We start from the raw sequence: 57,259 nt of genomic DNA on the forward strand, positions 1-57,259 counted from the left end.
AGCTCCGCCGGACGTGAGGGTTTCGGCTGCGGGCCGTCCGGGGCCGGTCGCGCAGTTCCCCGCGCCCCTTGGGGGCACGCGGCACCTCGTCGGACCCCCGTGCGCCCCCTCCGCAGCAAGACGACTGGAACACGGACTGAGGACCCCATGTCGACACGCACACTCATCTCACCGGCCACCCTCGGCCGCACCCGGGGCAAGGTCGTCTACTGGACCGTCTTCGGCCTCGTCATGCTCCTGTTCACCCTCGTCTTCGTCGGGCCGCTGTACTGGATGGCCGTCAACGGGCTGAAATCCACGGAGGAGTTCACCCGCATCCCGCCGACCCTGGTCCCGCACGGCGTGCACACCGACAACTTCAGCAACGCCTGGCGCGTGACGGACTTCGCCAAGCTGCTGCTCAACACGCTCTGGTACGCGTTCGGCGCGCTCGCCTTCCAGCTCGTCCTCGACGTGGCCGCCGCCTACTCGCTGTCCAAGCTGCGGCCGGTGTTCGGCAAGGCGATCCTCGGCATGATGCTGGCCACCCTCATGATCCCGGCCGCCGTCCTGGTCGTACCGCAGTACCTGACCGTGCTCGACGTGCCGATCTTCAAGCGGAACCTGCTCAACACCCCGTGGGCGATCTGGCTGCCGTCCGTCACCAACGCCTTCAACATCTTCCTGCTCAAGCGGTTCTTCGACTCGATCCCGCGCGAGCTCCTGGACGCCGCGTCCATCGACGGGGCCTCACCGCTGCGCACCCTGCGCTCGGTGGTGCTGCCCATCTCCCGGCCGATCCTGGGCGTCGTCTCCATCTTCGCGGTGGTCGGCGTCTGGAAGGACTTCCTCTGGCCGATGCTCACCCTGCCCGACCCCGCCAAGCAGACCCTCAACGTGGGCATCTACTCGCTCGCCCAGGGCGTCCCCGAGAACTGGCTCACGGCCGCCCTCGCCATGGCGTCGATCCCCACCCTGCTCATCTTCATCGTGTTCCAGCGCAACATCATGAGCGGTCTCACCGCGGGCGGCCTCAAGGGCTGACGCCCGCAACCGCCCACCCCGCACTCCGCCGCCGGCCCCACCCACCATGCCCCCGCTGAACGACGGGGCCGGCGGCGGGACCCCACCTGCCCGAAAGGACCGTCACGTGGCAGCCCACACAAGCGACGACTGGTGGCGCTCGGCCGCCATCTACCAGGTCTACGTACGCAGCTTCGCCGACGGAGACGGCGACGGCACCGGCGATCTCGCGGGCGTCCGGGCGAAGCTGCCCTACCTCGCCGAACTGGGCGTCGACGCCCTGTGGTTCACGCCCTGGTACCTCTCCCCGCTCGCCGACGGCGGCTACGACGTGGCGGACTACCGGGCCATCGACCCCGCGTTCGGCACCATGGCCGAGGCCGAGAAGCTGATCGTCGAGGCACGCGGGCTCGGCATCCGCACCATCGTCGACATCGTGCCCAACCACCTGTCGGACCAGCACCCCTGGTTCCGGGCGGCGCTGGCCGCCGGACCCGGCAGCCCCGAACGGGAGCTCTTCCACTTCCGGCCCGGCCGCGGCGAACACGGCGAACTGCCGCCCAACGCCTGGCCGTCGCAGTTCGCGGGCGAGACCTGGACCCGGGTCGAGGACGGCGAGTGGTACCTGCATCTGTTCACCCCCCAGCAGCCCGACCTCAACTGGGCCCACCCGGCGGTCCGCCGGGAGCACGAGGACGTGCTGCGGTTCTGGTTCGAGCGGGGCGTGGCCGGCGTACGGATCGACTCGGCGGCGCTGCTCGCCAAGGACCCCGAATTGCCCGAGTTCGTCGAGGGCACCGACCGCCACCCCTACATCGACCGCGACGAACTCCACGACGTCTACCGCTCCTGGCGGGCGGTGGCCGACGAGTACGGGGCGGTGTTCGTCGGCGAGGTGTGGCTGCCCGACAGCGAGCGCTTCGCCCGCTATCTGCGCCCCGACGAGCTGCACACCGCCTTCAACTTCACCTTCCTGACGTGCCCTTGGGACGCGGCGCGGCTGCGCGCCTCCATCGACGACACGCTCGCCGAGCACGCCCCGGTCGGCGCGCCCGCCACCTGGGTGCTGTGCAACCACGACGTGACCCGCACGGTCACCCGCTACGGCCGTACCGACACCGGCTTCGACTTCGCCGCCAAGCGCTTCGGCACCCCCACCGACCTGGACCTCGGCACCCGCAGGGCGCGCGCCGCGGCCCTGCTCTCGCTCGCCCTGCCCGGCTCGGTCTACCTCTACCAGGGCGAGGAACTGGGCCTGCCCGAGGCCGACATCCCGCTCGACCGCATCCAGGACCCGATGCACTTCCGGTCCGGCGGGGTGGACCCGGGCCGGGACGGCTGCCGCGTTCCGCTGCCCTGGACGGCCGAGCCATGGGCCACGCCCTGGCTGCCGCAGCCCGGCGACTGGGCGCGCTACGCCGCCGACCGGCAGGGCGGCGACCCGTCCTCCATGCTCGCCCTCTACCGCCGCGCCCTGCTCCTGCGGCGCAGCCAACCAGGCTTCGGCGACGGCGGGTTGACGTGGCTGGAGGCTCCGGAGGGGGTGCTCGCCTTCGCCCGCGAGGACGGTCTGTGCTGTGTGGTCAACCTCGCCGCCGAGCCGGTCCCGCTGCCCGCCCACCGCGCCCTGCTCCTCGCGAGCGGCCCACTGGCCGACGGGCTGCTGCCCCAGGACACAGCGGTGTGGCTGCGCGCCTGACCGCTGTTCGCACGATGTCCGATCCCGTGCCACTCCGAGGTCCGAGGAAGGAATCTGCGCTTCCGCCCCACGAATCCCCGCTTCCACCCCACGAAGGAAGGACTGTCATGGGCATGATTAGAGCCGCGATCGGTGCCGCACCCCAGGAGCCCCCACCACCGCCGACCGCGCCCGTCCGGCGCACCTCGTCCGCCGGGCGGGCCGCCGCCGCGGTCGCGGCGCTCGCCTGTGTCCTCGCGCTCGGCGCGGTCGGACTGGGCGGCGGCGCCTCCGCGTCGGCCGCCGAGTCCGCCCCGCTGTCCCCGCTGGCCGTCGCCGGGCGCGGCGCCACCGTGCCGTTCACCGAGCTGGAGGCGGAGGCCGCCGCCACCAACGGCACGGTGATCGGCCCCGACCGCACCTACACCTCGCTGCCCTCGGAGGCCTCGGGCCGCAGCGCGGTGCGGCTGGACGCGGCCGGCCAGTACGTCGAGTTCACCCTCACCGCGCCCGCCAACGCCGTGGACATCCGCTACAGCGTCCCGGACAACGCGGCCGGCACCGGCATCAGCGCACCGGTCGAGCTCAGCTCGGGCGGGACCAAGCTGAAGGACCTCACCTTCACCTCCAAGTACGGCTGGTTCTACGGGAGTTACCCCTTCCAGAACCAGCCGGGCGACAAGCCGCACCACTTCTACGACGAGACCCGCACCCTCTTCGGCAAGACCCTGCCCGCGGGCTCGAAGGTCCGGGTCACCCTGCCCTCCACCAGCGCGACCCCCTGGGCCGTGGTCGACCTCGCCGACTTCGAGCTCGTCCCGGACCCGATCGCCCGCCCCGCGGGCTCGCTCTCGGTGACGGACTACGGGGCGGACGCGAGCGGCGCCGCCGACTCGACCTCCGCCTTCCAGCAGGCGGTCGACGCGGGCAAGGCACAGGGCAAGGCGGTCTACATCCCGTCCGGCACCTTCAAGCTCACCGACCATGTGGTGGTCGACCAGGTGACGCTGGCCGGGGCCGGCCCCTGGTACTCGGTGCTCACGGGCCGCAGCTCCACCGACCGCACCCGGGCCGCCGGGATCTACGGCAAGTACGTGAGCGGCGGCGGCTACAAGGGCGGCATCCGCCCCTACGAGTCGGGCGGGCCCAGCCGCAATGTCGTCCTGAAGGACTTCGCGCTGATCGGCGAGATCACCGAGCGCGTGGACGAGGACCAGGTCAACGGGATCGGCGGGGCGCTCAGCAACTCCACCGTCGACGATGTGTGGCTCCAGCACACCAAGGTCGGGGCCTGGATGGACGGCCCCATGGACGACTTCCACATCAAGAACAGCCGGATCCTGGACCAGACGGCCGACGGCGTCAACTTCCACTGGGGGGTGACCCATTCATCGGTGGAGAACACCTTCCTGCGCAACACCGGTGACGACGGGCTCGCCATGTGGTCCGACACCGTGACCGACGCCAACAACACGTTCAAGAACAACACCGTGGTGGCGCCCGTCCTCGCCAACAACATCGCGCTGTACGGCGGCAGGGACAACGCGGCGACCGACAACGTGGTCGCGGACACCGTCACCAACGGCGGCGGTCTGCACGTCGGCAACCGGTTCGACGGCGTCAATCCGGGCAGCGGAACCGATGTCCAGGGCACCATCACGCTGGCCCGCAACACCACCATCCGGGCCGGCAACGCGGACCTCGGCTGGCCGTTCCCGATCGGCGCGGTGTGGTTCGACTCGCGCAACAGCACCATGGACAAGGCGACGGTGAACGTGACCGACACCGACATCCTGGACAGCTCCTACGCGGCCATCCACTTCGTGTCCGGCACCACCAAGGGCGTCAACTTCACCAACGTCAACATCGACGGCACCGGCACCTTCGCCCTCCAGTTCAACGATCCGGCCCAGCTCAGCATGACCGGGGTCACCGCGAAGAACCTCGGGTTCTCCGAGCCGGTCTACAGCTGCCTCGGCGGCAACCTCGCCCTCACCCAGGGTGCGGGCAACTCCGGCTGGAACGGCAAGCTGCCCGCCACCTACTGCGGCGAGTGGCCGGCGCCCAACTACCACCACGGCGGCGGCACCACACCCCCGACCAGCCCGCCGCCCACCGGGCCGAGTTCGCCGCCGCCGAGCAGCCCGCCCGCCGACCCCGACCTCGCCAAGGGCCGCCCGGTCGCCGAGACCTCGCACACCCAGGTCTACGACGCGGCCAAGGCCGTCGACGGCGACGCCAACACCTACTGGGAGAGCGCCAACAACGCCTTCCCGCAGTCGATCACCGTCGACCTGGGCTCGGTGCGGGCCGTCGGCAAGCTGGTCCTGAAACTGCCGCCCGCGACCGCCTGGGGCGCCCGCACCCAGACGCTCTCCGTGCTCGGCAGCGCCGACAACGGCACCTACGGACAGCTCGTCGCGAGCCGTGGCTGCACCTTCGACCCGGCCACCGGCAACCAGGTCGCCATCAGCCTGCCCGCCGGCACCAGCACCCGCTATCTGCGGCTCACGGTGACGGCCAACACCGGCTGGCCGGCCGCCCAGTTCAGCGAGTTCGAGGCGTACGCGCCCTGACCCCGCCCGACCCGGTGTCCTGCGCCGGGAGGATCCGAAGCCGGGTGCCCCGGCCGACGCGCTCCACGGCGTCGGCCGGGGCACCCGGTCCGTTCAGGCGGGCAGGGCGCGCGGCGGGCGCGGGCCGGTGTAGTGCCCGCTCGGGCGCATCCTGAGCGGGCGCTCCGCGTACTCCTCCAGGGCATGGGCGATCCAGCCGGCCGTGCGGGCCACCGCGAACACGGTCTCGCCCGCCTCGGCCGGCATGCCGAACGCGACGCTCATGACGGCGAGCGCCAGGTCCACGTTGGCGTGCAGCGCGGTGTGCCGGGCCGTCGTCTCGACGACATCGCGGGCGGCGGCCAGTGCGTCGGCGGCCTGCGGGATCGCCTCCAGGAGTGCGAACAGGGCCTGGGCGCGCGGGTCTTCGCCCGGATACAGCCGGTGTCCGAGACCGGGCACGCGCCGGCCGGAGCGCAGATGGTCGGCGACGACCGGGGCCGCGCCGCCGCGTTCGAGCACCTCGGCCAGGGTGCGGTGGGCCAGCCCGCTCGCGGCGCCGTGCAGGGGCCCCTCCAGCGCGCCGAGCCCCGCCGAGACGACGGCGTAGGGATGGGCCCGGGCGGAGGCCGCGACGCGGACGGCGAGCGTGGAGGCGGCCAGGTCGTGGTCGATGAGCAGGGCAAGAGCCGTATCCAGCAACCGGATTGACGACTCATCAGCTTCTTGGGAGGTCAGTCGCCGCCACAGCTGCCGGGCCAGGCGTCCCTCGTCCCCGCCCCCCGGGCCCACCGCCGGCAGGGCGCCGACCAGGGTCGGGATCAGCGTACGGGCGCAGCCGAGCACCGCCGCGGGGTCCAGGTCGAAGCGCAGCGGGTCGGCCGCCGAGACCGCGACCGCCGCCACCCTGAGCCGGTCCATCGCGCCGCTGTGCGCGGGCAGCGCGTCGACGGCGCGGCGGGCCGCCTCCAGGAACGGCCGGGGGGCGGTGAAGCGGAGGCCATGGGTGAGCTCCCCGGTCCACACCCACCCCGCGACCTCCTCGAAGCCGTAGGCGGTGGCGAGCTGGACCGCGTCCACGCCGCGGAAGTAGTAGTGGTCCTTGTCGATGAGGGTGAGGGCGGTGCGGAAGGACAGCTCGCCACCCGGGGCCGCCCCGGCCGGCTCCCGGCGGGCGCCGCGCCGGGCGAGCGCGTCGACCTCCCGGGCGTCGAAGGTCGAGCCCCGGCCGCCCGGGGCGCGCTCACTGCTCAGCTGGCCGCGGCTGACATAGGCGTAGACCGTCTCGGGCTTCACGCCGAGCCGCTCCGCCGCCTCGCGGGTGGTGAGCCGTGCCTGATCCGTCATGGGGTCACCGTATCCATCGCATCAGCCATCCCGATCCGTATTGATTCAATCAACATTGACAGCTTCGGAGTCAATCATAGACAGTCAAGTCAACATGAGGAACTGAAGGAGGCATCCCCATGGCCGGCACCATCACCGCCCCCGCCGCGGTACCCCGCGGGCTCGCGGGCGTCGTCGTCACGGACACCGGACTCGGCGACGTCCGCGGCCGCGAGGGCTTCTACCACTACCGCCAGTACTCCGCCGTCGAGCTCGCCGAGCGCCGCAGCTTCGAGGACGTCTGGCACCTGATGTTCCACGGCGAACTGCCCGACACGGAGGCCCGAGCCGCCTTCACCGCCCGCACCGCCGCGCTGCGCCACCTGCCCGACGGCGTGCGCCGGGCGCTCCCCGGCATCGCCCGCACCGGCGCCCCGTCCGGCCCGCTCGCCGGGCTGCGCACCGCGCTCTCGCTGCTCGGCGCGGCCAAGGGCTTCCGGCCGGTGTACGACCTGGACGCCACCCGGCGCGCCGAGGACGCGCTGGCCGCCTGCGCCGCCGTGCCCACCCTGCTCACCGCGCTGCACCGGCTCGGCCGGGGGCTCGAACCCGTCGAGCCGCGCGACGACCTCTCGTACGCCGCCAACTACCTCTACACGCTGGCCGGTTACGAGGCCGAACCCGAGCGGGTCCGCGCCGTCGAGCAGTACCTGATCTCCACCGTCGACCACGGCTTCAACGCCTCCACCTTCACCGCCCGGGTCGTCGCCTCCACCGGCGCCGATGTCGCGGCGAGCCTGGTGGCCGCGGTCGGCGCGCTCTCCGGGCCGCTGCACGGCGGCGCCCCCAGCCGCGCCCTGGACACCCTGGACGCGATCGGCACCCCGGACCGCATCGACGGCTGGATCCGCGAGCGCGTCCTGGCCGGCGACCGGATCATGGGCTTCGGGCATCCGGTCTACCGCACCGAGGACCCCCGCTCCCGCATGCTGCGCGGGATCGCGGAGGGCTTCGGCGGGCCGCTCGTGACCTTCGCGGTCGAGGTGGAGCGCCAGGTCGAGGCGATCCTGGCCGAACTCAAGCCGGGCCGCGAGCTGCACACCAACGTCGAGTTCTACGCCGGGGTGGTCATGGAGCTGTGCGGGCTGCCCCGCGAGATGTTCACGCCCACCTTCTGCGCCGCCCGGGTGGTCGGCTGGAGCGCCAATATCCTGGAGCAGTCGGCGGACTCGAAGATCATTCGTCCGGCGGCCCGCTATGTGGGCCCGCCCCCGCCGCAGCCCGTACCCGCAGTCTGAGGAAGGCCCCAGGTGAACAGCCCGAGCAAGCAGATCCCCGTCATCGTCCTCGCGGGCTTCCTCGGCTCGGGCAAGACCACCCTGCTCAACCATCTGCTCCGGGCCTGCCGGGGCACCCGGATCGGCGCCATCGTCAATGACTTCGGGTCCATCGAGATCGACGCCATGACGGTGGCCGGACAGCTCGGCGACTCCACCGTCTCGCTCGGCAACGGCTGTCTGTGCTGCGCCGTGGACGCGAGCGAACTCGACGTCTACCTGGACCGGCTCACCCGGCCCGCCGCCCGCCTCGACGTGATCGTCATCGAGGCGAGCGGCCTCGCCGAGCCCCAGGAACTCGTGAAGATGCTGCTCGCCAGCGAGAACCCGCGCATCGTGTACGGGGGCCTGGTCGAGGTCGTGGACGCGGCGGAGTACGACACCACCCGGGACAAGCACCCCGAGATCGAGCGGCACCTGGGCGTCGCCGACCTGGTGGTGCTCAACAAGACGGACCGGGTGGACGCGGCGGACCTGGCCCGGCTGCGGGCCTCGCTCGCGACGGCGGCCGCGGTGGTGGAGTCCGCGTACGGCAGGGTCGACCCGGAGCTGTTCTTCGACCGGCGGCCCGTCACCGAGCGGGTCGGCCAGCTCGCCTTCGACGACCTCCTGGACGACACCCCCGCACCGGGGGAGTGCGCCGAGGGCCACCGGGGCTGCCGCGGACACGACCATCTGCACGCCGGATACGAATCCGTCGCCTTCACCTCGGACGTGCCCCTGGACCCGCGCCGCCTGATGGCCTTCCTCGACACCCGGCCCGAGGGCCTCTACCGCATCAAGGGCTTCATCGACTTCGGCGCGGCCGACCCCCGCAACCGCTACGGCCTGCACGCGGTCGGCCGGTTCCTGCGCTTCCACCCCGAGCCGTGGCCGCCCGGACCGGGGCACCGCACCGAGCTCGTCCTCATCGGCGCCGGCATCGACGCGCCCGCCCTGGAGGCCCAGCTCGCCGGCTGTGTCAGCGACCGCCCGGACGAGACCCCCGCCGAACACGCGATGTGGGGCGTCCTGCGGTATGTGCCCGAGCCCGAGGGCCCGGCAGAGGGCGGGGAACCGGCAGCGGCCTGGGGACGGGAAGGGGCCGGGGGACGGGAAGAGGCCGGGGAGTTCGCCGAACTCCCCGGTCCCGTCGACTAGTTGGCGCCCGGCGGTGCCGCTTCCCGTGTTACGAGGAGGGCCCCGCCAGGACCGCCACGGGGGAGGGCAGCGGGGTGCCCGAGCCGTCGCGGCGCGGGTCGATCTCCGGGAGCTGGGCCGGGGTGCCGTTGGTCTGGGCGGCGCGGGCCGGGGCCGGGCCCGCCCAGGCCAGGACCAGCTTGTCCTCGCCCTTCAGGAACCGCTGGCAGCGCACACCGCCGGTGGCCCGGCCCTTGCGCGGATACTGATCGAACGGCGTCAGCTTCGCCGACACCGCCGCGTCGCCGAGCAGCGTCGCCCCCGAACCGGCCACCGAGAACACCACCGCGTCGCCGGCCGGGTCGACCGCCGTGAACGAGATCACCTTGGCGCCGTCGGTCAGCTTGATGCCGGCCATGCCGCCCGCGGCCCGGCCCTGCGGGCGCACCTGGCTCGCCTGGTAGCGCAGGAGCTGGGCGTCGTCGGTGATGAAGACCAGGTCCTCCTCGCCGGTGCGCAGCTCGGCCGCGCCCACGATCCGGTCACCGTCCTTGAGGGTGATGACCTCCAACTCGTCCTTGTTCGCCGGGTAGTCGGGCACGACGCGCTTGACGACGCCCTGCTCGGTGCCGATCGCGAGGCCGGGCGAGGACTCGTCGAGCGTGGTCAGGCAGACCACCGTCTCGTCCGGCTCCAGGGAGGACAGGAACTCCGAGATCGGGGCGCCGCCCGACAGGTTGGGCGCGGAGGCCGTGTCCGGGAGCTGCGGCAGGTCGATCACCGCCAGCCTCAGCAGCCGCCCGGTGGACGTCACCACACCCACGTCGCCGCGCTGGGTGGCGGGCACGGCCGAGACGATCACATCGTGCTTGACCCGCTTGTCCTCCTCGCCGGCCACGAACGGCTCACTGCCCGCGGTGCGGGCCAGCAGGCCCGTCGAGGAGAGCAGCACCCGGCACGGGTCGTCCGCGACCTCCAGGGCCACGGCCGCGATCGGGGCGCCCGCCGACTCCAGCAGGACCGTGCGCCGGTCGGTGCTGAACTTCTTGGCCACCGCGGCCAGTTCGGCCGAGACCAGCTTGCGCAGTTCGCCGTCCGAGTCCAGGATCCCGGTCAGCTCGTCGATCTCGCCGGTCAGCCGGTCGCGCTCGCTCTCCAGCTCGATCCGGTCGAACCTGGTGAGGCGGCGCAGCGGGGTGTCCAGGATGTACTGCGTCTGGATCTCGCTCAGCGAGAAGTGCTCGATGAGCCGCTCCTTCGCCTGCGCCGAGTTGTCACTCGACCGGATGATCCTGATGACCTCGTCGATGTCGACCAGGGCGACCAGCAGGCCCTCGACCAGGTGCAGCCGGTCCCGGCGCTTGGTGCGGCGGAACTCGCTGCGCCGGCGCACCACGGTGAAGCGGTGGTCGAGGTAGACCTCCAGGAGCTCCTTGAGGCCGAGCGTGAGCGGCTGGCCGTCCACCAGGGCCACGTTGTTGATGCCGAAGGACTCCTCCATCGGCGTCAGCTTGTAGAGCTGCTCCAGGACGGCCTCCGGCACGAAGCCGTTCTTGATCTCGATGACCAGACGCAGGCCGTGCGAGCGGTCGGTCAGGTCCTTCACATCGGCGATGCCCTGGAGCTTCTTCGAGCCGACCAGGTCCTTGATCTTGGAGATGACCTTCTCCGGGCCGACCGTGAACGGCAGCTCGGTGACGACCAGGCCCTTGCGGCGGGCCGTCACGTTCTCCACCGAGGCGGTGGCGCGGATCTTGAAGGTGCCGCGGCCCGACTCGTAGGCGTCCTTGATCCCGCCCAGGCCCACGATGCGCCCGCCGGTCGGCAGGTCGGGGCCCGGCACGAAGCGCATCAGCGCCTCCAGGTCGGCCTGCGGGTGCCGGATCAGATGGCGGGCCGCCGCGATGACCTCGCCGAGGTTGTGCGGCGGCATGTTGGTCGCCATGCCGACCGCGATCCCGGAGGAGCCGTTCACCAGCAGATTGGGATAGGCGGCCGGCAGGGCCACCGGCTCCTGCTCCTGGCCGTCGTAGTTCGAGGCGAAGTCGACCGTGTCCTCGTCGATGGACTCCGTCATGAGCGAGGTGGCGTCGGCCATCTTGCACTCGGTGTACCGCATGGCGGCCGGCGGGTCGTCGTTGCCGAGCGAGCCGAAGTTGCCGTGGCCGTTGACCAGCGGAAGCCGCATGGAGAACGGCTGGGCCATGCGCACCAGGGCGTCGTAGATGGAGGCGTCGCCGTGCGGGTGCAGCTTGCCCATCACCTCGCCGACGACCCGGGCGCACTTCACATAGCCCCGGTCGGGGCGCAGGCCCATCTCGTTCATCTGGTAGACGATCCGGCGCTGGACGGGCTTCATTCCGTCCCGTGCGTCCGGCAGGGCCCGCGAGTAGATCACGGAGTACGCGTACTCAAGGAAGGAGCCCTGCATCTCGTCGACGACGTCGATGTCGAGGATCCGCTCCTCGAAGTCGTCGGGCGGCGGCGGGGTCTTCGTGCTGCGGCGGGCCATCGCGGCTGCTGCTCCTTCACGTACCGGATCGGATCTCTGATGCCGACCATTGTGGACCGTCCCACTGACAACGCCGACCGCGACCCGGGAACTTCGCCAGGTGCCCGCGCGCTTGCATACAGTGGCAGGACTTCTTTACGTAAGGGTTCTCCCGCCAGTACTTCACACAGCGGTACTGCACATCGCGAACGAAGGGACGTACATGCCCATGGGTCACACGGCCACCGCGCAGGCCGGCTCCGGCGGTCTGACAGCGACTGAGCACCGACTGGCCAACGGCCTGCGCGTGGTGCTCTCCGAGGACCACCTGACCCCGGTCGCGGCGGTGTGCCTCTGGTACGACGTCGGCTCGCGCCACGAGGTCAAGGGCCGCACCGGCCTCGCCCACCTCTTCGAGCACCTCATGTTCCAGGGCTCCCACCAGGTGCACGGCAACGGCCACTTCGAGCTGGTGCAGGGTGCGGGCGGTTCGCTGAACGGCACCACCAGCTTCGAGCGCACCAACTACTTCGAGACCATGCCCGCCCACCAGGTCGAGCTCGCGCTCTGGCTGGAGGCCGACCGCATGGGCTCGCTGCTCGCCGCGCTGGACGAGCAGTCGATGGACAACCAGCGCGACGTCGTCAAGAACGAGCGCCGCCAGCGCTACGACAACGTCCCCTACGGCACCGCCTTCGAGAAGCTGACGGCGCTCGCCTACCCGGAGGGCCACCCCTACCACCACACGCCGATCGGCTCGATGGCCGATCTGGACGCGGCGACCCTGGAGGACGCGCGGAACTTCTTCCGCACGTACTACGCGCCCAACAACGCGGTGCTCTCCGTGGTCGGCGACATCGACCCGGAGCAGACGCTGGCCTGGGTGGAGAAGTACTTCGGCTCCATCCCCGGCCACGACGGCAAGCAGCCGCCGCGCGACGGCTCGCTGCCCGACACCATCGGCGGGCAGCTGCGCGAGGTCGTCGAGGAGGACGTCCCGGCGCGCGCCCTGATGGCCGCCTACCGGCTGCCCCACGACGGCACCCGCGAGGCGGACGCGGCCGACCTGGCGCTGACCGTCCTCGGCGGCGGCGAGTCCTCCCGGCTGCACAACCGCTTGGTCCGCCGCGACCGCACCGCGGTGGCCGCGGGCTTCGGCCTGCTGCGCCTGGCCGGCGCGCCCTCGCTCGGCTGGCTCGACGTCAAGACGTCCGGCGGTGTCGAGGTCGAGGACATCGAGACCGCGGTCGACGACGAGCTCGCGCGGTTCGCGGCCGAGGGCCCGACCGCGGAGGAGATGGAGCGCGCCCAGGCCCAGTTGGAGCGCGAATGGCTCGACCGGCTCGGCACCGTGGCGGGCCGCGCCGACGAACTGTGCCGCTACGCCGTCCTGTTCGGCGACCCGCAGCTCGCCCTGACCGCGGTGGACCGCGTCCTTGACATCACCGCCGAGGAGGTCCAGGCGGTCGCCGCCGCGACGCTGCGCCCCGACAACCGGGCGGTCCTGGTGTACGAGCCCACCGCGGCACCCGAGGCAGGCAACGAAGAGGAAGAGGCGGGCCAGTGACGGACGCTGTCGTGACCATGGAGTTCCACCCGCAGCCGGCCGCGGGCCCCGCGACCCCGTGGGCCTTCCCGGCCCCCGAGCGCGGCACGCTCGGCAACGGCATGACCGTGCTGCGCTGCCACCGGCCGGGCCAGCAGGTCGTCGCCGTCGAGGTCTTCCTCGCGGCTCCGCTGGACGCCGAGCCCGAGGGCCTGGACGGCGTCGCCACGATCATGGCGCGCGCCCTGACCGAGGGCACCGACAAGCACTCGGCCGAGGAGTTCGCCGCCGAGCTGGAGCGCTGCGGCGCCACGCTCGACGCGCACGCCGACCACCCGGGCCTGCGGGTCTCCCTCGAAGTGCCGGTCTCCCGGCTGCCGAAGGCGCTCTCGCTGCTCGCCGAGGCGCTGCGGGCCCCCGCGTTCGCCGACTCCGAGATCGAGCGCCTGGTGCGCAACCGGCTCGACGAGATCCCGCACGAGCAGGCCAACCCGGCCCGCCGCGCCGCCAAGCAGCTCGCCAAGGAGCTCTTCCCGGCCTCCTCGCGCATGTCCCGGCCGCGCCAGGGCACCGAGGAGACCGTCGCCGCCATCGACGCGGCCGCGGTGCGTGCCTTCTACGAGGCGCATGTGCGCCCCTCGACGGCCGTCACCGTGGTGGTGGGCGACCTGGCGGGCACCGACCTCGACGCGATCCTCGCGGACACCCTGGGCGACTGGACCGGCAACACCGCCGAGCCGCGCCCGGTTCCGCCGATCACCGCCGACGACCGCGGCCGGGTCGTCATCGTGGACCGCCCGGGCGCGGTCCAGACGCAGCTGCTCATCGGCCGCATCGGCCCCGACCGCCACGACCGGGTCTGGGCGGCCCAGGTGCTCGGCACGTACTGCCTCGGCGGCACCCTGACCTCGCGGCTCGACCGGGTGCTGCGCGAGGAGAAGGGCTACACCTACGGGGTGCGGTCCTTCGGCCAGGTGCTGCGCTCGGGTCCGGACGGCGGCGCCTCGATGCTCGCCATCACCGGCTCGGTCGACACCCCGAACACCGGCCCCGCCCTGGACGACCTGTGGAAGGTGCTGCGCAAGCTCGCCGCGGAGGGCCTCACGGACGCCGAGCGCGAGACGGCCGTGCAGAACCTGGTGGGCGTCGCGCCGCTGAAGTACGAGACCGCGGCGGCCGTCGCCGGGACGCTGGCCGACCAGGTCGAGCAGTTCCTTCCGGACGACTACCAGGCCCAGTTGTACGCCCAGCTCGCGGACACCGGCACCGTGGAGGCGACGGCGGCCGTCGTCAACGCCTTCCCGGCCGACCGGCTCGTCACGGTCCTGGTCGGTGACGCGGCGCAGATCGCGGAGCCGGTCAAGGCGCTCGGGATCGGTGAAGTCACCGTCGTCACGGGCTGATTGAGGTCCCGGGGCCGCCGAGCGGGCCGGGACGGACGAGGACACGGAGGACCCCGGAGGCGCCTGAGCCGCCGGGGTCCTCCCGTATGTCCGGTTTATTGGGGAGGTTGCCTGTCTGTCATGTGGCGTGCGCTACAAAAACCTGTGTGTGTTTGGTGATTGAAAGACGAGACGTTTAGCGTCGGTCCCGCTGTCCGTCACCACCCGTCGCAGCCGCGGCACCGGTCAGTGATCGCCGAGTCCCCGATGGCGCGAGCCAGGGGAGCCGGGGACCCACTCAGTCCCTGGGGTGAATCGGACCCCTCCGCCCGCGGAGGAGCCCGTAGGAGACCTTCCTGCTCCGAACCCGTCAGCTAACCCGGTAGGCGAGATGGAAGGAAAGGACACCGCCGCTACATGGCGTTCACCCGTGCCACCGGGAAGCACCGCGCGCCCAGCCGAATGACGCGCCGCAGCGCGAACATCGCGGGCATCGCCACCCTGGCCACCGCCGGAGTCGTAGGCACCCTCGCCTCCCCGGCCGTCGCCGCCCCGAGCAGCACCACCGACACCGGTCTCAGCCAGGCCATCGTCATCGGCGACTCGATCGCCGACCAGCTCGGTGCCCAGGCCGACGCGCAGAAGCAGGCCGCCGCGAAGGCGCGGGCGCAGGCCGAGGCCGAGGCCGCCGCCAAGCGCAAGGCCGAGCAGCGCGCCCAGGAGGCGCGCGAGGCCAAGGAGCGCGCCGCGCGCGAGGCGGAGCGCAAGCGCCTCAACACGTTCGTGGCGCCCATATCCGGCAGCTATGTGTCCACCGGCTACAAGTCCGGCGGATCGCTGTGGTCCTCCGGCAGCCACACCGGCATCGACTTCCATGCGGGGATCGGCACTTCGGTCCACGCGGTGGGTCTCGGCACCGTCGTCGAGGCCGGTGACGGGGGTGCCTACGGCAACAACATCGTGATCCGGATGCACGACGGCACCTACACCCAGTACGGCCACCTGTCGGTCATCCAGGTCTCCGTCGGCCAGTCCGTCGAGCCCGGCCAGCAGATCGCCCTGTCGGGCAACACCGGCAACACCACCGGCCCGCACCTGCACTTCGAGGCCCGCACCGGGCCGGAGTACGGCACGGACATCGACCCGATCGCCTATCTGCGCTCGCACGGCGTCAGCGTCTGAGCCGCCCCCCGGCGCACTCCGCGCATCCCGAAGGCCCCCGGCACCGAGCCGGGGGCCTTCGGCATTGGCCAAAAGATATCCCCTGGTTCCGGCCCGTCACGTGGAATTAACAGGGCCTGCAATAGAGTCGCGAAAAAGCCTTGGTCGACCGCGTTCCGCGGGGAATGAAGCGGAGGTTCGCCATGCGCATTCCGGCGCATTCGGTATGCACGGCCATACGCGACGACATCGTCACGGGTGTCTTCGAGCGCGGCGGCCGGCTCACCGAGGAAGTCCTGGCCCGCCGTTACGGCGTCTCCCGTGTCCCGGTCCGTGAGGCGCTGCGCACCCTGGAGTCCGAGGGGTTCGTGACCACCCGCAGACACGCCGGCGCCTGTGTGGCCGAGCCGACCGACGTGGAGGCCGCCGATCTCCTCGAACTGCGCGTCCTGCTGGAGCCGTTGGCCGCCGCGCGGGCCGCACGCCGGCGCACCGAGGCCCATCTCAAGGTGCTGCGCGGCCTGGTGAGGCTGGGTCAGGACCGGGCCAGGCGCGGCCAGGGCGAGGATCTGCGCTCGCTCGGCGGCTGGTACCACGAGACGCTCGCCCAGGCCTCCGCGAGCCCGGGGCTCATCGCGATGCTCACGCAGCTGCGGCACAAGGTCGCCTGGATGTACGCGGTCGAGACGCCGGCGAGCCCCACCGAGGCGTGGGCCGAACTCGGCGCCATCACCGACGCGGTGACCCGCGGCGACGCCGAACGCGCCCGCTCGCTCACGGCGCTCGCCGCCGAGCGGTCCTTTTCCGCCCATCGGCTGCGCGCGGCGCCACCCGTGAGAACTCCGCAACATCCCGTCAACACGGCGAGTGCCCGCGCTTAACGGCGGAGCCGTATACAAGAAGGCGATCGATCAGCGCTGCATTGTGCTGCCCGGAAAGCCGAATTCCTCCGCCCGTAAAGCCGCATGGCCGTGCCGGGGCGGGCGCACGTTTCCTTCAGGGGCCCGCGTTCCCTTCATGGGCCGCCCCGAAAGAGGCAATCGATGCGGCCGCACCGGAATCCACGGGAAAACAGAACGGCCGCGGAACCCCAATGCGGGTTCCGCGGCCCTTCGGTGTGCCGCCGACGGCGTGTGCCGACCGGATCAGACGGTCTCGGGGAGCTCCTCAAGGCCCTCGGCGACCAGCTTGGCCAGCCGGTCCAGCGCGGCGTCCGCGCCCTCGGCGTCGGAGGCCAGCACGATCTCCTCGCCGCCCTGCGCACCCAGACCGAGCACCGCGAGCATGGACGCGGCGTTGACCGGGTTGCCGTCGGCCTTGGCGATCGTCATGGGGACTCCGGCAGCCGTGGCGGCACGGACGAAGATGGACGCGGGGCGGGCGTGCAGGCCCTCGGCCCAGCCGACGTTGACGCGGCGCTCAGCCATGGTGTTGCCCTTCGAAATCTCTGACGGTTGTCTAGACCAGTCTCTCACGGGGTGTGCGGTGCTCGTACCGACCTTAGGCCCCAGTGTGCCGCCGATCGGCCCTCCCCACCTTGCCCCGGCGCGTACGGGCCCGCGACCCGTACGCTTTCGGTATGACGACGGCGTCCGACCCCGCGTACCCCGCTCACTGGGAGGCCGACGTGGTGCTCCGCGACGGCGGCACCGCGCGCATCAGGCCCATCACCACCGAGGACGCCGAGCGCCTGGTCTCCTTCTACGAGCTGGTCTCGGACGAGTCGAAGTACTACCGCTTCTTCGCGCCCTACCCCCGGCTCTCCGCCAAGGACGTCCACCGCTTCACCCATCACGACTACGTCGACCGGGTCGGTCTCGCGGCCACCGTCGGCGGCGAGTTCATCGCGACCGTCCGCTACGACCGGATCAACGCCCAGGGCCGCCCGGCCTCCGCGCCCGCCGACGAGGCCGAGGTCGCCTTCCTGGTGCAGGACGCCCACCAGGGCCGGGGCGTCGCCTCCACGCTGCTCGAACACATCGCGGCGGTCGCCCGCGAGCGCGGGATCAGACGGTTCGCGGCCGAGGTGCTGCCCGCCAACAGCAAGATGATCAAGGTGTTCACGGACGCCGGCTATCAGCAGAAGCGGTCCTTCGAGGACGGCTCGGTCCATCTCACCCTCGATCTGGAGCCCACCGCCGAGTCGCTCGCCGTGCAGCGCGCCCGTGAGCACCGCGCCGAGGCGCGCTCCGTGCAGCGCCTGCTCACACCCGGCTCGCTCGCGGTCGTCGGCGCCGGCCGGGCCCCGGGCGGGGTCGGCCGCGCGGTGCTGCGCAACGTCCTGGACGCCGGTTTCACCGGACGCACCTACGCGGTGAACAAGGCGCTCGGCCCCGGGACGCACGAGATCGAGGGCGTCCCGGCCCATGCCTCCGTCGGCGCGATCGGCGAACCGGTGGACCTGGCGATCCTCGCGGTGCCCGCCGAACGGGTGCCCGAGGCCGTCGCGGACTGCGGCGAGCACGGCGTCCAGAGCCTGGTCGTCCTGTCCGCCGACTACGCGGAGAGCGGCGAGGGCGGCCGCGAGCGCCAGCGCGCCCTGGTCCGCCAGGCCCGCAGTTACGGGATGCGCCTGATCGGCCCCAACGCCTTCGGGGTGATCAACACCGCGCCCGGGGTGCGCCTCAACGCCTCGCTCGCCCCCGAGGCGCCGCCGGCCGGCCGCATCGGCCTGTTCACCCAGTCCGGCGCCATCGGCATCGCTCTCCTGTCGGGCCTCTACCGGCGCGGCGCGGGCCTGTCCACGTTCATCTCCTCCGGCAACCGCGCGGACCTGTCGGGCAACGACTTCCTCCAGTACTGGCACGAGGACCCCGACACCGATGTGGTGCTGCTGTACCTGGAGTCCATCGGCAACCCGCGCAAGTTCACCCGCCTGGCCCGCCGTACCGCCGCCGCGAAGCCCGTCGTGGTCGTCAAGGGCGGCCGGCACAGCGGCACCACTCCGCCGGGCCACGCCGTCCCGGTGACGAAGGTGCCGGACGCCACGGTCTCGGCGCTGCTGCGCCAGGCGGGCGTCATCCTGGTCGGCACCGTCACCGAGCTCGTGGACGCGGGCCTGCTGCTCGCGGGCCAGCCGCTGCCGGCCGGCCCGCGCGTGGCGATCCTCGGCAACTCCGAATCGCTGGGACTGCTGACGTACGACGCCTGCCTGACCGAGGGCCTGCGTCCGCTGCGGCCGCTCGACCTGACGACCGGCGCGACCCCGGCGGACTTCCGGGCCGCGCTCGCATCGGCCCTGGCCGACGACGCCTGCGACGCGGTCGTGGTGACCGCCATCCCCTGGGTCGGCGAGAGCGGAACGCTGGAGTCCGGCGACGGGCAGGTCCTCGCGGACGCCCTGCGCGAGGCGGCCTCCGCCGCGCCCGCGAAGCCGGTCGCGGTGGTCCACGTGGAAATCGGCGGCCTGGCCGAGGCCCTTTCGGCGGCGGCCCGCACGGTCAGGCCGACTCCATCGCTCTCTTCTGCCCCGGCTCAACCAGCGCCGCACCATCCAGCCCCTCCGGCGTCTGCCGAGCGGGGGTCCGGGGGCGGAGCCCCTGGCGGCCCCGCCGGCGGGCAGCCGGAGAACGACCCACCCCCGCCCCGTGAGGCCACCCGCATTCCCGCCTACCCCGCCGCGGAGAGAGCGGTCCGCGCGCTGGCCGAGGCGGTCCGCTACGCCCGCTGGCGGCGCGAGGCCGCCGAGCCCGGCAGGGCGGGGGAGTACGACGACATCGACGAGCCGGGCGCCGCCGCCCTGATCGACCGCATCCTCGGCCCCGCTCCCGACGCCCGCGGCACCACCCTGACCGCCGAGGACGCCGGGGAACTGCTCGGCCGGTACGGGATCCCCCTGCGCCCCACCCTGCCCGCGCCCGACCCGGAGCGCGCCGCCGAGGCGGCGGCCCGCCTCGGCTATCCGGTGGCCCTCAAGACCACCGCCCCGCACCTGCGCCACCGCCCCGACCTCGGCGGCGTACGCCTCGACCTCGCCGACGAGCACCAACTCGCCCGTGCATATGCCGAGTTGACGGCCGCCCTCGGCAAGCCCGAGGAGCTGGGGCCCGTCGTGCAGGCCATGGTGCCGCGCGGGGTGGACACCGTCGTGCGCGCCTCGATCGACTCCGCGGTCGGCGCGGTGCTGTCCTTCGGCCTGGCCGGCGCCGCCTCCGAGCTGCTCGGCGACACCGCCCACCGGCTGATCCCGGCCACCGACCGGGATGCCCGGGAGCTGCTGAGGTCCATCCGGACGGCGCCGCTCCTGTTCGGCTGGCGGGGGTCCGCGCCGGTCGACACCGCGGCCCTCGAAGAACTGCTCCTTCGGGTGTCACGGCTGGTCGACGACCATCCCGAGGTGGTCGCGGTGGGTCTGGAGCCCGTCATCGTCGCCCAGCGGGGCCTCTCGGTGCTCGGCGCGACCGTCCGTCTGGCCCCCGCCCCGCCCCGCACCGACCTCGGCCCCCGACGCCTGCCCAGCTACTGAGTGGGCCCCGTCCGCGCCCCGGCCGGGCCGTGCGCCCCCGGCGGGAGCTTAAGATGGACCCCATGGCGAAGACCGGTACGACGACCCAGGGGCTCCGCGCGGCGATCGAGCGCAGCGGCTACTACCCGGCCCTTGTGGCCGAGGCGGTGGAGGCCGCGGTCGGGGGCGAACCGATCGCGTCGTACCTGGTGCACCAGGAGACCACCTTCGACGCCAACGAGGTACGCCGTCATGTGACGGTCCTGGTGCTCACGGACAACCGTTTCATCGTCAGCCACACCGACGAACAGAACGCCGACACCAGCTCCCCGACGCCGTACGCGACCACCTCCACGGAGTCCGTGAAGCTCGGCCGGATCTCGTCCGTCGTGATGAGCCGCGTCGTCGCCAACCCCGAGTCGTACACGCCCGGCACCCTGCCCCGCGAGGTCGTCCTGACCATCGGCTGGGGCGCGGTCGCCCGGATCGACCTGGAGCCCGCCGCCTGCGGCGACCCCAACTGCGACGCCGACCACGGCTACACCGGCAACTCCACCGCCGACGATCTGAGCCTGCGCGTCAGCGAGGCCGGCGACGGCCCCGACACGGTCCGCCAGACCCTGGCCTTCGCACAGGCGCTGTCCGAGGCGACCGCGGCGGCCGGCCGCTGATGGCGCTGCCCGCCTGGCAGGATCCCGAACCCCTCGCCCTCGACACCGCACCCGTCCCCGAGTACGGCACCGGATCGCTCGCCGATCTGCTGCCCACCCTCGTGGCCGGCCAGGGCGTACCCGGATTCGAGCCGCGCATCGCCGAACTCGCGCCCGCCGACCGCAACTGCGTCTTCCTGATCGACGGCCTCGGCTGGGAGCAGATCAAGGCGCACCCCGACGAGGCGCCCTATCTGCACGCGCTGCTCGCCACCTCGCGCGGCGGCACCGGCCGGCCCATGACCGCCGGGTTCCCCGCCACCACCGCGACGTCGCTGGCCTCGGTCGGCACCGGCCTCGCCCCCGGCGAGCACGGGCTGCCCGGCTACACCGTGCGCAACCCCGACAGCGGCGCCCTGATGAACCAGCTCCGCTGGAAGCCCTGGTCCGACCCGCACACCTGGCAGCCCTACCCCACCGTCTTCCAGCTCGCCGACCGGGCGGGCGTGCACACCGCCCAGGTGTCCTCGCCGGACTTCGAGCACACCCCGCTCACCAAGGTCGCGCTCAGCGGCGGCACCTTCCGCGGCCGGCTCTCCGGCGAGGAGCGCATGGACCTGGCGGCGGAGCAACTCGCCGCCGGCGACCGCTCGTTGGTGTACACGTACTACTCCGACGTCGACGGCAAGGGCCACCGCTTCGGTGTCGACTCGGACGCCTGGCGCGGTCAGCTGATGTACGTAGACCGGCTCGCCCAGCGCCTGGCCGAGCAGCTCCCGCCGCGCGCCGCCCTGTACGTCACGGCCGACCACGGCATGATCGACATCCCCTTCGACGAGCAGTCCCGCATCGACTTCGACGAGGACTGGGAGCTGCGCGCCGGCGTCGCCCTGCTCGGCGGCGAGGGCCGGGCCCGCCATGTGTACGCCGTGCCGGGCGCCGCCTCCGACGTGCTGACCTGCTGGCGCGAGGTGCTCGGCGAGCAGTTCTGGGTGGCGGGCCGCGAGGAGGCGATCGCCGCGGGCTGGTTCGGCCCCCGGATCGACGAGCGGGTGCACGGCCGGATCGGCGACGTGGTGGCCGCCGCCCGCGACGACGTCGTCATCACCGCCTCCCAGCGCGAGCCCCACGAGTCCCTGATGGTCGGCAACCACGGCTCGATGACCCCGGTGGAACAGCTCGTACCGCTCCTCGAAGTACGCTCGTAACCACCCACCCCCACGATCTGAAAGGCCGTCACCCTCCCATGCCCGAGCTGGTGTTCTTCTCCGGAACGATGGACTGCGGAAAGAGCACCCTCGCTCTTCAGATCGAGCACAACCGCTCCGCGCGCGGGCTCCAGGGCATGATCTTCACCCGGGACGACCGGGCCGGCGAGGGCAAGCTGTCCTCGCGGCTCGGCCTGGTGACCGACGCGGTCGAGGCCGCCGACGGCTTCGACTTCTACGGCCATCTCGTCGCCCACCTCTCCAAGGGCGGCCGCTGCGACTACGTCATCGCGGACGAGGCCCAGTTCCTCGCGCCCGAGCAGATCGACCAGCTCGCCAAGGTCGTCGACGACCTCGAACTCGACGTCTTCGCCTTCGGCATCACCACCGACTTCCGCTCCAAGCTGTTCCCCGGCTCGCAGCGCCTGGTCGAACTCGCCGACCGGGTCGAGGTGCTCCAGGTCGAGGCGCTGTGCTGGTGCGGCGCCCGCGCCACCCACAACGCCCGCACCATCGGCGGCCGGATGGTCGTCGAAGGCGCCCAGGTCGTGGTCGGCGACGTCAACCAGGCCGCCGGCGAGATCGGTTACGAGGTGCTGTGCCGGCGCCACCACCGCCGCCGCATGACGGCCGCCGCGGCCCGCGCCGCTGCCCTCTCCCCGGACGTGCTCCCGGTCGACGCGGCCGACGCCGAGGCGCCGGGCCCGGCCGTCCGCGCCTGAGGCGCAGGGCCTCGACGGACCCCTGGCGGCCGGGCGCCCGGAAGGGCGGGGGCGCCTTGCGTACGCCGCGGTGGACCGGGCGCGTGCCCCGGCTCAGACGGATGCAACTGCCGCTGTGGACACCGGAGTTGGGGCGGTGGGGTCAGACGAGTGACCGTACGACGGTGAACACCGCGCCCTCCGGGTCGGTGACCGTCGCCTGTCGTCCGCTCGCCCCCTCGCGGGGCTGCTGGAGCACCTGGCCGCCGAGTTCGGCGACCCGGCCGGCCGACTCGTCGACGTCGGCCACCTCGAAGTACGTCATCCAGTGCGCGCCCTTGTCGCGTGGCAGCGCGTTGCCCACGCCGTGCAGCGAGGCGACCGGACGGCCGTCCAGGTGCAGCGTCACATAGTCGAAGTCGGCCGAGACGACCGGCTCCAGGTCATAGCCGAACACGGCCTGGTAGAACTTGCCGACCGAGGACGTCTCGCGCGTCACCAGCTCGTTCCAGGCCGGGGTGCCGGGCGCGCCCGCGACGGCGGACCCGATGTGTTCGCCGCCCTGCCAGATCCCGAACACCGCTCCCACCGGGTCCGAGGCGATCGCCATCCGCCCGGCCTCGCCCGCGTCCAGCGGGCCGACCCCGACGGTGCCGCCGCAGTGCCGGACGGTCTCGGCCGTGGCGTCGGCGTCGTCGGCCGCCAGATAGGTGGTCCAGGCGATCGGCAGATGCCGGTCGGGCGGCAGCTGGCCGATGCCGGCCACCTCCTCGCCGTCGAGCAGCGCGCGGACGTAGGGGCCGAGCTGCTGCGGGCCCGGCCGGAACTCCCAGCCGAACAGTGCCCCGTAGAACTCCTGGGTCGCGGCCAGGCCGTGCACCATCAGACTCACCCAGCAGGGCGTGCCAGGTGTGCGCCGGGTCTCCGACTGGGTCATCGTCACTCTCTCCTCGGCCGTCGCCATACTGCTGCTCGCGGATGCGGTCCAGGGAACCTGCGCACCCGGGCCGATGCTTCCACCACCTTCGTCGCGGCGCGCCCCGGCCGCGCCGCATTTGGCGCGTTCCCGCAGGAGGTTGCCCGCTTTGGGGCTTCTCATCCTTTTCCTGCGCGTTACCTTGCGGGTGGACTCTGCGACAGGATGACCTCATGAATGCCATCATCACCGCACCCGAACTCGCGGCCGAGACGGCCGGTCCCCGGCCGCCGGTCCTGCTCGACATCCGCTGGCAGCTGAGCATGGCGAAGGCGGCCGGCGCGCCCGCGTTCGACGGCCGCGCCGAGTACGAGGCCGGACATCTGCCCGGAGCCGTCTTCGTCGATCTGGACGCGGAACTGGCCGGACCGCCCGGGTCCGGCGGCCGTCACCCGCTGCCGGACGTGGCCGAATTCGGCCGGGTGATGCGCCGGGCCGGTGTGACGGCCGATGCCCCCGTCGTCGTGTACGACGGGGGGCAGGGCTGGGCGGCGGCCCGCGCGTGGTGGCTGCTGCGCTGGACGGGGCACGGCGACGTGCGTGTCCTCGACGGCGGCCTGGCCGCCTGGACGGGCGAGCTGTCCACCGAGATCCCCACACCGGCCGAGGGCGACTTCCGGCCCGAGCCGGGCGCGGTCGAACTCCTCGACGCGGACGGGGCGGCGGAGCTCGCCCGCACCGGAGTGCTGCTCGACGCCCGCGCGGCCGAGCGCTACCGGGGTGACGTGGAGCCGATCGACCGGGTCGGCGGGCACATCCCGGGCGCCCTGTCGGCGCCGACCACCGAGAATGTGGGCCCGGACGGCCGGCTGCTGCCCGCCGGGGAACTGGCCGCCCGCTTCAAGGCGCTCGGCGTCTCGGGCACCGGGGTCGGCGTGTACTGCGGCTCCGGTGTCTCCGGCGCCCACGAGGTGCTGGCGCTCGCCGTCGCGGGCATTCCGGCCGCGCTGTACGCCGGGTCGTGGTCGGAATGGTCCTCGGACGAGTCCCGCCCGGTCGCGACGGGGCCCGACCCGCGGTAGCGCACGGGCGTCGGGCCGCACGCGTTCTGCGTGCGGCCCGACGCCCGTCTGCCGTGTGCGGCCGGTCCTGCCGGTTCTGCCCGGTCCTGCCGGCGCGGCTAGTCCTGCTTCTTGCGCCGGGTCCCGAAGACGATCTCGTCCCAGCTCGGCACCGCGGCCCGTCGCCCCGGCCGCACCCCGTCGGCCTCGGCCTGGCGGTCGGTGGTGCCGGTGAGCCGGTCGCGGTGACCGGCGACGGTACGGGGCATCAGGACGTCCGCGTACGCCGAGCCCGCTCCCGCGGAAGCGGCCGGCGCGGGCGGTTCCGCGATCTCGGGCTCCCCGGCCGGTTCGATCTCGGGCGGCTCGGGCGGGGCCGAGGGGCGCTCGGGCACCACCATGTCGCCACGGAAGCTCGGCACGGCTTCGAGCAGGCTGGTCAGCGAGTCGCTCTCCTCCACCACCGGCTCGGGCGGCGGGGGCACCGGGCGCTCCAACTGCCGGTCCAGGGCGCGGTCGAGCGGCCGGTCCCGGGGCAGCCGGGCGATCCGGGGCACGAACGGGAAGCTCGGCTCGGGAACCGTGGTGATGGTGTCGTCGGACTCGCCGATCAGCGAGCGGGCCTCGCCGTCGACGGCCTGGACGAGCCGGCGCGGCGGGTCGTAGGTCCAGCTCGCGGAGTGCGGCTCGCCCGCGACCAGGTAGACGAGCAGGACTTCCCAGGTGCCGTCGTCCCGGCGCCAGGAGTCCCACTGCACGCTGTCCTTGTCGGCGCCGCGCAGCAGCAGCCGCTCCTGCACCGCTTCGCCGAGCTGGGGGCCGGTGTTCTCGCCCGGACGCCGCACCGGAGTCTTCCGCGCCCGCTCCGCCATGAAGGCGCGCTCGGCGAGGACGGGGCCTTCGAATCGGCGTACGCGGTCGACCGGGATCCCGGCGAGCTGGGCGACCTCTTCGGCGGAGGCACCGGCTCGTATGCGCGCCTGGATGTCGCGCGGGCGGAGGTGGCTCTCCACCTCGATCTCGATCTGGCCGAGCCGGGCTCGGTCGTTGCGCACGGCGGCCCGGAGCCGCTCGTCGATCGGAAGCGTGTACTCCGTGCTGTCCGCAGCCTTGAGCACCAGTCGTGTGCCGTCGTTGGAGACGGCCACGACACGCAGTTCGGGCATGGGGACCTCCCGGGTGGTGCCTGCCGACGTCACGTGCGTCGCTGCTTCCGCTAGTCGAGTGTGGCCTGCCCGGGTGCAGCCTGCCACAACATTGCCGAGTTGCCCGGCGTGTCGGGCATGGGCCCTGGAACGCCGTTATGGCACGGTTACCTATTCGCAACGCAGAGTGACCGGGCTGGTCACTCTGTGCAGCAGGCCCCCGTACGGTGCCGCGGCGCCGCCGGTTCGAGTGCCGCGTTCGGCCCCCTCCCGTAGTCCCGGATACCCGTGTGGGACCCGGGGCCCAGGGCTCGCCACAGTACTCCATTCGGGCCACCTGGGTGGACCGGCACGCCGCCGAAGTTCTCGTGGCGTACGGGAGTTGAACCTGCCCCGACACGGCCGTCCCAGGCACCCACGTGTCCTGCTTCACACAATCCCCGGAACCGGAACTATTCCTTTCGCTCAAATGTCCTTTCTCAGTGCAAGACGGAACAGAAGGGCGAACAAGGGCTGGGCATGAGTGAGAAGCCGGACTCCGGGACGGACGAGAAGAAGCGCATCGATCTGAGCGTGCCCCAGGTGGCGGGCAGTGCGCTGGCAGCGGTCGCCGCGGCGGTGCTCGCCTCCACCTTGGGTGTGTACGGGACGTTCATCGGCGCCGGCGTCGTGAGCGTGGTCGCCACCTGCGGCGGCACGGTCTTCCAGCACTTCTTCAAACGGACCGGCGAGCAGTTGCGCGAGGTGACGGTCCAGGCCAAGGTCGGCTCGCGCCAGGTGCCGGTGCTCTCCCCCTACAAGGGGAAGCGGCACGGGACGCCGGAGCCACCCCGGACGGACGCCGAGCGCACACAGCTGCTCGGCCGCCTCGACGCGGACCGTACGCAGATGCTGCCGCAGGCGGACACCGACGGCACGCGGTTGCCGGGGCAGGCCGACGCCGACCGTACGCAGGTGCTGGGACAGGCCGGCGCGGACCGTACGCAGATGCTGCCGCAGGCCGACGCCGACCGGACCCAGGTGCTGAAGTCGGTCGGCGGCAGCCCGCTGCCGCCGGGGGCCGCGCCCGCCAAGGAGTTCAACGAGGCGACCGTGCACGGCTCCCGGCTGCGCGGCTGGAAGCGTCCGCTGCTCGCGGCGGCCGTCGTCTTCGGGGTGTCGATGGGCGGCATCACCGCGTACGAGCTGATCACCGACGGCGAGGTCGGCGGCAACGGCGGCGGGACCACCATCGGGTCCGTACTCACCGGGGGCTCCAAGAAGCAGGAGCCGAAGGCGCCCTCGAACCCGGGGGACCGGGGCGACAAGTCGCCCGGCACCGGCACCGGCAGCAGCGGTACGCCGAGCCCGAACAGGAGCGGCGAGAAGGGGACGACCGGGGGAGACTCCGCCACGAGCGACCCCTCTTCCTCGCCGTCCCCCTCCACGTCGCACGGCTCGGGCTCCGATTCCGGCTCGGGCGGTACCACCCCGACCCCGAAGCCCACCCCCTCCGGTTCGCAGAGCACCGGAACCGACAAGGGCACCGGCGACCCGGCCACGCCGGACCCGAAGTCCGGCGCGAGCACCGCTCCTTAGGCCCGGGCCGGAGCGACCCGGGCCGGAGCGGGGCCCGGGTCGGACTTCGGGCCCGGGTCGGTCAGTCGCCCAGCACCCGCCGCAGATACGCATTGGCGAACCGGCGGTCCGGGTCGAGCCGGTCGCGCAGGGCGGTGAACTCGGCGAAGCGCGGATAGGCCTCCGCCAAGTAGGCCGCGTCACGTGTGTGGAGCTTGCCCCAGTGGGGGCGCCCCGCGTGCGCGGTCATGATCCGCTCGACCGCGGTGAAGTACGCCTGATGGGGCGTGCCCCGGTACATGTGCACGGCGATGTACGCGGTCTCGCGGCCGGAGGCGGTGGAGAGCGCGATGTCGTCGGCGGGTGCGGTGCGCACCTCCACCGGGAAGCTCACCCGCAGCGGCGAACGCTCCACCAGGGCCTTCACTTCACGCAGCGCCCCGACGGCCGCCTCGCGCGGCAGGGCGTACTCCATCTCCACGAAGCGGACCCGGCGCGGGCTGGTGAAGACCTTGTACGGAATGTCGGTGTAGCTGCGGGCGGAGAGTGCGCGGCTGGAGACCTTGGCGACCGCCGGGATGGTGGCCGGCACCGCCCGGCCGAGCGAACACACCACCTGGAACAGCCCGTTGGACATGAACTCGTCGTCGATCCACCCGCGGAGTTTGCCGGGCGGCGCGGCCGGTCCCGCGCTGCGGTTGTTGCGCTTGGTGTTGCAGTTGCCGGTGTGCGGGAACCAGTAGAACTCGAAGTGCTCGTTCTCCGTGAAGAGTTCGTCGAAGTCGGCGGTGACCCGGTCGAAGGCCATCGGCTCCTCGCGGGCCGTGAGCAGGAAGACCGGCTCCACGGCGAAGGTGATCGCGGTGACGACGCCGAGCGCGCCGAGCCCGATCCGGGCCGCCGCGAAGACCTCCGGATTCTCCTTCTCGGAGCAGGTGAGCAGCGAGCCGTCGGCCGTGACCAGCTCAAGTGCCGTGATCTGGGCGGCGATCGAGGCCGAGTCGCGGCCGGTGCCGTGGGTGCCGGTGCTGGTGGCGCCCGCCACCGTCTGCTCCATGATGTCGCCCATGTTCGTGAGCGACAGGCCCTCTCTGGCGAGGACCGCGTTCAGCCGCTTGAGCGGGGTGCCGGCCTCCACCGTGACGGTCATCGCGGCGCGGTCGATCTCGCGGATGCCGGTCAGCAGGTCGGGACGTATGAGCACGCCGTCGGTGGCGGCCGTCGCCGTGAACGAGTGGCCGGTGCCGACCGCCTTCACCGTCAGGCCCTGCTCGGCGGCGCGGCGCACGGCCTCGGCCAGTTCGGCCGCGGAGGCCGGGGACACTTCCCTTGTCGGTCGCGCGGTGACGTTCCCCGCCCAGTTACGCCAGGTGCTGCCGTTCGCTCCGCTCATCTGCTTCGAGCCCCTCCCGATGCGTCACCGGCCTGCGAAGCCGGCGGTACCCCGAGAACGCCACCGCCGCCGCGAGCGTTCCCGACACGCCGGCCACCAGGTACCCCGCCTGCGCGCCCGCCGCGTCCACCACCCAACCGGCGGCGGAGGAGCCGAGCGCCACACCGACCGCGAGCCCGGTACTGGTCCAGGTCATGCCCTCGGTGAGCTTGCTGCGCGGTACGTGCTGTTCGACGAGGGCCATCGTCGTCACCATCGTCGGTGCGATGAAGAGCCCCGCGACAAAGAGCGCCACGGCGAGGAACGACAGGTTCCCGGCCAGTTGGAGCGGGATCATACTCACCGCCATCGCACAGACACCCGCCAGCCACCTGGTGGACGCCGCTCCCTTGAGCCGCAGCAGCCCGAACACCGCCCCCGCGAGGCAGGAGCCGAGCGCGTAGACGGCGAGGACGAGGCTGGCCAGCGCCTTGTGGCCGCGCTCGTCGGCGAAGGCCACGGTGACCACGTCGACCGAGCCGAAGATCGCGCCGGTGGCGACGAAGGTGGCCACCAGGACCTGGAGCCCGCGCGACCCCAGGGCGGAGCGGCCGCTGGTGTGCTCGTGCGGATGGGGCGCGGGCTCGGTGCCGCGCTGGGCGGTCAGCCAGAAGACGCCGACCACCAGGAAGCAGGCGGCGATCAGCGGGCCCGCCTCGGCGAACCAGGCGGTGCAGAGCCCGATCGACAGGATCGGCCCCAGGATGAAGCACAGCTCGTCGACGATCGACTCCCACGAGTACGCCGTGTGCAGGTTCTGGGCGTCACCGCGGTAGATCGCGGCCCAGCGGGCCCGGACCATCGAGCCGACGCTGGGCACACAGCCGGCGCCCGCCGCGAAGACGAACAGCGTCCAGTCCGGCGCGCCCTGCTGGGCGCAGACGAGCAGTCCCGTGACGGCGGCGACGGAGACCAGGGTCGCCGGGCGCAGCACCCGGCGCTGGCCGTGCCGGTCGACGAGCCGGGATATCTGGGGGCCGATCACGGCGGCCGACATGGCGAGGGTCGCCGACAGCGCGCCGGCGAGACCGTAGCGGCCGGTGAGCTGGGAGATCATCGTCACGACGCCGATGCCCATCATCGACAGCGGCATCCGGCCGAGCAGGCCGGCGGCGGAGAACCCCTTGGTGCCGGGGGCGGCGAAGATCGCGCGGTAGGGACTGGGCAACGGGGGCTCCGGGATCCGGCGTGGCACGTGCGCGGCGGGCGCCGTCGTGACGCGTGTAATTAATTCCTAAAGCTTACGACGCTGAACTGGGGCCCCGCACCGCCTTTTCCGGCCCGGCTCCCCGGGACTTCCGGCTCTGCCCCACCTCCCTGTCCGGCCCGGCCCCGGCGTGCTTCCGGCTCGGCCGGCGGAGGGCCTGCGGCCCGGTTCCGCGCACGTTCCGTCGGCCGGGTTCCGCGTCTGTCGGAGGCGGATGGCAGGATCGGGTCATGTCCGAACTGCGTGATCCAGCACCCGGAGCGGCCGCGGCCGCCGCCCCGTACGACGCCCTGCTGCTGCTCTCCTTCGGTGGCCCCGAGGGCCCCGACGACGTGGTCCCGTTCCTGGAGAACGTGACGCGCGGCCGGGGCATCCCCAAGGAGCGGCTCAAGGAGGTGGGGCAGCACTACTTCCTGTTCGGCGGCGTGAGCCCCATCAACGAGCAGAACCGGGCGCTGCTCGACGCGCTGCGCAAGGACTTCGCCGAGAACGGCGTGGACCTGCCGGTCTACTGGGGCAACCGGAACTGGGCGCCCTACCTCACCGACACCCTGCGCGACATGGTGGCCGACGGCCGCCGCCGCATCGCGGTCCTCGCCACCAGCGCCTACGCCTCGTACTCGGGCTGCCGGCAGTACCGCGAGAACCTCGCGGAGTCGCTCGCCACCCTGGAGGCCGAGGGCCTGGAGCTGCCGAGGGTCGACAAGCTGCGGCACTACTTCAACCACCCGGGCTTCGTGCGCCCCGTGGTCGACGGCGTCCTCGCCTCGCTCGCCGAGCTGCCCGAGGACGTCCGCGCCGGCGCCCACCTCGCCTTCACCACGCACTCCATCCCCGAGGCGGCGGCCGACACCTCGGGCCCCGTCGAGGAGCACGGCGACGGCGGCGCGTATGTCCGCGAACACCTGGACGTGGCGCGGACCGTCGCGGACGCGGTCCGGGCCGAGACCGGCGTGGAGCGGCCCTGGCAGCTCGTCTACCAGTCCCGCTCCGGCGCCCCGCACATCCCCTGGCTCGAACCGGACATCTGCGAGCACCTGGAGACGCTGCACGGCGAGGGCGCCCCGGCCGTCGTCATGGTCCCCATCGGCTTCGTCTCGGACCACATGGAGGTCCTGTACGACCTCGACACGGAGGCCACCGCCAAGGCGGCCGAGCTCGGCCTGCCCGTCGCCCGCTCGGCGACCGTCGGCGCCGACCCGCGCTTCGCCGCGGCCGTGCGCGAGCTGGTGGTCGAGCGGGCAGCGGCCGAGCGCGGCCTGCCGGTCGAGCGGTGCGCGCTCGGCTCGCTCGGCCCCTCGCACGACCTCTGCGCGGTCGGCTGCTGCCCGGCCGCCCGCGGCGCCGCCAAGCCCGCGGCCGCCGGAGCCGACAGCCCGTACGCGTAAGGGAGCACCGATGACCGACCCTCTGCACCGCGAACTGCTCGGCCTCGCCCTGGAGGCCGCCCGGCGGGCCGGCGAGCTGCTGCGCGACGGCCGCCCGGCCGATCTCGCGGTGGCCGCCACCAAGACCAGCCCCATCGACGTGGTGACCGAGATGGACATCGCCGCCGAGAAGCTGATCACCGGCTACCTCGCCGAGCACCGCCCCGAGGACGGCTTCCTCGGCGAGGAGGGCTCCTCCAGCGAGGGCACCAGCGGCATCCGCTGGGTCATCGACCCGCTCGACGGAACCGTCAACTACCTTTATGGGCTGCCCACTTGGGCCGTCTCCATCGCCGCCGAGCAGAACGGCGAGCGGGTCGCGGGCGTGGTCGCCGCCCCGATGCGCGGCGAGACGTATCACGCGGTCCTCGGCGGCGGCGCCTTCGAGGGCGAGCGCCCGCTGCGCTGCCGCCCGCCGGCCCCGCTGTCCCAGTCCCTGGTCGGCACGGGCTTCGCCTACGTCCAGTCGGTACGCGCCCACCAGGCCGAGGTGGCCCAGCGGTTGATCCCGCGGTTCCGGGACATCCGGCGCGGCGGCTCGGCCGCGATCGACCTGTGCGACGTGGCGGCCGGCCGGCTCGACGGGTACTACGAGCGCGGCCTGAACCCGTGGGACCTGGCGGCCGGCGACCTCATCGCCCGCGAAGCCGGCGCCCTCACCGGCGGCCGCCCCGGCGAGCCCCCCTCCCGCGACCTGACCGTCGCCGCGTCCCCGACCCTCTTCGGCCCCCTCCAGACACTCCTGGAGGAACACGGGGCCTGGCACGACTGAGGGGCGCGGAGGCGATGGCGAGTCGGCCGGCCTGCTTGCGAGCGGTCCGGGGCCCGGGGAATGGTGCCCAACGCGAAACCGCTACCCCTGAGGGGTAGCGGTTTCTGGAGCCTGACATTCCTCTCGGCCGGAAGCCGTGAGAAATGATCTCCTTAGCTGTTGAGCGTGAGACGAATCTCCCAGATCACGCCGGCCTGGCCCTTGTACTCCCACTGCTGCGCACGTGCCCCGTTGCTCCGCGAAGAATTCTCGATTTCCAGGATCTTGCCGCTGCTGTTCTTGATTTCAGACCCGCCGAACCACTCCAGGTACTTGCTGATGCTCCACTTGGCGCCGGCCTGACCGTTGCAGTCCCACTGCTGGGCGCGAGCTCCGTTGTTGCGGGAAGAGCCATCGATCTCCAGGCACTTGCCGCTATTGGCGTTGACAATGTAGCTGTACCCCCCGCCGGCATCTCGCGTGTACCACCTCATGCCACCCTGCCCATTGCAGTCCCACTGCTGTACACGGGCACCGTTGCTGCGGGAAGAGTTTTCGACTTCCAAACACTTCCCGGTGTAGACGTTTGCGAAAGAGGTGTAGCTGTCTGCAGCCGCAGGCGAGGTTCCAACGGTCACAGTGACGGCAGATGCCACAATAGTCAGGCTCGTGATGAAGGATGCGCGCTTGATGTTCAAAGAGTCCCCCCTGGGAAACATTCGAGCATTATTCGGTGAGCGTGTAGCCAATTGACCCAGGCTGGTCTTTCCGGGCTCGGCTTCGCTCGACATCGCCAAAGGTATGCTCTTGAAGTACGCAAGATCAAGTTTAAATTCAGACACGCCTGTGACGAATACCGGCGACCTGTCGGAAAGACGACGGTTCCGATAGCTGGAGGGCTGCCCCGGCGGAACTTCCGCGGCGGCAGTCGCAGAGCAGCGGACGCTCAGCCGGAACAGCGCTGCTAGGTCGTTACGAACCATCCCGAGGCACAGGTGAAACCAGGTATCACCTCTCACGGTGTGCCACTCGGTGCACGTGTCGAGTGCCTGACGGATGCTGCCGTGCGGGCCCCAGGCGGCACCCGAAACATGTAGACGCCTTCAGTCGAGATGGTCGAGACGTTGGTTCGTCAGTCGTTGCCCGCTGATGGAGTCCGGGGCGCTCGGGGCAACTGTTTTCGGTGCCGACCGTAATCGTGGTCTAGCGTCTGACCTGTTCGCCCGCGTGAGATCGGTCGGTAATAGTCGGCCTCACCGACCACCCGCGCGGTGTCGTGATCCGTGCGACCATCCGGCTGCCATCAGCCTTTCATGCCGATCTGGAGCGACTGGACAAGCATCCGCGCCGCCGCGGAGGGAACATGCGGCTCAGTAGAGCGTGCTCCGGCTCGATCTTTGACCGCAGCACTGAAACGCAGATTGAAAGACGCCATGTGCCGCTGCAGAGGAAGTTCGGGCCGGCCGGCGAGGCCATGTGGTGTAGCCCGCCACCGCTCAATATCCGAGGTGCGTCTGTGCTGCGACCCTCAGACGGTACAGCGAGCAGGCGGGATCGCATGAGTCAGGGGCGCGGCCGAGCAGGGGGTTCGGGCGGAGCGTTGCTGCTTTGCCGGGGACGTGAACTCCGGTTGTTCATAAGCTAGTTAGTAGACATGTAGGCGTGCGAGTCTGTGTTCGTGGCAACAAATAGTGGGGCCACGCCGCACAATATCGAGCGGCACGGCACTCTTGGCGAGTGCTTAGTGGAGGGGTGTCTGGCGAGCGGCGAAAGTAAGTGCGAGGGTGTTCGATCGCCCGCGAGCTGTGCGCGGAAGCTGGAAGACGTGTCAGTCGGCTGGTTGACCCTCGGAATTGGCGAAGGCCGGTTCGCCGGGGCCATTGCCGGGCCCCCTGCGGCGCACTGCCGAACGCTGCCATCCCCGAGACATGAGCGCTTAGTCGATGTGGCGTACGACGGTTGACCGGTTTCCGTCCCGGGCCGCTCAGGTATGGATCCCTGAGCACATCAGCGTGTCGATCTTGAGCTTGCGGGACCTACGGGTTCGTAGGGCCAGGCATGACGAAACCCCGGCGCCGTCCCGTGGCGCCGGGGTTTCCTGGTGGGTGGGGTGGGCTCAGACGGCTGCGGCTACCTCTACGCCGTGCTCGGCGGCCAGACGGTGGAGATCGTCCAGCTCGGCCTGCTCGACGTCGGCGAGGAAGTCGTCGCCGGTCTCACGCGCCCGTGTGAGGTCGGTTTCCGTGGTCCTTATGCGCTGCAGAAGTCCTGCGGTGAAAGCGTCCATGGTGCGCCCCCTCGTCGTGGGTCGGTGGCACGGGATGTGCCGACGGTGGGTCGCGACCACGACGTGAGGATGTGGCATGCCACAGACAGGGCGTGATCGCGGGGTGTGCAGTCGTCCTCCCCAAGCCCACTCTCAAAGAAACCTCAACTGCCGCCCCAATCCTGTTCATTCCCGCACCGGCCGCCCTCCTCGGCCGGAAACCGCAGGTGGGCGGCGGGCCCCGGCCCGGCACCGTCTTACCGCCGGTTTATGGCCGTAAGGGGCAGGATGGAAGCTCACAGTCACTGGTTCAGTGCACAGATCTGCCCGCGCTCGACGCGGGTCCCTAGGGAAGGAAATGCGCCGTGCGCGTACTCGTCGTCGAGGACGAGCAACTGCTCGCCGATGCGGTGGCCACCGGACTGCGCCGGGAGGCCATGGCCGTCGACGTCGTGTACGACGGCGCCGCGGCCCTGGAGCGGATCGGCGTGAACGACTACGACGTGGTCGTGCTCGACCGGGACCTCCCGCTCGTCCACGGCGACGACGTCTGCCGCAAGATCGTCGAGCTGGGCATGCCCACCCGGGTCCTGATGCTGACGGCCGCCGGGGACGTGAGCGACCGGGTCGAGGGCCTGGAGATCGGCGCGGACGACTACCTGCCCAAGCCCTTCGCCTTCACCGAGCTGACCGCCCGCGTCCGCGCGCTCGGCCGGCGCACCACCGTGCCGCTGCCGCCGATCCTGGAGCGGGCCGGCATCAAGCTCGACCCCAACCGGCGCGAGGTGTTCCGGGACGGCCGGGAGATCCAGCTCGCGCCCAAGGAGTTCGCCGTCCTGGAGGTGCTGATGCGCAGCGAGGGCGCCGTGGTCTCGGCCGAGCAGCTCCTGGAGAAGGCCTGGGACGAGAACACCGACCCGTTCACCAACGTCGTCCGGGTCACCGTCATGACCCTGCGGCGCAAGCTCGGCGAGCCCCCGGTGATCGTCACCGTGCCGGGCTCGGGTTACCGGATCTGACGGCGATGGCCGCCACCCCGGCGCCACCGACCGCGCCCCCGAAACCCACCTGGGACCCGAAGTCGACCGAGCCGCCCTTCCCGTGGCTGCGGCCGACCATCCGCATACGCCTCACGCTGCTCTACGGCGGCATGTTCATGATCGCCGGGATACTGCTTCTGTCGATCATCTATCTGCTGGCGGCCAGCGCCCTGCGCGCGGGCAACGAATTGCCCGTCCAGTTGGCACCGGGTGGCAGGTTCACGTCCAACGGCACCTGCTCGGGCCTGGTCGACGGCATGACGGCCGACCAAGCCAACATCGCCCTCAAGGCGTGCTTCAGCGCCCAACGCCAGCACGCCCTGGACAACCTCCTCAGCCGCTCCCTGCTCGCCCTGGTCGGCCTGAGCGTCATCGCGTTCGCCTTCGGATACGCGATGGCCGGCCGCGTCCTGTCGCCGCTCGGCCGGATCACCCGTACCGCCCGCCGCGTGGCCGGCACCGACCTGACCCGGCGGATCGAGCTGGACGGGCCCGACGACGAGCTCAAGGAGCTCTCCGACACCTTCGACGAGATGCTGGACCGCCTGGAGCGGGCCTTCACCGCCCAGCAGCGGTTCGTCGCCAACGCCTCGCACGAGTTGCGCACCCCGCTGGCGATCAACCGCACGCTGCTCGAAGTGCACCTGTCCGACCCGGGCGCTCCCGTGGAGCTCCAGCAGCTCGGCAAGACGCTGCTCGCCACCAACGAGCGCAGCGAGCAGCTCGTGGAGGGCCTGCTGCTGCTCGCCCGCAGCGACAACGAGATCGTCGACCGCAAGCCCGTCGACCTCGCCGAGGTCGCCTCCCGCGCCATCGACCAGGCCCGGTCCGAGGCCGAGGCCAAGGGCGTCGAGGTGCGCGGCGAGCGCGCCCCGGCCGTCGTCCAGGGCAACGGCGTCCTCCTGGAGCGCATCGCGCTCAACCTGGTACAGAACGCGGTGCGGTACAACGTCGCGGAGGACGGCTGGGTCGAGGTGGTCACCGAGCTCAAGGACGGCCATGCGACCCTGCTCGTGACCAATACCGGGCCGGTGGTCCCGGCGTACGAGATCGACAACATCTTCGAGCCGTTCCGGCGGCTGCGCACCGAGCGCACGGGCAGCGACAAGGGCGTCGGCCTGGGTCTGTCCATCGCCCGGTCGGTCGCGCGGGCCCACGGAGGCCGTATCATCGCGGAGCCCCGCGAAGGCGGCGGCCTCGTGATGCGTGTCACCCTGCCGGTCTGAGACGCTGCTCGAAGCCGTTTTGGCAGTTCGCTTTGCGCGGAATTTTCGGGAACTGTTCCTGTGGCTTTCATGTGTGATCAGTCACAGGTGCAGACTTTCGGCCACCTACTCTCCGTGATCGATAAATCCCCTGGAATCCCGGGAAAAGTCCGGGTTTCCAGGGGGTGAGATCACGGGAAGTACACGAGGTGGCGCTGGTGAAGTGCGACATTAGGACCGTGTACGGTCCCGATCGCCATCCAAGACGATCACTCTTGAGGAGTGCGGTTGGGTGTCGATTGAGTAACAGACCTTGATGTGAGGCAAAATCTCCGCCTCAGGTCGGGCACAAGTCCGGCCTCTCACGCGTTACGTGCGCTGAGACACCGCAACTACCCAAGAGGGGGAGAGCGACATGGCAACGGACTACGACACCCCACGCAAGACCGACGACGACGTCGATTCCGACAGCCTTGAAGAGCTGAAGGCCCGGCGTAACGACAAGTCCACCTCGACCGTCGACGTCGACGACTTCGAGGCCGCCGAAGGCATGGAACTGCCCGGCGCGGACCTGTCCAACGAAGAGCTCGCCGTCCGCGTCCTGCCCAAGCAGGCCGACGAGTTCACCTGCATGAGCTGCTTCCTCGTGCACCACCGCAGCCAGCTGGCCCGGGAGAAGAACGGCCAGCCGATCTGCCGCGACTGCGACTGAGCAGGCAAGCCGTGACAGGCGCGAAACCGCCCCGGAAGCGACCGTTCCGGAGGAAGGGTGCCCCGGGTTCCACCGAGGCCCCCCAGGGCGGCACAGGCCCGGCAGAAGGCGTGGAAGCCCCCGCCGAGCCGGACCGTCTCCCTGCGGTGAGCGCGGTCGAGGGTGCACGTGACGCCGAGCGGGGCCAGCAGGCCTCGCTCGAAGCAGCGCTCACGGCACCGGAGCCGGCACAGGCGGGGCCCGCGGCCGGGGCCCGGCGCCTCGACGCCCTGCGCAGGGGCGCTCTGGAGAAGGGCGTTCCCGCCCTGAAGAAGAGCGTTCCGGTGCTCAAGAAGGGCGTACGCAAGAGCGGCGAGGGCATGAAGGCCTCGCTCGGCCACCTTGCCGACCGCGTCATCGACGTCGCCCCCCGCATTCCCGTGCGGGACCTGGCGACGTTGCGCAGGCAATTCCCGGGCCTGGGCCCGGAGGAGATCGCCGACAAGCTGATCGCCGGCGCCGCCAACGGCACCTCCACGGTCGGCGCGGGAGTCGGCGCGGCCGCGATGATGCCCGTCCCGCCCGCGATGCCGGCGGAGCTGGCCGCGGAGATCACCGGCGTCGCCGCCATCGAGCTGAAGCTCATCGCCGAGCTGCACGAGGTCTACGGGATGCGACCGCCCGGGAACCTCAAGGAGCGTTCCATGGCGTATCTGACGTCCTGGACCGAGGAACGCGGCATCGACGTCACCAAGCCGACGACGCTCAACTTCGCGCTCGGCGGCCAGATGAAGCGCGAACTGCGCCAGCAGATCATGAAGCGCATGGTCCGCAACCTGCCGAACCTGACGCCGTTCATGGTCGGCGCGGCCGTGGGCGCCGTCATGAACCGCCGCGACACCAAGAAGCTCGCCGGCCACATCAGGAAGGACCTGCGCGAGCGCCAGGTGCCCTGGGACGCGCTGCCCGAGCTGCCCGCCCTGGAGCAGCCGGAGAACCCCCTGCCGCAGGGCCCCGGTCCCAAGGAGCTCGGCCACTGACCGGCCGCCCGCACCGCCGACGGCGCCCCGGGCGAGGCCTCAGGCCGCGCGGACCGCGTTCAGGGCCGCCTTCAGCGCCTCGGGGTCACGGGTCGAGAGATAGGCGTACGGAGTCGGGTCCGCCGGATCCGTGATCTCCACCTTCACCGCCGTCGGGATGTAGGCCCGCAGCAGCATGAACGCCCGCGGGTCCGCCTTGTGCAGGCGCCAGGCCCGCGCCTCCTCGGCGTCCAGGACCTCGGCCTCGCCCAGCGCCCGGACCGGAATGCGGGCTTCCCCCGCGACCAGGGTCTCCGGGAGCACCCGGATCCGCACCGAGCCGTACGAGCTCACCACCACCCACGACACCGCCGTACCGCCGACGAACCCGGCCAGCATCGGCAGCGTGCCCACCGGCAGCAGCATCAGGGCGCACGCGAAGCCGACCAGCAGGGAGATGAACCACCAGGAGCGGGGCGCGGTGAGGCGTTCTGCGTACTGCGGGGCATTGGGCTGCATGGAAGCTAGCTTGGCACGGCGCGACCTGCCGCTTGACCGCGGGTAAGGTCTGCGCCTGTGACTGCTACATCTGCGTCCCTGACGCCCCCGGCCGACGCCATAGCGCCGGTGCGGCACCCCGAGGCGCCCGCACCCGGCGAACTGCTCGGCGCGCACTACGGGCACTGCTTCGGCTGCGGCGAAGGACAGCCCCATGGACTGCACCTGGCCGCCCGGGCCGGCGAAGGCGTGACCGTCACCGCCGAGTTCACCGTGCGGGAGGCCCATCAGGGCGCCCCGGGCCTCGCCCACGGCGGGGTCCTCGCCACCGCGCTCGACGAGACGCTCGGCTCCCTGAACTGGCTGCTGCGGGTCATCGCGGTGACCGGCCGCCTGGAGACGGACTTCGTCCGCCCGGTCCCGGTCGGCACGGTGCTGCACCTGGCGGCCGAGGTCACCGCGGTCGCCGGCCGCAAGATCTACTCCCGGGCCACCGGCCGCATCGGCGGTCCCGAGGGACCCGTGGCGGTCCGGGCCCAGGCCCTCTTCATCGAGGTGAAGGTGGACCACTTCATCGACAACGGACGTCCGGCCGAGATCCAGGCCGCCATGTCCGACCCCGACCAGGTCAGGCGCGCCCGCGCCTTCGAGGTGAACCCGTGACGCGTGAACCCGTAGATGTCCTCATCCGCCGAGTCGACCCGGAGGTGCCGATTCCGGCGTACGGGCACCCGGGCGACGCCGGAGCCGATCTGGTGACCACCGAGGCCGCCGAGCTCGCGCCGGGCGAGCGGGCGGTCCTGGCGACCGGCGTCTCGATCGCGCTGCCCGACGGCTACGCGGCCTTCGTGCACCCCCGTTCCGGGCTCGCCGCCCGCTGCGGTGTCGCCCTGGTGAATGCCCCGGGGACGGTGGATGCCGGGTACCGTGGAGAGATCAAGGTGATCGTGGTCAACCTCGACCCGCGCGAGAGCGTGCGGTTCGAGCGTTTTGACCGCATTGCCCAACTGGTCGTCCAGCAGGTCGAGAAGGTGCGCTTCCACGAGGTGGCGGAGCTTCCCGGCTCGGCGCGGGCCGAGGGGGGCTTCGGGTCCACCGGCGGTCATGCCGCCGTGGACGGTTCGGCCGCCACTGGCGGCACTGCGGGTGGGAATCGATACGCTTCGGTCGTATCCGACCGGGAAGGACAGTGACGTGTTCGGACGTCGCAAGAAGAGCGGTACCGCCGAGGACTCGGCGGGCGAGGCCGAGCAGGTTGTCGAAGGCACCGGGGCCGATGAAGCGGCCGGGGCCGATGACGAGGCCCGGGTGCGCAGGGTGAACCTGCCGCCGGCACCCCGTCCGGACGGGCCGTGGGACGTCTCGGAGGTGACCGAGCCCGGCGAGGGCCGCGTCGACCTCGGCGGTCTCTTCGTCCCCGGAGTCGAGGGCATGGAACTGCGGGTCGAGGTCGCGGGCGACGCGATCGTGGCGGCCACGGTCGTCCTCAACGACAGCGCGGTTCAGCTGCAGGGCTTCGCGGCGCCGAAGAAGGAAGGCATCTGGGGCGAGGTCCGCGAGGAGATCGCCTCCGGCATCACCCAGCAGGGCGGCGTCATCGACGAGGTCGAGGGCCCGCTGGGCTGGGAGCTGCGCGCACAGGTTCCGGTCCAGCTGCCCGACGGGACCAACGGCGTCCAGCTGGTGCGCTTCGTGGGCGTCGACGGCCCGCGCTGGTTCCTGCGCGGGGTCATCTCCGGCCAGGGCGCGGTGCAGCCGCAGGCCGCCGGGCTCCTGGAGACGATCTTCCGTGACACCGTCGTGGTGCGCGGCGAGGGCCCGATGGCGCCCCGCGACCCGATCGTCCTGAAGCTCCCCAACGACGCCCAGATGGTGCCCGAGGGCGTGCAGCAGGAGGACCAGGAGGGCTCGCGCTTCTCCGGCGGCATGGGCCAGCTCCAGCGCGGCCCCGAGGTCACCGAAATCCGCTGACCTCCCCCTTTTGTGTCCGATGGGCCGCGTTCCGTATCCGGGGCGCGGCCCATCGGCCTAGCCGGGGCCATCCGTTCCGCCTGCCCGTGTCCGCACGTGCGGCCGCTCGCCGCAGCGCCCGGCGGGCACGGTTGCCCGCGCGACCCCCGCCCGCCCGGGCAGGGCGGGCAGACCTCCCGCGATCCGTTGCCCGGCGTTGCGCAATCCACCCATACTGGCGCCCGGTCGCGCACACGTACGCACGGGGGAGACAACGCATGACGCGGGGCACCAGGGGACAGGGCGGCACGGCCGTCGTGGGCGAGCGGCCGGGCGGGCCGATGCTGCGGGTCGAGGACCTGCACCGCTCGTACGGGAGCGGCGCCGCCGCCGTGCACGCGCTGCGCGGGGTCTCCTTCGAGGTGCCGCGCGGTGAACTCGTCGCCCTCAAGGGGCGCTCGGGCTCCGGCAAGACCACGCTGCTCAACCTGCTCGGCGGCCTCGACCGGCCCGACGCGGGCACGGTCACCGTCGACGGCACCGACATCGTGGGCCTGGGCGAGGAGGGTCTGCTCGCCCTGCGCCGCGACCGGATCGGCTTCATCTTCCAGTCCTTCGGCCTGATCCCCATCCTCAGCGCCGCCGAGAACGTGGGCGTCCCGCTGCGGCTCAAGAAGACCGACCCGCGCGAGCGCGAGGAGCGCGTCGCCCTGCTGCTCTCCCTCGTCGGCCTGGGCGACCACGCGGCGCAGCGCCCCGGCGAGCTCTCCGGCGGCCAGCAGCAGCGCGTGGCCATCGCCCGGGCCCTCGCCAACCGCCCCGCGCTGCTCATCGCGGACGAGCCCACCGGCCAGCTCGACGCCGACACCGGGCTCGCGGTGATGGAACTGCTGCGCGCCGTCGTCCGCAGCGAGGGCGTCACCGCCCTGGTCGCCACCCACGACAGTCAGCTCCTCGGCTTCGCCGACCGCGTCCTGGAACTCGGCGACGGACAGCTCGTCGACCACGGGCCACGGCCGGCCGGCGGCTGAGCGCCGGAGCGGGCGCCGGCGACGCGCGGGCGGCCGGGCGTCAGAATCGCGTCAATACGCGGCCCCCGCCCCACCCGCACCCCATATGCCGCGATTGTTGGCCGTAAGGTCGACGCAGAGTACACGGCTGCCTGCGTACGCGGCCGACTTCTGAAAGACAATGGGGCCATGGCACGCGGCAAGCTTCGGATCTACCTCGGCGCGGCACCGGGCGTCGGCAAGACGTACGCGATGGTCTCCGAGGCCCACCGCCGGGTGGAGCGCGGTACGGACTGCGTCGTGGCGTTCGTGGAGCACCACGGCAGGCCGCGCACCGAGGTCATGCTGCACGGCCTGGAGCAGCTGCGGCGGCGCGAGATCGAGTACCGCGGCGGCCTCTTCACCGAGATGGACGTCGACGCCGTCCTGGAGCGCGACCCCGCCGTCGCCCTGGTGGACGAACTGGCCCACACCAATGTGCCGGGCTCGCGCAACACCAAGCGCTGGCAGGACGTCGAAGAGCTGCTCGCCGCCGGGATCGACGTGGTGTCCACCGTCAACATCCAGCACCTGGAGTCCCTCGGCGACGTCGTCGAGTCCATCACCGGGGTGCGCCAGCGCGAGACGGTGCCCGACGAGGTGGTGCGCCGGGCCGACCAGATCGAACTCGTCGACATGTCGCCCCAGGCACTGCGCCGCCGCATGGCGCACGGCAACATCTACCAGTCCGACAAGGTCGACGCGGCCCTGTCCAACTACTTCCGCCCCGGCAACCTGACCGCGCTGCGCGAACTCGCGCTGCTCTGGGTCGCCGACCGCGTCGACGAGTACCTCCAGCAGTACCGCGGCGAGCACGACATCAAGTCGACCTGGCAGGCCCGCGAGCGCATCGTCGTCGGCCTCACCGGCGGCCCCGAGGGCCGCACCCTCATCCGCCGGGCCGCCCGCATGGCCGCCAAGGGCTCCGGCAGCGAGATCCTCGCGGTGTACGTGGCCAGGAGCGACGGGCTGACCTCGGCCTCGCCCAAGGAACTCACCGTCCAGCGCACCCTCGTCGAGGACCTCGGCGGCAGCTTCCACCACGTCATAGGCGATGACATCCCGGCCTCGCTGCTCGCCTTCGCGCGCGGCGTCAACGCCACCCAGATCGTGCTCGGCTCCAGCCGGCGCAAGGCCTGGCAGTACATCCTGGGCCCCGGCGTCGGACAGACCGTGGCCCGCGACTCCGGTCCCGACCTCGACGTCCACATCGTCACCCACGACGAGGTCGCCAAGGGCCGCGGCCTTCCGGTGGCGCGCGGCGCCCGGCTCGGGCGGGCCCGCATCGTGTGGGGCTGGGCGGCCGGGGTCGTGGGGCCCGCCCTGCTCACCGTGCTGCTCACCAACGTCGACGCGGACCTCGGGCTCGCCAACGACATGCTGCTCTTCCTGAGCCTGACGGTGGCCGCCGCCCTGCTCGGCGGCCTGGTGCCGGCGCTCGCCTCGGCCGCCTTCGGCTCGTTCCTCCTGAACTACTACTTCACCCCGCCCGTCCACAAGATCACGATCGCGGATCCCAAGAACATCGTCGCCATCGTCATCTTCGTCCTGGTCGCCGTCTCGGTGGCCTCGGTCGTCGACGTCGCCGCCCGCCGCACCCACCAGGCCGCCCGGCTGCGCGCCGAATCCGAGATCCTCTCCTTCCTCGCCGGCAGCGTCCTGCGCGGCGAGACCAGCCTGGACGCCCTCCTGGAGCGGGTCCGCGAGACCTTCGCCATGGAGTCGGTCGCCCTGCTGGAGCGGGCCGGGGACGTCGAGCCCTGGACCCGGGCGGGCAGCGTCGGACCGCATCCGGTGGCCCGCCCCGAGGACGCGGACGTGGACATGCCGGTCGGCGACCACATGGCGCTCGCCCTGTCCGGGCGCGTCCTGCCCGCCGAGGACCGCCGGGTGCTCGGCGCCTTCGCCGCCCAGGCCGCCGTCGTCCTGGACCGCCGCCGCCTGGTGGGAGAGGCCGAGGAGGCCCGCAAGCTGGCCGAGGGCAACCGCATCCGCACCGCGCTGCTCGCCGCCGTCAGCCACGACCTGCGCACCCCGCTCGCCTCCATCAAGGCGGCCGTCACCTCACTGCGCTCCGACGACGTCGAATGGTCCGAGGAGGACCGCGCCGAGCTCCTCGAAGGGATCGAGGGCGGCGCCGACCGCCTCGACCACCTCGTCGGCAACCTCCTCGACATGTCCCGCCTCCAGACCGGGACCGTCACCCCGCTCATCCGCGAGATCGACCTGGACGAGGTCGTGCCCATGGCGCTCGGCGGCGTCCCCGAGGACAGCGTCGTCCTGGACATCCCCGAGACGCTGCCCATGGTCGAGGTCGACCCGGGCCTCCTGGAGCGGGCCGTCGCCAACATCGTCGAGAACGCCGTCAAGTACAGCCCGCTCGACAGCCCCGTCACCGTCGCCGCGAGCGGCCTCGCCGAGCGCGTCGAGATACGGGTCACCGACCGCGGCCCCGGCGTCCCCGACGCCGCCAAGGACCGCATCTTCGCGCCCTTCCAGCGCTACGGGGACGCCCCGCGCGGAGCCGGCGTGGGCCTCGGCCTGGCCGTCGCCCGGGGTTTCGCCGAGGCCATGGGCGGCACCCTGGCGGCGGAGGACACCCCCGGCGGCGGCCTCACCATGGTCCTCACCGTCCGCGCCGCCCCGGGACCGGACCGGGCCCCCGCCGACCTGTCCGCGCAGGTCACCTCATGAACCCCACCGCACCGCCGGTCCCCGCACCGTCCGTCCCCGCACCGTCCGTCCCCGCACCGTCAGCCACCGCACGGTCGGCCCCCGCAGAAGGCAGGTATCCCAGATGACCCGGGTGCTCGTGGTCGAGGACGAGCCGCAGATCGTGCGCGCGCTCGTGATCAACCTCAAGGCACGGAAGTACGAGGTGGACGCGGCCCCCGACGGCGCGACCGCCCTCCAGCTCGCCGCCGCCCGCCACCCCGACGTGGTCCTGCTCGACCTGGGCCTGCCCGACATGGACGGCGTCGAGGTCATCCGGGGCCTGCGCGGCTGGACCCGGGTCCCCATCCTGGTGCTCTCCGCCCGCCACACCTCCGACGAGAAGGTCGAGGCGCTCGACGCGGGCGCCGACGACTACGTCACCAAGCCCTTCGGCATGGACGAGCTGCTCGCCCGGCTGCGCGCCGCGGTCCGCCGGGCCGAGCCGGTCGGCGGCGGGGAGGGCGCCGACGACCTGGTGACGGTCGAGACCGAGGGCTTCACCGTCGACCTCGCCGCCAAAAAGGTCAACCGCGACGGCCGAGACGTACGCCTCACGCCCACCGAATGGCACCTCCTTGAGGTCCTGGTCCGCAACACCGGCCGCCTGGTCAGCCAGAAGCAGCTGCTCCAGGAGGTGTGGGGGCCCTCGTACGGCACCGAGACCAACTATCTGCGGGTCTACATGGCCCAGCTGCGCCGCAAGCTGGAGGGCGATCCCTCGCACCCGCGCCACTTCATCACCGAGCCGGGCATGGGCTACCGCTTCGAACGCTGATCCCATCCGCCCCTGCCGGACCGGCTCGCACCCCTGGTGTATCCCCGCCCTGTACGTGCTGACCACACGCTTTGATCCGGCGGGGGAGTACCCCGGTACGCTTTCTGTATGAGTGCTGACCTTCGTACCGAGAAGCCCGCGGGACGCTTCCGGCGGATGCTCGACCGGCTGTCCACCTCGCAGGAGGACCTGCACTCCGCGGAACTGCAGGAGGACACGCAGGCCACGGGGTGCACCCGCATCTCCGAGTGCAGTGACCGCCAGATAGTCAAGGTGACTGGTACCTTGCGGACCGTCACCCTGCGCCCACGGGCGGGTGTGCCGGCGCTGGAGGCCGAGCTCTTCGACGGCACCGCCCCGCTGGACGTGGTGTGGCTGGGACGGCGCTCGATCGTGGGCATCGAGCCGGGCCGCAAGCTCATCGCTTCGGGCCGGATCTCCCTGAGCCACGGCCGCCGGGTCCTGTTCAACCCCAAATACGAACTCCGACCGCTCGGACAGGAGTAGCCGGTGACGTCAGTCGACAAGCCGACCACCACCACCCCCACCACCACTGCGCCCGCCGACGCGAAGGCCGTCACCGAGGCCGCGCTCTTCGAGGCGTTCGGCGGGGTGCGCGGCATGGTGGAGACGGTCCTGCCGGGACTGCTCTTCGTCACGATCTTCACGATCAACAAGGACCTGCACACCTCGGCGATCGCCGCCCTAGCGGTGTCGCTGCTGCTCGTCGTGGTCCGCCTGGTCCGCAGGGACACCATGAAGCACGCCTTCAGCGGTGTCTTCGGCGTCGCCTTCGGCGTGGTCTTCGCGATGATGACGGGCAACGCCAAGGACTTCTACCTGCCGGGCATGCTCTACACGCTCGGCCTGGCGGTCGCCTACATCGTCACCACGCTGTGCGGGGTCCCGCTGATCGGCCTGATCCTCGGCCCGGTCTTCAAGGAGAACCTGTCCTGGCGCACCCGCAACCCGGGCCGCAAGAAGGCGTACGCGAAGGCCAGTTGGGCCTGGGGCCTGATCCTGCTCGCCAAGTGCGCGATCCTGTTCCCGCTGTACTGGTGGGCCAACACCTCGCAGCTGGGCTGGATCCTGATCGCCCTGAAGATCCCGCCGTTCCTGCTCGCGGTCTGGCTCACCTGGGTCTTCCTCGCGAAGGCCCCGGCGCCGATCGACGTCTTCGCCGAGATGGAGGCGGAGGAAGCGGCCGAGAAGGCCCGCAAGGCCGCCGCGCGCGGCGAAGCCGGCACGTAACCCCTCTGCCCGGTAGGTGACCTGCCGGGCACCCGACTCCCTGCCGGCGCACAACTCCCTCGCCCGGTACGTGACTTCGTACCCGGCACGGCGAAGGGCCCGGAACCATGACGGTTCCGGGCCCTTCGTGCGTCCGGCGGGATCAGCCCTCGCGGCGGACCGAGAGGAGGTCCTCCAACTGCTCCTCGCGGGCCTGCGCGGCCACGAACAGAAGCTCGTCGCCCGCCTCCAGGGTCTCCTCCTGGCTCGGCGTCAGCACCCGCGTGCCCCGGATGATGGTGACCAGCGAGGTGTCCTCGGGCCAGGCCACATCGCCGACCTGCGTGCCCGCGAGCGCCGACTCCGGCGGCAGCGTCAGCTCGACCAGGTTGGCGTCCCCGTGGCTGAAGCGCAGCAGCCGGACGAGATCGCCGACGCTCACCGCCTCCTCGACCAGGGCCGACATCAGACGCGGCGTCGAGACGGCGACGTCCACACCCCACGACTCGTTGAACAGCCACTCGTTCTTCGGGTTGTTGACCCGGGCCACCACCCGCGGCACCCCGTACTCGGTCTTCGCGAGCAGCGAGACGACCAGGTTCACCTTGTCGTCGCCGGTGGCCGCGATGACCACGTTGCAGCGCTGGAGCGCCGCCTCGTCGAGCGAGGTGATCTCGCAGGCGTCCGCCAGCAGCCACTCGGCGAGCGGCACCCGCTCCACCGAGATGGCGGTGGGCGCCTTGTCGACCAGGAGCACCTCGTGCCCGTTCTCCAGGAGCTCGCCCGCGATGGAACGCCCCACCGCGCCGGCCCCGGCAATCGCCACGCGCATCAGTTGCCGCCCTCCTCGGGACCCTGGGCGAACGCCGCCTCGACCTTCTCGACCTCGTCCGTACGCATCATGACGTGCACCAGGTCGCCCTCTTGCAGGACCGTCTGGGACGTCGGAAGAACCGCTTCGCCCAGCCGGGTGAGGAACGCGACGCGTACGCCGGTCTCCTCCTGCAACTTGCTGATCTTGTGGCCGATCCAGGAGGTCGAGGTGTGCACCTCGGCCAGCTGCACGCCACCGCTCGGGTCGCGCCACAGCGGCTCGGCGCCGGACGGCAGCAGCCGCCGCAGCATCTGGTCCGCGGTCCAGCTCACCGTGGCGACCGTGGGGATGCCCAGGCGCTGGTAGACCTCGGCGCGGCGCGGGTCGTAGATCCGCGCCGCCACGTTCTCGATGCCGAACATCTCGCGCGCGACCCGCGCCGCGATGATGTTGGAGTTGTCACCGCTGGAGACCGCCGCGAACGCGCCGGCCTCCTCGATGCCCGCCTCGCGCAGGGTGTCCTGGTCGAAGCCGACCCCGGTGACCCGGCGCCCGCCGAATCCGGAACCCAGCCGACGGAAAGCGGTGGGGTCCTGGTCCACCACCGCGACGGTGTGCCCTTGCTGTTCCAAGGCCTGCGCGAGAGCGGCTCCCACTCGCCCGCAGCCCATGATGACGATGTGCACGTCCCCTTACCCCGCACTCCTGGTCGCCCCGATGACCTGCGCAAACACCCTGCTCACTACTTCCTTCTCGGCTAGCCGGGCAACAGCGTGGCAACAGAAATCCACGTTGCCGCGAGACGAGCTTATGCGGCCCGCCCCGCGATGCACTCACGCAGTGCCCCCGGGGACCGCCGCGGGCGGGGGGAGGCGGGTGGGCCTTATTCGGACAGAGCGCTTACGATCCTCTGCGTGTCCAAACTGACCGACGTGCCCAAACGGATCCTGATCGGCCGGGCGCTGCGCAGCGACAAGCTGGGAGAAACGCTCCTCCCCAAGCGCATCGCACTTCCCGTCTTTGCCTCCGACCCGCTCTCGTCCGTTGCGTACGCACCCGGAGAAGTACTCCTGGTGCTCTCCGTGGCGGGTGTGTCGGCGTACCACTTCAGCCCCTGGATCGCCCTCGCGGTCGTGGTGCTGATGTTCACCGTGGTCGCCTCCTACCGGCAGAACGTGCACGCCTACCCGAGCGGCGGCGGCGACTACGAGGTCGCCAACACCAACCTCGGGCCGAAGGCCGGACTCACCGTCGCCAGCGCCCTGCTCGTCGACTACGTCCTGACCGTGGCGGTCTCCATCGCCTCGGGCATCGAGAACCTCGGCTCCGCGATCCCGTTCATCGTCGAGCACAAGGTGCTCTGCGCGGTCGCCGTGATCGTCCTGTTGACGCTGCTGAACCTGCGCGGCATGAAGGAGTCGGGCAAGCTCTTCGCGATCCCGACGTACGTCTTCGTCGCCGGCGTCTTCGTCATGATCGCCTGGGGCGCCTTCCGCGGGATCGTGCTCGGCGACACCATGAAGGCACCGACCGCGGACTACACGATCAAGGCCGAGCACCAGGGCCTCGCGGGCTTCGCCATGGTCTTCCTGCTGCTGCGCGCCTTCTCCTCCGGCTGTGCGGCGCTCACCGGCGTCGAGGCCATCAGCAACGGCGTCCCCGCCTTCCGCAAGCCGAAGTCGAAGAACGCCGCCACCACGCTCGCCCTGATGGGCGGCCTCGCCGTCACCATGTTCTGCGGCATCATCGCGCTCGCCATGTCGACCCATGTGCGCATGGCGGAGAAGCCCGGCGAGGACCTGCTGCACAACGGCACCCCGCTCGGCTCCGGATACGTACAGAACCCGGTGATCTCGCAGGTCGCCGAGGCCGTCTTCGGACACGGCAGCTTCCTGTTCGTCGTGCTCGCCGCGGCCACCGCGCTCGTCCTGTTCCTCGCGGCGAACACCGCGTACAACGGGTTCCCGCTGCTCGGCTCGATCCTCGCCCAGGACCGCTACCTGCCCCGCCAGCTGCACACCCGCGGCGACCGCCTCGCGTTCTCCAACGGCATCGTGCTGCTGGCCGGCGCCGCGGTGCTGCTCGTCGTCATCTACGGCGCGGACTCGACCCGCCTGATCCAGCTGTACATCGTCGGCGTCTTCGTCTCCTTCACGCTCAGCCAGACCGGCATGGTCCGCCACTGGAACCGCCACCTGGCCACCGAACGCGACCCCGCCAAGCGCCGCCACATGGTCCGCTCGCGCGCAATCAACGCGTTCGGCGCGTTCTTCACCGGCCTGGTCCTGGTGGTCGTCCTCGCGACGAAGTTCACCCACGGCGCCTGGGTCGCCCTGCTCGGCATGGTGATCTTCTACGGAACGATGACCGCGATCCGCAAGCACTACGACCGGGTCGCCGCCGAGATCGCCGCTCCCGACGAGCCCAGCGACGACAGCCTGCGGCCCTCGCGCGTGCACTCGATCGTCCTGGTCTCCAAGGTCCACCGCCCCACCCTGCGCGCCCTCGCCTACGCCAAGCTGATGCGCTCCGACCAGCTGGAGGCGCTCTCCATCTCGGTCGACCCGGTCGAGACGAAGGCCCTGAAGGAGGAGTGGGAGCGGCGCGGCATCAACGTACCGCTGAAGATCCTCGACTCGCCCTACCGCGAGATCACCCGGCCGATCATCGAGTACGTCCGCAGCCTGCGCCGCGAGAGCCCGCGCGACGCGATCAGCGTGTTCATCCCCGAGTACGTCGTGGGCCACTGGTACGAGCACCTGCTGCACAACCAGAGCGCGCTCAGGCTCAAGGGCCGCCTCCTGTTCACCCCCGGCGTCATGGTGACCTCCGTCCCCTATCAGCTGGAGTCCTCGGAGGCCGCCAAGAAGCGGGCCCGCAGGCGCGCGGACTGGAACGCCCCGGGCGCGGTGCGCCGCGGACCCGTGTCCCGCCCCAAGGAGCCGAGCAACAAGAGCTGAGCGGTACGGGTGCGGCGCGGGCGCGCTGTGGTGCGGCGCGCTGTGGTGCCGGGTGCCGTGCCGGTGCCGTGCCGGTGCCGCGCCGTGCCTGTGGCGGGCGGCCGGGCGATCCCCACGTAGACTGGTGGGCTGTTCGCCCGGCCGCCCGCCGTTTTCCTCCCCCCGACCCTGGAGTCACCCAGCCATGCAGCAGAACGCATCCGAGCCGTCGGCGTCGGCATCCGAGCCGTCGGCGCCCGAGCCGTCGCTGTCGTCGTTGGTCGGTGAGGAGTACGAGGTCGAGGTCGGCCCCGTCGCACACGGCGGCCACTGCATCGCCCGCACCGCCGAGGGCCGCGTCCTGTTCGTACGCCACGCCCTGCCCGGCGAGAAGATCGTGGCCCGCGTCACCGAGGGCGAGGAGGACTCGCGCTTCCTGCGCGCGGACGCGGTGCGCATCGTGGAGGCGTCCAAGGACCGGGTCGAGGCGCCCTGCCCCTTCGCGGGCCCCGGCAAGTGCGGCGGCTGCGACTGGCAGCACGCCAAGCCCGGCGCCCAGCGCCGCCTCAAGGGCGAGGTCATCGCCGAGCAGCTCCAGCGACTCGCGGGCCTGACCCCCGAAGAGGCCGGCTGGGACGGCACGGTCATGCCCGCCGAGGGCGACAAGCTCCCCGCCGGCCAGGTCCCGGCATGGCGCAGCCGCGTCCAGTACGCGATCGACGCGGAGGGGCGCGCGGGCCTGCGCAAGCACCGCTCGCACGAGGTCGAGGTCGTCGACCACTGCATGATCGCGTCCGAGGGCGTCTCCGAACTGGGCGTCGAGAAGCGGGAGTGGCCCTCGCTGGCCTCGGTCGAGGCGATCGCGTCGTCCGGCTCACACGACCGCCAGGTCGTCCTCACCCCGAAGCCGGGTGGCCGCCTGCCCCTGGTGGAGCTCGACAAGCCGGTCTCCGTGCTGCGAGTCGAGGAGAAGGACGGCGGAGTGCACCGGGTGCACGGCCGCGCCTTCGTCCGCGAGCGCGCCGACGGCCGCACCTATCGCGTCGGCATGGGCGGCTTCTGGCAGGTCCACCCGCAGGCCCCCGACACCCTGGTGAAGGCCGTGATGCAGGGTCTGATGCCGCGCAAGGGCGAGATGGCGCTCGACCTGTACTGCGGCGTCGGCCTGTTCGCCGGCGCGATCGCGGAGCGGGTGGGCGAGACGGGCGCGGTGCTCGGCATCGAGTCCTCCAAGCGCGCCGTCGAGGACGCCCGCCACAACCTGGCCGACCTGCCCCGCGTCCGCGTCGAGCAGGGCAAGGTCGAGCAGGTCCTGCCCCGCACGAAGATCACCGAAGCCGACCTGATCGTCCTGGACCCGCCCCGCGCCGGCGCCGGCAAGCAGACGGTCAAGCACCTCGCGGCCCTGGGCGCCCGCCGCATCGCCTACGTGGCCTGCGACCCGGCAGCCCTGGCCCGCGACCTGGCGTACTTCGCGGCGGCGGGCTACAAGCCGCGGACGCTGCGGGCGTTCGATCTGTTCCCGATGACGCATCACGTGGAGTGCGTGGCGATCCTGGAGCCGGTGGCGAAGGGCGGCTGACCTGCGGTTTTGCGTGCGCGCATTTTGTGCGGTGTGGGCGCTACAGGCGATATCTTGACGCTGAAATGACGCTCTCCGAGGCATCTTGACGCTCATTTGACGCTTGTTCTGATGGGGTGTCAGGTGGTGAGTAGTGCCTTGGTCCATCAGGATGCCGAAGGGCGGAGGGCTCCTTCTGTTAGAGCCCGCTGCTCTCAGGTGTGCCCCCGGCCTAAGCTCACTTCCCGGTGTTTCGAAAGTGCCCGCTCAGGAACTGAGGCTCTTGCGGCGGGCACGGAACGTGTACGTGGTGCCGTTCGCGTCCGTGTGGTAACCCCAACCGCCGGTGACCGCCAGGTCCCAACCGTCTTGCTTTCTCATCTTCGCGGCGAAGGTGCGACGGTCCTTGACGGAACATCCGCAGGCGAGGCGTATGTCGATGCTCACGTACTGGCTGCGGGTGTTCTGCTCACCGTCCGCCAGGCTCCAGTGGACGTCGTGGACGTGGTCGGCAAGGCCGGTTCGCTCCTCGTCGTGGACGATGCCGCGTGCCCGCGCGAACTCGTCCAGGTCATCGATCGCGAAGAGGTCGCTTCGCCACTGTCCGGGCCAGACCGCGAAGAGGCGGGAGGCACCAGCGACTGCGCGCTGATGGGCGTCGGGTCCCGCGCCCTGGGTGACTCGGCCGTCCTCGTGGACTTCGATGTAGCACGTGGTGTCCAGCGTGTACGGGAAGTCCTTCCCGGCGGCGGCAGCGCTTCTCGGTTCATGGCCCCCATCCCGCGGTGATCGTGAGGCCACGCTACGGCAGGGCGCGGGGCGGGGCTGCGGCCTTCCGAAGTTTTGCCAGCGGGCCGCCGCACGCCGCGGCGGCCTGGCGCGAATTAGGGCATAGAGGTCCGAAAAGGTTTAGATGAGCAACGAACTCCAGGCTGCTGACGGGTGACGAGAATCGAACTCGCGCTCTCAGCTTGGGAATCAACGGGTTCTGCGGCGCTGGCATGCTTTCTGACCTGCGAAAACGGGGTATCCAATGGCTCCTGGAGCGGGTCGGGTTGCACCGCTGTTGACCGGGGTCTTCCGGTCTGGAGGGCACGGCTGGGGCACGCCGTGTCCGATGCGGCCTGTTGAGGTGTGATGACCTCTCAGATCTGCTCCGTGGCGTGCGCGCGCTCGTGTGACGGGAGGGCCAGGTTGCGGGAGCAAGGGGCGCTCGCGAACGGGCCGTTTTCCCTCGCGGCATGGTCCGGTCCTGCCACGCTGTTCGTCGTGACGTACGTCGTGAGCGTGGAAACCCACATCCCGGAGGGCACTCCGGAGATGGACCCCCTGCAGCGTGCCGGCGCGGTGGCGATCCTCGAAGCCGGGCTCGACTCGGTGGAAGGCATCGAGGGCCCGGACGGGATGGAGGCCGACCTTCACGAGACGATCGTGGCCGTCTATCCAGGCGGTGCGCTACTCAAGATCTTCGTGGACGCTCCTGCGCTGGAGTTTGCCGAGGAGACGGTGCGCTCGGTGGTGGGGGAGCTGCTGGAGCGCTCCGAGCTGCTGGCCGAGTGGCGGTCGACGAGTGCGAGGTCCAGCTCCACTCTCACATGGCCCAGGAGAGCCTCGCCGCTGCCGACGGCCCGGACGCTCCGCCCGATGATCCGGCCTCCCGCAAGGCCCGCCATGCCGCACAGGCTGCCGCCCGGAGTGGCGGGGACGACTACGACGCGGAAGCAGATGCCGCGGCCACGCGTGACCGAATGCTGGCCATGGCGGCTGAGCTGCGCTCTTTCCCGCCTGTCATGTTCGGCGTACTTGATGACGAAGACGAAGAGGGCGAGGAGGAGGGCGACTTCGGCGCGTTGCCGGAGGATGCCAAGCTCGCGGCTGGCGCCTTGGTGTACGGAATGCACCTGTTGGTGGACGAACTCTTCCAGGATGTTCAGACGCTGACCCGGGAGCGAACCAACGTCGCCGAGTGCGAGCGGCCGTTCTGGCTGCTGGAAGAGCTGCCTGAGCGCTACGCCCTCCAGTACAACGCCCACTTTGCGCGCCGCTTCCCGGTGACCGCCATTGCAATGACCACTCGATTCACCAATGGCAGCTTCGGTCAGCTCAGTTGTGTTGCGGAGGAGCTTGCGCTCGGGCTCCTGCTGCGCGAGGCAGAGGTCAGTCTGGATGTGGTCGGTCTCCTTGACGCCGGAGCGTCGGACGCACTCGAATCGTTCGCTGCGAACGTCTTTGAGGACATGGACCACGAGGGGCTGTACGACGATTCGACGGACGGGATCGATGAGAGCCCCCGTAGGGGAGGCCCTCGGTATCGCACCCATGTCGATCGGCTCGTGGTTCAAGCCGTTCAACGAAGGCCGCTACGTGCACCCGTACGCAGAGGACGAGTCCGAGGCAACGTCCCGTTGACTGGGCACGGAGCAACTGGATGCGGATGTCCAGCCAAGTGCTGCCGGCCGCGCTGGACAGGCGGCTTTCGGATGTCCAGCGCGCCGACTCCGCCGTCCCACTGGATCACGGCATGTAAGGCAGGCGCGGAGGCTCCTGCGCTGCCAGCCCAGCTAGCTAGTGTGGACGTCTGACGCGAAGACGTTTTCCGGCGTTCGAGCACACGAAGGCTCGGGTCTGTGGAAGGAAGTTCCCTCTCCCCTTTAGGGGGTGCTGGTGGCCTCTGTCTTCGGAAGAATGCGCAGAGCCATGACGGTGCCGTCGTCGCCGAAGGAAATGGGACCCCACTCAGGGGCTGTTGTGCCGCTCGGAAAGGTGTTGCGCAGGTCGTACGCTCGACGCCTGTACGCTTCGACCTCGCCCGTGACGAGGAGCTGGTACAGCTCCTCGGCCATGCCGGAGAACGCTTCGACCCGAACCCGGTTGACACGGAACACCTGATCGGTCCCAACGAACCACGTCGAGCCGATCTTGTGCCGAGCGTCTCTGACGCTAGATGAGCCGGCAAACGTCTGCTGCTTGTAGTGCTTGTGGCCCTGATTGGCGGTCAGGTATCGGGAGATCTCGGTGCCCGCGCCGGCGAACGCCAGCTGTCCTGCGGCTCCGGTGCGCGCGAGCAATTGGCCGTACCAGCTGAGGTCCTCACGCGGAATGAGGAAGCCGTCCTGGAGCCGTTCTCTGCCGCCGCCGACGGCCGGTATCTTCACCGCGCCGGCATACTGAGGGTTCCTCTCCGATAGCACGGCATCCGCGCTCCCGCGCCCCTCAGTCGGCCTTGCGGGTAACAACCCCTTACCCGGGGCTTGCAGGGCGTTGACGGTGATGCCTTCCTTCGCGAGCAGCTCGGTGGACATCAAGAGGCACGGCGTGGTGTTCCACTCCGCGAGGTGGAAGTGTTCGGCGCGTTCACTTGCTCTGGCCAGCTGCTTGAATGCTGAGCGATCAGCTTTACCGGTGCGCTTGGTGGCGATCTGGTGGTTGCCGTTGACCGTGACTACGAAGACGCGGGATGGTTCACCAGGCCGCCACGCTTCGATGAAGAAGTCAGGTCGTGGCCGAGCGCCCAAGGTCGGGCGTGGGCCGGAGCGCGCGAATCCTGCCAGCAGTACGGCCTCCGCGTCCAAGATGGAGACCAGGTGATCTGGGAAGCGGTTCCGAACCGTGCGCTCCGCGGCAGCGAGTCCGAAGGCGCGTCCCAACTCCCTTGCTTGCATGGCTCTATAGGAAAGCTCTGGGCTCTGCCCTTCGTCGGTGAGTGCCAGATGGCCGCTAGCGCCAGCGGCCAGAGCCTGGCAGTACTTCAGCCCTTGCCAGTGTTCGGCCAGCCCTCTGCCGCGGCCCTGACGGGCCAGTGTGGTGGCCCGCGCAAAGGTTCCGAGTAACTGCCAGGGCGTGGCTATGACATCTTTCCGGTCGGCACCCAGGAGTGGCCCGAGATCGGGTTTGCGGGGCCAGTTCTCGGGCCCGTTCTGTTTCCGTGCGCGCTGTCGATCAATGGCGGAGGCCGCTTTGTCCGTGTCGGTTGCCAGGGTGGCGGTGGAGTTGATGTGAACTGGGAGCTGTTCGTTGAGCTGGGCGAGGATCTCTTCCATGGCTGCTGACATGGCTCTCCACGGTATGAGTGAGAGTGTGGGCGCACGCTAGTGCGCAGGGCGCTCGCGCTGGTCGATGAGTTGTGCGGTCCGGACACCCGCCCCGTGCTGAGACTCGTCTGACGAGCCCGTGCACGGGGCAGGGAGTGTGTGACTTTCGGTGGTCAGGCTGTCTCAGACTGGGAGTCGGCGAGGTCGTTCAGCACGGCGTTGACCACGGGCCAGCACATGTCCAGAGTGTCGCGATCCGGGGTGTGGGCCTCGCGGATCTCGGCACGCGGGTGGACGAAGTTGCGGTACTTGCGCAGTTCGTGGCAGAAGCGCTGGACATCGGCGCCGATCCATCCCGCGTCATGGCACGTCTTGATCAGGGTGTCCAGAGTCACGTTGTCCGGCGATGTCCTGCCGAGGAGCGACGCATCGCGTTCCTGGACCACATGGACCAGTACGCCTTCGAGCAGGCTGCCGAGCATGATCATGGCGGCGACGTGGGCGCCGTTCGCGTAGCAGGTACGCGCTTCGTCCAAGCGATGCTGGAGAAGGGTGGCCATCTGCTGGTCGCTGATGAGGTCGGTCATGGCGGCCCTCAGCTCGACCGGGCCCTGGCTGCCCGGGTGGGCGAGAGAGGGGTCGCAGGCGACGAGGCGCGGGCGGCCGCCAGGGTTCTCCAGACGCACGCCCTCGTGGACGAGGAAGGCGTTGACCGCGGAGACGACGGCGGGGAGCTGTTCTGGTTCGTCGAAGTACTCCCGCGGGTCGGCGAGTCGGAGCAGTACCTTCTCCAGTTCGGTCGGGTCCTCTCGGCGTTCCGTGAGACGGGCGAGGGTCCACTCCCTGCGGTACTCGCCGTCGTACTCCGGTACCCGCTGCCAGCCAGCGTGTTCCAGGAATCGGGCGATCTCATAGCCCTTGCGGTAGTAGAGGTGATCGTCGCCACTGATGACGCGGGACAGCTCCTCCAGGGTGTTGACGTCCAGGACGCCGAGTGGGGATTGCAGGGTCATGCCGGGCCTTCCGTGCTGTTGATTTCGGGCTCGTCGTCTTCGGCCATGCCGAGGACAGCGACGGGGTCGGTCGCGTCTGGACCATCGGGAGACTCCGCCGGGTCCTCGGCCAGCTCTTCATTGGATGAGAGGTCGAGCGGGGTCCACTGCACGCCGGTGATTGCGGAGGCCGAGGCGGACTGGCCGGCAGTGCCGCCGAACACGGCGGGGTGGATGCCCGCCCGGTTCAGCTCTTCCCACAGGCCGGTCAGTGCTTCGTCAGGATCGAATCGGAACTCGCTCTCACGGATGCGCCAGAACGTCCAGCCCACCCTTTGGAGTTCACGATCGCGCTGTTGGTCATGCCGGATCTGTTCGGGCGTCGAGT

The 57,259-nt window shown here is 71.2% G+C and carries 49 protein-coding genes and 1 riboswitch (2 of these 50 cut by a window edge); of the genes, 33 read left to right on the forward strand and 16 right to left on the reverse strand.

From position 1 onward, the window contains the following. From CG740_RS16495 to CG740_RS16510, 4 genes are all read left to right on the forward strand, one after another. Positions 1-2: a 2-nt sliver of a carbohydrate ABC transporter permease gene (locus CG740_RS16495; protein WP_100575896.1), read on the forward strand. Its footprint begins 943 nt before the window's first position; just 2 of its 945 coding nucleotides fall inside the window; its start codon lies off the left edge, out of view; the stop codon is cut by the window's left edge — 2 of its three bases fall inside, at positions 1-2. A gap of 145 nt (positions 3-147) precedes the next feature. Next, positions 148-1,023, forward strand: coding sequence for a carbohydrate ABC transporter permease (locus tag CG740_RS16500; RefSeq protein ID WP_100575897.1), 876 nt, complete (start codon positions 148-150; stop codon positions 1,021-1,023). Between the two features lie 46 nt (positions 1,024-1,069). Then, positions 1,070-2,701, forward strand: coding sequence for a glycoside hydrolase family 13 protein (locus CG740_RS16505; RefSeq protein WP_199846474.1), 1,632 nt, complete (start codon positions 1,070-1,072; stop codon positions 2,699-2,701). 107 nt (positions 2,702-2,808) lie between these two features. After that, positions 2,809-5,256, forward strand: a complete 2,448-nt coding sequence (locus CG740_RS16510; protein WP_234376293.1) for a discoidin domain-containing protein — start codon at positions 2,809-2,811, stop codon at positions 5,254-5,256. A gap of 93 nt (positions 5,257-5,349) precedes the next feature. Here CG740_RS16510 and CG740_RS16515 read toward each other — a convergent pair whose 3' ends face one another. Then, positions 5,350-6,582: a citrate synthase gene (locus CG740_RS16515; RefSeq protein ID WP_100575899.1), complete on the reverse strand. Its 1,233-nt coding sequence runs from the start codon at positions 6,580-6,582 to the stop codon at positions 5,350-5,352. A 119-nt stretch (positions 6,583-6,701) separates the two neighbouring features. On the opposite strand from CG740_RS16515, the gene CG740_RS16520 reads away from it, so the two are divergent. Together CG740_RS16520 and CG740_RS16525 are read left to right on the forward strand one after the other, a co-directional pair. Continuing rightward, the gene (locus CG740_RS16520; RefSeq protein ID WP_100575900.1) at positions 6,702-7,859 is read left to right on the forward strand and encodes a citrate synthase; all 1,158 of its coding nucleotides are present in this window, start codon (positions 6,702-6,704) and stop codon (positions 7,857-7,859) included. A gap of 12 nt (positions 7,860-7,871) precedes the next feature. Beyond that, positions 7,872-9,038: a CobW family GTP-binding protein gene (locus CG740_RS16525; RefSeq protein WP_100575901.1), complete on the forward strand. Its 1,167-nt coding sequence runs from the start codon at positions 7,872-7,874 to the stop codon at positions 9,036-9,038. Between the two features lie 28 nt (positions 9,039-9,066). Here CG740_RS16525 and CG740_RS16530 read toward each other — a convergent pair whose 3' ends face one another. Continuing rightward, on the reverse strand, positions 9,067-11,529 hold the full coding sequence (locus tag CG740_RS16530) for a DNA gyrase/topoisomerase IV subunit A (RefSeq protein ID WP_100575902.1): 2,463 nt from the start codon (positions 11,527-11,529) through the stop codon (positions 9,067-9,069). A gap of 208 nt (positions 11,530-11,737) precedes the next feature. Between CG740_RS16530 and CG740_RS16535 the strand changes: the two genes are divergently transcribed. The 4 genes from CG740_RS16535 (at position 11,738) to CG740_RS16550 (ending at position 16,478) form a co-directional block, all read left to right on the forward strand. Then, positions 11,738-13,075: a M16 family metallopeptidase gene (locus CG740_RS16535; RefSeq protein ID WP_100575903.1), complete on the forward strand. Its 1,338-nt coding sequence runs from the start codon at positions 11,738-11,740 to the stop codon at positions 13,073-13,075. Between the two features lie 17 nt (positions 13,076-13,092). Continuing rightward, positions 13,093-14,457 carry a M16 family metallopeptidase gene (locus tag CG740_RS16540; RefSeq protein ID WP_199846486.1) on the forward strand — a complete coding sequence of 455 codons (1,365 nt, stop codon included), beginning with the start codon at positions 13,093-13,095 and terminating at the stop codon, positions 14,455-14,457. Positions 14,458-14,680: 223 nt separating this feature from the next. Next, positions 14,681-14,840, forward strand: a riboswitch (cyclic di-AMP (ydaO/yuaA leader). A 13-nt stretch (positions 14,841-14,853) separates the two neighbouring features. Beyond that, positions 14,854-15,618, forward strand: coding sequence for a M23 family metallopeptidase (locus CG740_RS16545; RefSeq protein ID WP_100575905.1), 765 nt, complete (start codon positions 14,854-14,856; stop codon positions 15,616-15,618). A 182-nt stretch (positions 15,619-15,800) separates the two neighbouring features. After that, positions 15,801-16,478: a GntR family transcriptional regulator gene (locus CG740_RS16550; protein ID WP_100575906.1), complete on the forward strand. Its 678-nt coding sequence runs from the start codon at positions 15,801-15,803 to the stop codon at positions 16,476-16,478. Between the two features lie 264 nt (positions 16,479-16,742). On the opposite strand, the gene CG740_RS16555 is transcribed toward CG740_RS16550, so the two are convergent. Beyond that, on the reverse strand, positions 16,743-17,024 hold the full coding sequence (locus tag CG740_RS16555; protein ID WP_100575907.1) for an HPr family phosphocarrier protein: 282 nt from the start codon (positions 17,022-17,024) through the stop codon (positions 16,743-16,745). Between the two features lie 152 nt (positions 17,025-17,176). On the opposite strand from CG740_RS16555, the gene CG740_RS16560 reads away from it, so the two are divergent. The 4 genes from CG740_RS16560 (at position 17,177) to CG740_RS16575 (ending at position 22,621) form a co-directional block, all read left to right on the forward strand. Further along, positions 17,177-20,062, forward strand: coding sequence for a bifunctional acetate--CoA ligase family protein/GNAT family N-acetyltransferase (locus CG740_RS16560; protein WP_100575908.1), 2,886 nt, complete (start codon positions 17,177-17,179; stop codon positions 20,060-20,062). Between the two features lie 62 nt (positions 20,063-20,124). Continuing rightward, a complete protein-coding gene (locus CG740_RS16565) occupies positions 20,125-20,712 on the forward strand; it encodes a DUF5998 family protein (RefSeq protein WP_100576078.1) in 588 nt (195 codons plus the stop codon). Further along, a complete protein-coding gene (locus tag CG740_RS16570) occupies positions 20,712-21,899 on the forward strand; it encodes an alkaline phosphatase family protein (protein ID WP_100575909.1) in 1,188 nt (395 codons plus the stop codon). The genes CG740_RS16565 and CG740_RS16570 overlap by 1 nt, the downstream gene beginning before the upstream one ends. Positions 21,900-21,937: 38 nt before the next feature. After that, positions 21,938-22,621: a thymidine kinase gene (locus tag CG740_RS16575; RefSeq protein ID WP_100575910.1), complete on the forward strand. Its 684-nt coding sequence runs from the start codon at positions 21,938-21,940 to the stop codon at positions 22,619-22,621. Between the two features lie 142 nt (positions 22,622-22,763). Here CG740_RS16575 and CG740_RS16580 read toward each other — a convergent pair whose 3' ends face one another. Next, entirely contained in the window at positions 22,764-23,537 is a 774-nt protein-coding gene (locus CG740_RS16580; protein WP_199846475.1) for a VOC family protein, read from the reverse strand. 212 nt (positions 23,538-23,749) lie between these two features. Here CG740_RS16580 and CG740_RS16585 point away from each other — a divergent pair, with 212 nt between their 5' ends. Continuing rightward, a complete protein-coding gene (locus CG740_RS16585; protein WP_100575911.1) occupies positions 23,750-24,598 on the forward strand; it encodes a sulfurtransferase in 849 nt (282 codons plus the stop codon). 98 nt (positions 24,599-24,696) lie between these two features. Here the strand turns inward: CG740_RS16585 and sepH are convergent, their stop codons facing one another. Beyond that, positions 24,697-25,743 carry a septation protein SepH gene (gene sepH / locus CG740_RS16590; protein ID WP_100575912.1) on the reverse strand — a complete coding sequence of 349 codons (1,047 nt, stop codon included), beginning with the start codon at positions 25,741-25,743 and terminating at the stop codon, positions 24,697-24,699. 498 nt (positions 25,744-26,241) lie between these two features. Between sepH and CG740_RS16595 the strand changes: the two genes are divergently transcribed. Next, entirely contained in the window at positions 26,242-27,300 is a 1,059-nt protein-coding gene (locus CG740_RS16595; RefSeq protein ID WP_100575913.1) for a hypothetical protein, read from the forward strand. 61 nt (positions 27,301-27,361) lie between these two features. Here the strand turns inward: CG740_RS16595 and CG740_RS16600 are convergent, their stop codons facing one another. Both CG740_RS16600 and CG740_RS16605 read right to left on the reverse strand, forming a co-directional pair. Beyond that, a complete protein-coding gene (locus tag CG740_RS16600) occupies positions 27,362-28,672 on the reverse strand; it encodes a D-arabinono-1,4-lactone oxidase (RefSeq protein ID WP_100575914.1) in 1,311 nt (436 codons plus the stop codon). Continuing rightward, positions 28,641-29,879, reverse strand: a complete 1,239-nt coding sequence (locus CG740_RS16605; RefSeq protein ID WP_100575915.1) for an MFS transporter — start codon at positions 29,877-29,879, stop codon at positions 28,641-28,643. The genes CG740_RS16600 and CG740_RS16605 overlap by 32 nt, the downstream gene beginning before the upstream one ends. Positions 29,880-30,148: 269 nt before the next feature. On the opposite strand from CG740_RS16605, the gene CG740_RS16610 reads away from it, so the two are divergent. Both CG740_RS16610 and CG740_RS16615 read left to right on the forward strand, forming a co-directional pair. Then, positions 30,149-31,306, forward strand: coding sequence for a ferrochelatase (locus CG740_RS16610; RefSeq protein WP_100575916.1), 1,158 nt, complete (start codon positions 30,149-30,151; stop codon positions 31,304-31,306). Between the two features lie 10 nt (positions 31,307-31,316). Continuing rightward, entirely contained in the window at positions 31,317-32,117 is an 801-nt protein-coding gene (locus CG740_RS16615) for an inositol monophosphatase family protein (protein ID WP_100575917.1), read from the forward strand. A 152-nt stretch (positions 32,118-32,269) separates the two neighbouring features. Here the strand turns inward: CG740_RS16615 and CG740_RS40370 are convergent, their stop codons facing one another. Together CG740_RS40370 and CG740_RS40375 are read right to left on the reverse strand one after the other, a co-directional pair. Continuing rightward, the gene (locus CG740_RS40370; RefSeq protein WP_199846476.1) at positions 32,270-32,794 is read right to left on the reverse strand and encodes an RICIN domain-containing protein; all 525 of its coding nucleotides are present in this window, start codon (positions 32,792-32,794) and stop codon (positions 32,270-32,272) included. Positions 32,795-34,212: 1,418 nt separating this feature from the next. Beyond that, entirely contained in the window at positions 34,213-34,383 is a 171-nt protein-coding gene (locus CG740_RS40375) for a hypothetical protein (protein WP_167152800.1), read from the reverse strand. A gap of 344 nt (positions 34,384-34,727) precedes the next feature. Between CG740_RS40375 and CG740_RS16625 the strand changes: the two genes are divergently transcribed. The 4 genes from CG740_RS16625 to CG740_RS16640 all read left to right on the forward strand — a co-directional run bounded on the left by CG740_RS16625 (position 34,728) and on the right by CG740_RS16640 (position 38,338). After that, the gene (locus CG740_RS16625; protein WP_100575919.1) at positions 34,728-35,381 is read left to right on the forward strand and encodes a response regulator transcription factor; all 654 of its coding nucleotides are present in this window, start codon (positions 34,728-34,730) and stop codon (positions 35,379-35,381) included. Positions 35,382-35,386: 5 nt separating this feature from the next. Beyond that, entirely contained in the window at positions 35,387-36,628 is a 1,242-nt protein-coding gene (locus CG740_RS16630) for a sensor histidine kinase (protein WP_100575920.1), read from the forward strand. A 394-nt stretch (positions 36,629-37,022) separates the two neighbouring features. After that, a complete protein-coding gene (locus CG740_RS16635) occupies positions 37,023-37,319 on the forward strand; it encodes a DUF4193 domain-containing protein (RefSeq protein ID WP_100575921.1) in 297 nt (98 codons plus the stop codon). Between the two features lie 11 nt (positions 37,320-37,330). After that, positions 37,331-38,338, forward strand: a complete 1,008-nt coding sequence (locus CG740_RS16640) for a hypothetical protein (RefSeq protein ID WP_100575922.1) — start codon at positions 37,331-37,333, stop codon at positions 38,336-38,338. A gap of 39 nt (positions 38,339-38,377) precedes the next feature. Here the strand turns inward: CG740_RS16640 and CG740_RS16645 are convergent, their stop codons facing one another. Then, positions 38,378-38,836 carry a DUF3093 domain-containing protein gene (locus CG740_RS16645; RefSeq protein WP_100575923.1) on the reverse strand — a complete coding sequence of 153 codons (459 nt, stop codon included), beginning with the start codon at positions 38,834-38,836 and terminating at the stop codon, positions 38,378-38,380. A 57-nt stretch (positions 38,837-38,893) separates the two neighbouring features. Here CG740_RS16645 and CG740_RS16650 point away from each other — a divergent pair, with 57 nt between their 5' ends. The 8 genes from CG740_RS16650 (at position 38,894) to CG740_RS16690 (ending at position 46,555) form a co-directional block, all read left to right on the forward strand. Beyond that, positions 38,894-39,478, forward strand: coding sequence for a PaaI family thioesterase (locus CG740_RS16650; protein ID WP_100575924.1), 585 nt, complete (start codon positions 38,894-38,896; stop codon positions 39,476-39,478). Next, positions 39,475-40,008 carry a dUTP diphosphatase gene (gene dut / locus CG740_RS16655; RefSeq protein WP_100575925.1) on the forward strand — a complete coding sequence of 178 codons (534 nt, stop codon included), beginning with the start codon at positions 39,475-39,477 and terminating at the stop codon, positions 40,006-40,008. Before CG740_RS16650 ends, dut begins: the two co-directional genes overlap by 4 nt. 1 nt (position 40,009) lies before the next feature. Further along, positions 40,010-40,786 (forward strand): DUF3710 domain-containing protein, encoded by a 777-nt coding sequence (locus CG740_RS16660; RefSeq protein ID WP_100575926.1) that lies wholly within the window; start codon positions 40,010-40,012, stop codon positions 40,784-40,786. Positions 40,787-41,043: 257 nt separating this feature from the next. Then, positions 41,044-41,796: an ABC transporter ATP-binding protein gene (locus CG740_RS16665; protein ID WP_100575927.1), complete on the forward strand. Its 753-nt coding sequence runs from the start codon at positions 41,044-41,046 to the stop codon at positions 41,794-41,796. A gap of 168 nt (positions 41,797-41,964) precedes the next feature. Next, positions 41,965-44,508 (forward strand): sensor histidine kinase, encoded by a 2,544-nt coding sequence (locus CG740_RS16670; protein ID WP_100575928.1) that lies wholly within the window; start codon positions 41,965-41,967, stop codon positions 44,506-44,508. A 103-nt stretch (positions 44,509-44,611) separates the two neighbouring features. Continuing rightward, positions 44,612-45,304 (forward strand): response regulator, encoded by a 693-nt coding sequence (locus tag CG740_RS16680; protein ID WP_100575929.1) that lies wholly within the window; start codon positions 44,612-44,614, stop codon positions 45,302-45,304. Positions 45,305-45,412: 108 nt separating this feature from the next. Further along, complete coding sequence (locus tag CG740_RS16685; RefSeq protein ID WP_100575930.1) at positions 45,413-45,811, forward strand: OB-fold nucleic acid binding domain-containing protein; 399 nt, start codon at positions 45,413-45,415, stop codon at positions 45,809-45,811. Between the two features lie 3 nt (positions 45,812-45,814). Beyond that, positions 45,815-46,555 carry a DUF3159 domain-containing protein gene (locus CG740_RS16690; RefSeq protein WP_100575931.1) on the forward strand — a complete coding sequence of 247 codons (741 nt, stop codon included), beginning with the start codon at positions 45,815-45,817 and terminating at the stop codon, positions 46,553-46,555. A gap of 142 nt (positions 46,556-46,697) precedes the next feature. Here CG740_RS16690 and CG740_RS16695 read toward each other — a convergent pair whose 3' ends face one another. Together CG740_RS16695 and CG740_RS16700 are read right to left on the reverse strand one after the other, a co-directional pair. Next, the gene (locus tag CG740_RS16695) at positions 46,698-47,366 is read right to left on the reverse strand and encodes a potassium channel family protein (protein WP_053725471.1); all 669 of its coding nucleotides are present in this window, start codon (positions 47,364-47,366) and stop codon (positions 46,698-46,700) included. Further along, complete coding sequence (locus CG740_RS16700) at positions 47,366-48,034, reverse strand: potassium channel family protein (protein WP_100575932.1); 669 nt, start codon at positions 48,032-48,034, stop codon at positions 47,366-47,368. Before CG740_RS16700 ends, CG740_RS16695 begins: the two co-directional genes overlap by 1 nt. 228 nt (positions 48,035-48,262) lie before the next feature. Here CG740_RS16700 and CG740_RS16705 point away from each other — a divergent pair, with 228 nt between their 5' ends. After that, positions 48,263-50,308, forward strand: coding sequence for an APC family permease (locus CG740_RS16705; RefSeq protein WP_100575933.1), 2,046 nt, complete (start codon positions 48,263-48,265; stop codon positions 50,306-50,308). 184 nt (positions 50,309-50,492) lie between these two features. Then, entirely contained in the window at positions 50,493-51,869 is a 1,377-nt protein-coding gene (locus CG740_RS16710; protein ID WP_100575934.1) for a class I SAM-dependent RNA methyltransferase, read from the forward strand. A 246-nt stretch (positions 51,870-52,115) separates the two neighbouring features. Here CG740_RS16710 and CG740_RS16715 read toward each other — a convergent pair whose 3' ends face one another. After that, positions 52,116-52,649, reverse strand: coding sequence for a hypothetical protein (locus CG740_RS16715; protein WP_100575935.1), 534 nt, complete (start codon positions 52,647-52,649; stop codon positions 52,116-52,118). A 794-nt stretch (positions 52,650-53,443) separates the two neighbouring features. Between CG740_RS16715 and CG740_RS16720 the strand changes: the two genes are divergently transcribed. After that, positions 53,444-54,430, forward strand: coding sequence for a hypothetical protein (locus CG740_RS16720; RefSeq protein WP_234376294.1), 987 nt, complete (start codon positions 53,444-53,446; stop codon positions 54,428-54,430). A 69-nt stretch (positions 54,431-54,499) separates the two neighbouring features. Here CG740_RS16720 and CG740_RS39675 read toward each other — a convergent pair whose 3' ends face one another. From CG740_RS39675 to CG740_RS16735, 3 genes are all read right to left on the reverse strand, one after another. Continuing rightward, positions 54,500-55,900 (reverse strand): hypothetical protein, encoded by a 1,401-nt coding sequence (locus tag CG740_RS39675; RefSeq protein WP_159030307.1) that lies wholly within the window; start codon positions 55,898-55,900, stop codon positions 54,500-54,502. 152 nt (positions 55,901-56,052) lie between these two features. Beyond that, a complete protein-coding gene (locus CG740_RS16730; protein ID WP_100575937.1) occupies positions 56,053-56,892 on the reverse strand; it encodes a DUF4145 domain-containing protein in 840 nt (279 codons plus the stop codon). Then, positions 56,889-57,259, reverse strand: the 3' portion of a protein-coding gene (locus CG740_RS16735) for an AAA domain-containing protein (RefSeq protein WP_100575938.1). Its footprint extends 4,279 nt past the window's final position; the window shows 371 of its 4,650 coding nt (coding positions 4,280-4,650); the start codon falls outside the window, past its right edge; it ends in the stop codon at positions 56,889-56,891. Before CG740_RS16735 ends, CG740_RS16730 begins: the two co-directional genes overlap by 4 nt.

Source organism: Streptomyces sp. CB01201, assembly GCF_002803085.1.
Lineage (GTDB): Bacteria > Actinomycetota > Actinomycetes > Streptomycetales > Streptomycetaceae > Streptomyces > Streptomyces hundungensis.

What these genes read in the sequence shown, in the direction of transcription:
- CG740_RS16505 (WP_199846474.1), top strand. Translation starts at nt 1,070, where the DNA reads ATGCCCCCGCTGAACGACGGGGCCGGCGGCGGGACCCCACCTGCCCGA.
- CG740_RS16550 (WP_100575906.1), top strand. Translation starts at nt 15,801, where the DNA reads ATGCGCATTCCGGCGCATTCGGTATGCACGGCCATACGCGACGACATC.
- CG740_RS16720 (WP_234376294.1), top strand. Translation starts at nt 53,444, where the DNA reads ATGGCCCAGGAGAGCCTCGCCGCTGCCGACGGCCCGGACGCTCCGCCC.
- sepH (WP_100575912.1), bottom strand. Translation starts at nt 25,743, where the DNA reads ATGCCCGAACTGCGTGTCGTGGCCGTCTCCAACGACGGCACACGACTG.
- CG740_RS16630 (WP_100575920.1), top strand. Translation starts at nt 35,387, where the DNA reads ATGGCCGCCACCCCGGCGCCACCGACCGCGCCCCCGAAACCCACCTGG.
- CG740_RS16500 (WP_100575897.1), top strand. Translation starts at nt 148, where the DNA reads ATGTCGACACGCACACTCATCTCACCGGCCACCCTCGGCCGCACCCGG.
- CG740_RS16680 (WP_100575929.1), top strand. Translation starts at nt 44,612, where the DNA reads ATGACCCGGGTGCTCGTGGTCGAGGACGAGCCGCAGATCGTGCGCGCG.
- CG740_RS40375 (WP_167152800.1), bottom strand. Translation starts at nt 34,383, where the DNA reads ATGGACGCTTTCACCGCAGGACTTCTGCAGCGCATAAGGACCACGGAA.
- CG740_RS16570 (WP_100575909.1), top strand. Translation starts at nt 20,712, where the DNA reads ATGGCGCTGCCCGCCTGGCAGGATCCCGAACCCCTCGCCCTCGACACC.
- CG740_RS16560 (WP_100575908.1), top strand. Translation starts at nt 17,177, where the DNA reads ATGACGACGGCGTCCGACCCCGCGTACCCCGCTCACTGGGAGGCCGAC.
- CG740_RS16615 (WP_100575917.1), top strand. Translation starts at nt 31,317, where the DNA reads ATGACCGACCCTCTGCACCGCGAACTGCTCGGCCTCGCCCTGGAGGCC.
- CG740_RS16710 (WP_100575934.1), top strand. Translation starts at nt 50,493, where the DNA reads ATGCAGCAGAACGCATCCGAGCCGTCGGCGTCGGCATCCGAGCCGTCG.
- CG740_RS16555 (WP_100575907.1), bottom strand. Translation starts at nt 17,024, where the DNA reads ATGGCTGAGCGCCGCGTCAACGTCGGCTGGGCCGAGGGCCTGCACGCC.
- CG740_RS16600 (WP_100575914.1), bottom strand. Translation starts at nt 28,672, where the DNA reads ATGAGCGGAGCGAACGGCAGCACCTGGCGTAACTGGGCGGGGAACGTC.
- CG740_RS16530 (WP_100575902.1), bottom strand. Translation starts at nt 11,529, where the DNA reads ATGGCCCGCCGCAGCACGAAGACCCCGCCGCCGCCCGACGACTTCGAG.
- CG740_RS16595 (WP_100575913.1), top strand. Translation starts at nt 26,242, where the DNA reads ATGAGTGAGAAGCCGGACTCCGGGACGGACGAGAAGAAGCGCATCGAT.
- CG740_RS16665 (WP_100575927.1), top strand. Translation starts at nt 41,044, where the DNA reads ATGACGCGGGGCACCAGGGGACAGGGCGGCACGGCCGTCGTGGGCGAG.
- CG740_RS16565 (WP_100576078.1), top strand. Translation starts at nt 20,125, where the DNA reads ATGGCGAAGACCGGTACGACGACCCAGGGGCTCCGCGCGGCGATCGAG.
- CG740_RS16695 (WP_053725471.1), bottom strand. Translation starts at nt 47,366, where the DNA reads ATGCGCGTGGCGATTGCCGGGGCCGGCGCGGTGGGGCGTTCCATCGCG.
- CG740_RS16645 (WP_100575923.1), bottom strand. Translation starts at nt 38,836, where the DNA reads ATGCAGCCCAATGCCCCGCAGTACGCAGAACGCCTCACCGCGCCCCGC.
- CG740_RS16540 (WP_199846486.1), top strand. Translation starts at nt 13,093, where the DNA reads ATGGAGTTCCACCCGCAGCCGGCCGCGGGCCCCGCGACCCCGTGGGCC.
- CG740_RS16685 (WP_100575930.1), top strand. Translation starts at nt 45,413, where the DNA reads ATGAGTGCTGACCTTCGTACCGAGAAGCCCGCGGGACGCTTCCGGCGG.
- CG740_RS39675 (WP_159030307.1), bottom strand. Translation starts at nt 55,900, where the DNA reads ATGTCAGCAGCCATGGAAGAGATCCTCGCCCAGCTCAACGAACAGCTC.
- CG740_RS16545 (WP_100575905.1), top strand. Translation starts at nt 14,854, where the DNA reads ATGGCGTTCACCCGTGCCACCGGGAAGCACCGCGCGCCCAGCCGAATG.
- CG740_RS16520 (WP_100575900.1), top strand. Translation starts at nt 6,702, where the DNA reads ATGGCCGGCACCATCACCGCCCCCGCCGCGGTACCCCGCGGGCTCGCG.
- CG740_RS16635 (WP_100575921.1), top strand. Translation starts at nt 37,023, where the DNA reads ATGGCAACGGACTACGACACCCCACGCAAGACCGACGACGACGTCGAT.
- CG740_RS16585 (WP_100575911.1), top strand. Translation starts at nt 23,750, where the DNA reads ATGAATGCCATCATCACCGCACCCGAACTCGCGGCCGAGACGGCCGGT.
- CG740_RS16510 (WP_234376293.1), top strand. Translation starts at nt 2,809, where the DNA reads ATGGGCATGATTAGAGCCGCGATCGGTGCCGCACCCCAGGAGCCCCCA.
- CG740_RS16730 (WP_100575937.1), bottom strand. Translation starts at nt 56,892, where the DNA reads ATGACCCTGCAATCCCCACTCGGCGTCCTGGACGTCAACACCCTGGAG.
- CG740_RS16580 (WP_199846475.1), bottom strand. Translation starts at nt 23,537, where the DNA reads ATGACCCAGTCGGAGACCCGGCGCACACCTGGCACGCCCTGCTGGGTG.
- CG740_RS16670 (WP_100575928.1), top strand. Translation starts at nt 41,965, where the DNA reads ATGGCACGCGGCAAGCTTCGGATCTACCTCGGCGCGGCACCGGGCGTC.
- CG740_RS16515 (WP_100575899.1), bottom strand. Translation starts at nt 6,582, where the DNA reads ATGACGGATCAGGCACGGCTCACCACCCGCGAGGCGGCGGAGCGGCTC.
- CG740_RS16610 (WP_100575916.1), top strand. Translation starts at nt 30,149, where the DNA reads ATGTCCGAACTGCGTGATCCAGCACCCGGAGCGGCCGCGGCCGCCGCC.
- CG740_RS16535 (WP_100575903.1), top strand. Translation starts at nt 11,738, where the DNA reads ATGGGTCACACGGCCACCGCGCAGGCCGGCTCCGGCGGTCTGACAGCG.
- CG740_RS16575 (WP_100575910.1), top strand. Translation starts at nt 21,938, where the DNA reads ATGCCCGAGCTGGTGTTCTTCTCCGGAACGATGGACTGCGGAAAGAGC.